This window comes from Streptomyces sp. NPDC001851 (assembly GCF_040297165.1).
Classification (GTDB): domain Bacteria; phylum Actinomycetota; class Actinomycetes; order Streptomycetales; family Streptomycetaceae; genus Streptomyces.
In genome coordinates, this window is sequence record NZ_JBEOYR010000018.1 from 56551 (window position 1) to 114221 (window position 57671).

The 57671-nt window shown below is 71.7% G+C and carries 49 protein-coding genes, 2 tRNA genes and 1 riboswitch (2 of these 52 only partly in view); of the genes, 29 read left to right on the plus strand and 22 right to left on the minus strand.

The genetic code is table 11. The features are described 5' to 3' along the window. The 8 genes from ABT171_RS25810 to ABT171_RS25845 all read right to left on the minus strand — a co-directional run. On the minus strand, nt 1–182 hold the start of the coding sequence (locus ABT171_RS25810; protein WP_351247686.1) for a hypothetical protein. Its footprint begins 517 nt before the window's first position; the window shows 182 of its 699 coding nt (coding positions 1–182); the start codon lies at nt 180–182; its stop codon lies beyond the left edge, outside the window. 136 nt (nt 183–318) lie between these two features. Next, nucleotides 319–822, minus strand: a complete 504-nt coding sequence (locus ABT171_RS25815) for a hypothetical protein (RefSeq protein ID WP_351247688.1) — start codon at nt 820–822, stop codon at nt 319–321. 52 nt (nt 823–874) lie between these two features. Continuing rightward, nucleotides 875–1480: an aminoacyl-tRNA hydrolase gene (gene pth, locus ABT171_RS25820; protein WP_351247690.1), complete on the minus strand. Its 606-nt coding sequence runs from the start codon at nt 1478–1480 to the stop codon at nt 875–877. Between the two features lie 75 nt (nt 1481–1555). Further along, nucleotides 1556–2149 carry a 50S ribosomal protein L25/general stress protein Ctc gene (locus ABT171_RS25825; protein WP_351247692.1) on the minus strand — a complete coding sequence of 198 codons (594 nt, stop codon included), beginning with the start codon at nt 2147–2149 and terminating at the stop codon, nt 1556–1558. A gap of 209 nt (nt 2150–2358) precedes the next feature. After that, nucleotides 2359–3339 carry a ribose-phosphate diphosphokinase gene (locus ABT171_RS25830; protein ID WP_351247694.1) on the minus strand — a complete coding sequence of 327 codons (981 nt, stop codon included), beginning with the start codon at nt 3337–3339 and terminating at the stop codon, nt 2359–2361. A gap of 154 nt (nt 3340–3493) precedes the next feature. Further along, nucleotides 3494–4942, minus strand: coding sequence for a bifunctional UDP-N-acetylglucosamine diphosphorylase/glucosamine-1-phosphate N-acetyltransferase GlmU (glmU, locus tag ABT171_RS25835; RefSeq protein WP_351247696.1), 1449 nt, complete (start codon nt 4940–4942; stop codon nt 3494–3496). 134 nt (nt 4943–5076) lie between these two features. Further along, nucleotides 5077–5147 (minus strand) — tRNA-Gln (locus ABT171_RS25840). Between the two features lie 11 nt (nt 5148–5158). Then, nucleotides 5159–6031, minus strand: a complete 873-nt coding sequence (locus ABT171_RS25845) for a helix-turn-helix domain-containing protein (RefSeq protein WP_351247698.1) — start codon at nt 6029–6031, stop codon at nt 5159–5161. Nucleotides 6032–6197: 166 nt separating this feature from the next. Here ABT171_RS25845 and ABT171_RS25850 point away from each other — a divergent pair, with 166 nt between their 5' ends. Then, on the plus strand, nt 6198–7499 hold the full coding sequence (locus ABT171_RS25850) for a sensor histidine kinase (RefSeq protein WP_351247700.1): 1302 nt from the start codon (nt 6198–6200) through the stop codon (nt 7497–7499). A gap of 10 nt (nt 7500–7509) precedes the next feature. Here the strand turns inward: ABT171_RS25850 and ABT171_RS25855 are convergent, their stop codons facing one another. Continuing rightward, nucleotides 7510–8043 (minus strand): SUKH-3 domain-containing protein, encoded by a 534-nt coding sequence (locus ABT171_RS25855; protein WP_351247702.1) that lies wholly within the window; start codon nt 8041–8043, stop codon nt 7510–7512. An 88-nt stretch (nt 8044–8131) separates the two neighbouring features. Continuing rightward, entirely contained in the window at nt 8132–8647 is a 516-nt protein-coding gene (locus ABT171_RS25860) for a YwqJ-related putative deaminase (protein ID WP_351247704.1), read from the minus strand. A 274-nt stretch (nt 8648–8921) separates the two neighbouring features. Here ABT171_RS25860 and ABT171_RS25865 point away from each other — a divergent pair, with 274 nt between their 5' ends. The 3 genes from ABT171_RS25865 to ABT171_RS25875 all read left to right on the plus strand — a co-directional run bounded on the left by ABT171_RS25865 (nt 8922) and on the right by ABT171_RS25875 (nt 14217). Further along, complete coding sequence (locus ABT171_RS25865) at nt 8922–9962, plus strand: SMI1/KNR4 family protein (RefSeq protein WP_351247706.1); 1041 nt, start codon at nt 8922–8924, stop codon at nt 9960–9962. Between the two features lie 10 nt (nt 9963–9972). Then, nucleotides 9973–13056 carry an SUKH-4 family immunity protein gene (locus ABT171_RS25870; RefSeq protein WP_351247708.1) on the plus strand — a complete coding sequence of 1028 codons (3084 nt, stop codon included), beginning with the start codon at nt 9973–9975 and terminating at the stop codon, nt 13054–13056. 273 nt (nt 13057–13329) lie between these two features. Further along, nucleotides 13330–14217, plus strand: a complete 888-nt coding sequence (locus ABT171_RS25875) for a coiled-coil domain-containing protein (protein WP_351247710.1) — start codon at nt 13330–13332, stop codon at nt 14215–14217. A gap of 38 nt (nt 14218–14255) precedes the next feature. Here the strand turns inward: ABT171_RS25875 and ABT171_RS25880 are convergent, their stop codons facing one another. The 8 genes from ABT171_RS25880 to ABT171_RS25915 all read right to left on the minus strand — a co-directional run bounded on the left by ABT171_RS25880 (nt 14256) and on the right by ABT171_RS25915 (nt 21076). Then, nucleotides 14256–15902: a sodium/solute symporter gene (locus ABT171_RS25880; RefSeq protein ID WP_351247712.1), complete on the minus strand. Its 1647-nt coding sequence runs from the start codon at nt 15900–15902 to the stop codon at nt 14256–14258. Further along, on the minus strand, nt 15899–16309 hold the full coding sequence (locus ABT171_RS25885) for a DUF485 domain-containing protein (RefSeq protein WP_351247714.1): 411 nt from the start codon (nt 16307–16309) through the stop codon (nt 15899–15901). The genes ABT171_RS25880 and ABT171_RS25885 overlap by 4 nt, the downstream gene beginning before the upstream one ends. Nucleotides 16310–16639: 330 nt before the next feature. After that, entirely contained in the window at nt 16640–18052 is a 1413-nt protein-coding gene (locus ABT171_RS25890) for an MFS transporter (RefSeq protein WP_351247716.1), read from the minus strand. Nucleotides 18053–18081: 29 nt separating this feature from the next. Next, nucleotides 18082–19284 carry an aminotransferase class III-fold pyridoxal phosphate-dependent enzyme gene (locus ABT171_RS25895; protein WP_351247718.1) on the minus strand — a complete coding sequence of 401 codons (1203 nt, stop codon included), beginning with the start codon at nt 19282–19284 and terminating at the stop codon, nt 18082–18084. A 40-nt stretch (nt 19285–19324) separates the two neighbouring features. Next, nucleotides 19325–20245, minus strand: coding sequence for a hypothetical protein (locus ABT171_RS25900; protein ID WP_351247720.1), 921 nt, complete (start codon nt 20243–20245; stop codon nt 19325–19327). Further along, nucleotides 20226–20573 carry a darcynin family protein gene (locus ABT171_RS25905; protein ID WP_351247722.1) on the minus strand — a complete coding sequence of 116 codons (348 nt, stop codon included), beginning with the start codon at nt 20571–20573 and terminating at the stop codon, nt 20226–20228. Before ABT171_RS25905 ends, ABT171_RS25900 begins: the two co-directional genes overlap by 20 nt. Nucleotides 20574–20616: 43 nt before the next feature. Further along, nucleotides 20617–20850 carry a response regulator transcription factor gene (locus ABT171_RS25910; protein ID WP_351247724.1) on the minus strand — a complete coding sequence of 78 codons (234 nt, stop codon included), beginning with the start codon at nt 20848–20850 and terminating at the stop codon, nt 20617–20619. Nucleotides 20851–20905: 55 nt separating this feature from the next. Continuing rightward, a complete protein-coding gene (locus ABT171_RS25915) occupies nt 20906–21076 on the minus strand; it encodes a hypothetical protein (RefSeq protein WP_351247726.1) in 171 nt (56 codons plus the stop codon). Nucleotides 21077–21271: 195 nt separating this feature from the next. On the opposite strand from ABT171_RS25915, the gene ABT171_RS25920 reads away from it, so the two are divergent. From ABT171_RS25920 to ABT171_RS25935, 4 genes are all read left to right on the plus strand, one after another. Continuing rightward, a complete protein-coding gene (locus ABT171_RS25920; protein ID WP_351247728.1) occupies nt 21272–22279 on the plus strand; it encodes a helix-turn-helix transcriptional regulator in 1008 nt (335 codons plus the stop codon). A gap of 227 nt (nt 22280–22506) precedes the next feature. Further along, nucleotides 22507–23181 carry a thermostable hemolysin gene (locus tag ABT171_RS25925; protein WP_351247730.1) on the plus strand — a complete coding sequence of 225 codons (675 nt, stop codon included), beginning with the start codon at nt 22507–22509 and terminating at the stop codon, nt 23179–23181. Further along, nucleotides 23168–24826: an AMP-binding protein gene (locus ABT171_RS25930; protein ID WP_351247732.1), complete on the plus strand. Its 1659-nt coding sequence runs from the start codon at nt 23168–23170 to the stop codon at nt 24824–24826. Before ABT171_RS25925 ends, ABT171_RS25930 begins: the two co-directional genes overlap by 14 nt. Before the next feature lie 70 nt (nt 24827–24896). After that, nucleotides 24897–25868: a TauD/TfdA family dioxygenase gene (locus ABT171_RS25935; protein ID WP_351247734.1), complete on the plus strand. Its 972-nt coding sequence runs from the start codon at nt 24897–24899 to the stop codon at nt 25866–25868. Between the two features lie 192 nt (nt 25869–26060). Here ABT171_RS25935 and ABT171_RS25940 read toward each other — a convergent pair whose 3' ends face one another. Continuing rightward, nucleotides 26061–27557 (minus strand): MFS transporter, encoded by a 1497-nt coding sequence (locus ABT171_RS25940; protein WP_351247736.1) that lies wholly within the window; start codon nt 27555–27557, stop codon nt 26061–26063. A gap of 379 nt (nt 27558–27936) precedes the next feature. On the opposite strand from ABT171_RS25940, the gene ABT171_RS25945 reads away from it, so the two are divergent. From ABT171_RS25945 to ABT171_RS25960, 4 genes are all read left to right on the plus strand, one after another. Then, nucleotides 27937–28725, plus strand: a complete 789-nt coding sequence (locus tag ABT171_RS25945; RefSeq protein WP_351247738.1) for an ABC transporter ATP-binding protein — start codon at nt 27937–27939, stop codon at nt 28723–28725. Next, nucleotides 28722–31304 (plus strand): ABC transporter permease, encoded by a 2583-nt coding sequence (locus ABT171_RS25950; RefSeq protein WP_351247740.1) that lies wholly within the window; start codon nt 28722–28724, stop codon nt 31302–31304. The genes ABT171_RS25945 and ABT171_RS25950 overlap by 4 nt, the downstream gene beginning before the upstream one ends. A 249-nt stretch (nt 31305–31553) precedes the next feature. Further along, entirely contained in the window at nt 31554–35099 is a 3546-nt protein-coding gene (gene mfd, locus ABT171_RS25955) for a transcription-repair coupling factor (RefSeq protein ID WP_351247742.1), read from the plus strand. 18 nt (nt 35100–35117) lie between these two features. Then, entirely contained in the window at nt 35118–35477 is a 360-nt protein-coding gene (locus tag ABT171_RS25960) for a MerR family transcriptional regulator (RefSeq protein WP_351247744.1), read from the plus strand. 10 nt (nt 35478–35487) lie between these two features. Here ABT171_RS25960 and ABT171_RS25965 read toward each other — a convergent pair whose 3' ends face one another. Next, nucleotides 35488–36249 carry an SDR family NAD(P)-dependent oxidoreductase gene (locus ABT171_RS25965; protein WP_351247746.1) on the minus strand — a complete coding sequence of 254 codons (762 nt, stop codon included), beginning with the start codon at nt 36247–36249 and terminating at the stop codon, nt 35488–35490. 246 nt (nt 36250–36495) lie between these two features. Here ABT171_RS25965 and ABT171_RS25970 point away from each other — a divergent pair, with 246 nt between their 5' ends. The 15 genes from ABT171_RS25970 (at nt 36496) to ABT171_RS26040 (ending at nt 53166) form a co-directional block, all read left to right on the plus strand. Further along, entirely contained in the window at nt 36496–37215 is a 720-nt protein-coding gene (locus ABT171_RS25970; protein WP_351247748.1) for an HNH endonuclease family protein, read from the plus strand. 75 nt (nt 37216–37290) lie between these two features. Beyond that, complete coding sequence (locus ABT171_RS25975; protein WP_351247749.1) at nt 37291–38034, plus strand: GNAT family N-acetyltransferase; 744 nt, start codon at nt 37291–37293, stop codon at nt 38032–38034. A gap of 267 nt (nt 38035–38301) precedes the next feature. After that, on the plus strand, nt 38302–38952 hold the full coding sequence (locus tag ABT171_RS25980) for a hypothetical protein (RefSeq protein WP_351247751.1): 651 nt from the start codon (nt 38302–38304) through the stop codon (nt 38950–38952). A 38-nt stretch (nt 38953–38990) separates the two neighbouring features. After that, entirely contained in the window at nt 38991–40484 is a 1494-nt protein-coding gene (locus ABT171_RS25985; protein ID WP_351247913.1) for a serine/threonine-protein kinase, read from the plus strand. Between the two features lie 238 nt (nt 40485–40722). Continuing rightward, entirely contained in the window at nt 40723–41376 is a 654-nt protein-coding gene (locus tag ABT171_RS25990) for a SurA N-terminal domain-containing protein (protein WP_351247753.1), read from the plus strand. Between the two features lie 94 nt (nt 41377–41470). After that, a complete protein-coding gene (locus ABT171_RS25995) occupies nt 41471–42532 on the plus strand; it encodes a nucleoside triphosphate pyrophosphohydrolase (protein WP_351247755.1) in 1062 nt (353 codons plus the stop codon). Then, a complete protein-coding gene (locus ABT171_RS26000; protein ID WP_351247757.1) occupies nt 42529–43839 on the plus strand; it encodes a cytochrome P450 family protein in 1311 nt (436 codons plus the stop codon). The genes ABT171_RS25995 and ABT171_RS26000 overlap by 4 nt, the downstream gene beginning before the upstream one ends. Before the next feature lie 149 nt (nt 43840–43988). Beyond that, nucleotides 43989–45134, plus strand: coding sequence for a transglycosylase family protein (locus ABT171_RS26005; RefSeq protein ID WP_351247759.1), 1146 nt, complete (start codon nt 43989–43991; stop codon nt 45132–45134). 182 nt (nt 45135–45316) lie between these two features. After that, a riboswitch (cyclic di-AMP (ydaO/yuaA leader) is annotated at nt 45317–45490 on the plus strand. Nucleotides 45491–45494: 4 nt separating this feature from the next. Continuing rightward, nucleotides 45495–46196: a transglycosylase family protein gene (locus ABT171_RS26010; RefSeq protein ID WP_351247761.1), complete on the plus strand. Its 702-nt coding sequence runs from the start codon at nt 45495–45497 to the stop codon at nt 46194–46196. A 272-nt stretch (nt 46197–46468) separates the two neighbouring features. Continuing rightward, nucleotides 46469–47755 (plus strand): phosphopyruvate hydratase, encoded by a 1287-nt coding sequence (eno, locus tag ABT171_RS26015; RefSeq protein ID WP_351247763.1) that lies wholly within the window; start codon nt 46469–46471, stop codon nt 47753–47755. Nucleotides 47756–47872: 117 nt separating this feature from the next. Next, nucleotides 47873–48349 (plus strand): FtsB family cell division protein, encoded by a 477-nt coding sequence (locus ABT171_RS26020; RefSeq protein ID WP_351247765.1) that lies wholly within the window; start codon nt 47873–47875, stop codon nt 48347–48349. Nucleotides 48350–48401: 52 nt separating this feature from the next. Further along, a complete protein-coding gene (locus ABT171_RS26025) occupies nt 48402–48938 on the plus strand; it encodes a DUF501 domain-containing protein (protein ID WP_351247767.1) in 537 nt (178 codons plus the stop codon). Next, nucleotides 48935–49876: a Ppx/GppA phosphatase family protein gene (locus tag ABT171_RS26030; RefSeq protein WP_351247769.1), complete on the plus strand. Its 942-nt coding sequence runs from the start codon at nt 48935–48937 to the stop codon at nt 49874–49876. The genes ABT171_RS26025 and ABT171_RS26030 overlap by 4 nt, the downstream gene beginning before the upstream one ends. 445 nt (nt 49877–50321) lie before the next feature. After that, nucleotides 50322–51713, plus strand: a complete 1392-nt coding sequence (locus ABT171_RS26035) for an NAD(P)/FAD-dependent oxidoreductase (protein ID WP_351247771.1) — start codon at nt 50322–50324, stop codon at nt 51711–51713. Between the two features lie 160 nt (nt 51714–51873). Then, nucleotides 51874–53166 (plus strand): class I SAM-dependent methyltransferase, encoded by a 1293-nt coding sequence (locus tag ABT171_RS26040; protein WP_351247773.1) that lies wholly within the window; start codon nt 51874–51876, stop codon nt 53164–53166. A 73-nt stretch (nt 53167–53239) separates the two neighbouring features. Here ABT171_RS26040 and ABT171_RS26045 read toward each other — a convergent pair whose 3' ends face one another. Then, on the minus strand, nt 53240–55768 hold the full coding sequence (locus tag ABT171_RS26045; protein ID WP_351247775.1) for an ABC transporter permease: 2529 nt from the start codon (nt 55766–55768) through the stop codon (nt 53240–53242). Next, entirely contained in the window at nt 55768–56538 is a 771-nt protein-coding gene (locus ABT171_RS26050; protein ID WP_351247777.1) for an ABC transporter ATP-binding protein, read from the minus strand. Before ABT171_RS26050 ends, ABT171_RS26045 begins: the two co-directional genes overlap by 1 nt. Nucleotides 56539–56964: 426 nt before the next feature. Between ABT171_RS26050 and ABT171_RS26055 the strand changes: the two genes are divergently transcribed. Together ABT171_RS26055 and ABT171_RS26060 are read left to right on the plus strand one after the other, a co-directional pair. Then, a tRNA-Leu gene (locus ABT171_RS26055) sits at nt 56965–57051 on the plus strand. 211 nt (nt 57052–57262) lie between these two features. Then, nucleotides 57263–57671 carry the beginning of a Bax inhibitor-1/YccA family protein gene (locus tag ABT171_RS26060; RefSeq protein WP_351247779.1) on the plus strand. 452 nt of this gene lie beyond the right edge of the window, so 409 of the gene's 861 nt are visible here — the first part of the coding sequence; it begins with the start codon at nt 57263–57265; the stop codon falls past the right edge of the window.

Here is a 57671-nt window from a genome sequence, read left to right on the forward strand (position 1 = left end):
AAGGCGTCCAGATAGAACGTGCACACGTGCGGCTCGTTGCGGCGCAGCTCCGCGCCGGTCCGGGCATCGTGGATCTTGACGGTGCCATGGTCACCGGGGGCACTTGCATGGGCGGCCGGGGCGCACACGAGCGCCGCCGTGACACCGGCGCTCAGCGCGCCGGCGCGAATGAGGGTACGCATGGGGCAGATCCATCTTCGAGTGGTGAACGGGGAAGATGTGGAGGGGGCGGTTCACCTTCCGGCCACGCCTGACCGCCGGTCAAGCACGAACCGGCAACGAACAGACCCCCCACAGACGTGAAGAACGCCCCAGCCCTCAGAGAGTCACGAAAGCAGCCGTCAGCAGCGCGATCCCCGCCCCCGCCAGCACCCACCCGGCCCGGGTCAGCCGCATCCCGCCCGCCACCACCACCGACGCCAGCAGCAACGCCCCGCCGAACGGCACCCACGCGTACAGGATCCCCGCCGGACCCGAACGCACCGCGTCCGCCGAACCCGGCTTCAGGACCACGTCGTACGTCCGCCCCTCGCGCACCGCCACCGACTGCCCGAGCTCCACACGCGCGCGTGCCCGCGCCCCCTGCGACGTCGGCGTGAAAGGCCCCGTACACACGCCCCCCGCACACCGGGTCACCCGCACCGTGCCGGACTCCCGCCCCTTCGTCAGCAGCACGTGCTGCGCGGTCCCCCAGGAACCCCACACCCCGCAGAAGAGGATCAGCGCGGCGAGCGCGCCCATCGCCGCGACCCGCCCGAACCGCAGCGCGGTCACGGAGGCCTGGCGAGCGGTGGTGGCAGTGGCGGGCATGGCCGGGATCATTGGCCATCCCCCTGCGGCCGGTCAACCCGCCGGGGAGGCAAAGCCGTACAAGTCAGGAGTTGTACGCGCTCTGCGCCCGCTCCAGACCCTCCGTCACCAGACACTCCACCGCGTCCGCCGCACGGTCCACGAAGTAGTCCAGCTCCTTGCGCTCCGCCGACGAGAAGTCCTTCAGCACGAAGTCCGCCACCTGCATACGACCCGGCGGACGCCCGATCCCGAACCGCAGCCGGTGATAGTCCGGCCCCATCGCCTTCGTCATCGACTTCAGACCGTTGTGCCCGTTGTCCCCGCCGCCCAGCTTCAGCCGCAGCACCCCGTAGTCGATGTCCAGCTCGTCGTGCACCGCCACCACGTTCGCCACGGGCACCTTGTAGAAGTCCTTCAACGCGTTCACCGGACCACCCGACAGGTTCATGTACGACGCCGGCTTCGCCAGGACCACCCGCCGGCTCGCCGGCCCCGCCGGACCGAGCCGCCCCTCCAGCACCTGCGCCTGCGCCTTGCCCGCCCGCTTGAACTTCCCCCCGATCCGCTCCGCGAGCAGGTCCACCACCATGAACCCGACGTTGTGCCGGTTCATGGCGTACTCCGGCCCGGGATTCCCGAGCCCGACGATCAGCCAGGGATCAGTACTGGCGGGGGTGGTCACGTCCATCTCTCCTTGATACGCGCCAGCCGCTGCTCCCGGCGAGGGAAGCAGCGGCTGAACAGTTGACGGCGACGGCGAGGATCAGGCCTCGGCCGCCTCCTCGCCCTCGGCGGCCTCACCCTCGGTCTCCTCGGCCTGCGCGGCCAGGACCTGAAGGACGACCGCGTCCTCCTCGACGGCCAGCGTGGTGCCGCTCGGCAGCGCGATGTCCTTCGCCAGGACGGAGGCACCGGCCTCCAGGCCCTCGACGGAGACCGTGACGGCCTCGGGGATGTGCGTCGCCTCGGCCTCGACCGGCAGCGCGTTCAGGACGTGCTCCAGCAGGTTGCCACCCGGGGCCAGCTCGCCCTCGGTGTGCACCGGGATCTCGACCGTGACCTTCTCGCCGCGCTTGACCAGCAGCAGGTCGACGTGCTCCAGGAAGCCCTTCAGCGGGTCACGCTGCACGGCCTTCGGGATCGCCAGCTCGTTGGCCTTGCCGTCGATGTCCAGGGAGATCAGGACGTTCGGCGTACGCAGCGCCAGCAGCAGGTCGTGACCCGGCAGGGTCAGGTGCACCGGCTCGGTGCCGTGGCCGTACAGAACGACCGGCACCTTGTTGTCACGGCGGATGCGACGGGCGGCACCCTTGCCGAACTCGGTACGGGTCTCGGCGGTGAGCTTCACCTCGGACATGTGGATCACTCCTCGTAGGAACTCGGAACGGACGTGGTCACCCGGCCACGAACGGCCTGCTACGAAGAGCGCGTCGATAACGGACCACCGGCCCCGTCCCGCAGAACGAGTACGGCCTCCCTCGCCGAGCAACTGCAGCAGTCTACTCGGAGGGGAGGCCGCACCCAAAAGGATCTTCGGTTACCTCACGGAGCGGGGTTGCAGAAACCTCACTGCTCGTCGAAGAGGCTGGTCACCGACCCGTCCTCGAACACCTCACGCACCGCGCTCGCAATCGTCGGAGCGATCGACAGCACCGTGATCTTGTCCAGATCCCGGCCCAGCTCCGCCGGCGTCGGCAGCGTGTTCGTGAACACGAACTCACTCACCCGCGAGTTCTTCAGCCGGTCCGCCGCCGGACCCGACAGCACACCGTGCGTCGCCGTCACGATGACGTCCTCCGCACCATGCGCGAACAGCGCGTCGGCAGCCGCACAGATGGTCCCACCCGTGTCGATCATGTCGTCGACGAGCACACACACCCGGCCCTTGACCTCACCCACGACCTCGTGGACGGTCACCTGGTTCGCCACGTCCTTGTCACGCCGCTTGTGCACGATCGCCAGCGGCGCACCGAGCCGGTCACACCACCGGTCCGCCACCCGCACACGACCCGCGTCCGGCGACACCACCGTCAGCTTGTTCCGGTCCACCTTGTCGCCCACGTAATCGGCGAGCAGCGGCAGCGCGAACAGGTGATCCACCGGCCCGTCGAAGAAGCCCTGGATCTGGTCCGTGTGCAGATCCACGGTCAGGATCCGGTCCGCACCCGCCGTCTTCATCAGGTCGGCGATCAGACGCGCCGAAATCGGTTCACGACCCCGGTGCTTCTTGTCCTGCCGCGCGTAACCGTAGAACGGCACGATCACCGTGATGGAACGGGCCGACGCACGCTTCAGCGCGTCGATCATGATCAGCTGCTCCATGATCCACTGATTGATCGGAGCCGTGTGGCTCTGGATCACGAAGCAGTCCGCACCACGCGCCGACTCCTGGTAGCGGACGTAGATCTCACCGTTCGCGAAGTCGAAGGCCTTCGTCGGGACGACCCCGACACCCAGCTGCTGGGCGACCTCCTCGGCAAGCTCGGGGTGGGCGCGGCCGGAGAAGAACATCAACTTCTTCTCGCCGGTCGTCTTGATCCCGGTCACAGCACAGTCTCCTCAGAGGTTGTCTCAGCCAGCCGGCTGCTCGTACGACCTCCCGTCTGGGCATGAGAGGCCGAACCAGCTGGTAGGGGTGCGGGTGCACGTGTGCGGATGTGCACTTATCACGGTACGCCGACTTTGGCGCACACGATTCCGGTCAGTCCTCGTTCTCGCCCCTCCGGGACGCCGCCTCGGCCGCCTTCGCCGCCGCGCTCCCCGGACGCTTCCGAGCCACCCAACCCTCGATATTCCGCTGCTGACCGCGGGCCACGGCCAGCGAACCGGGCGGCACATCCTTCGTGATCACGGACCCGGCGGCCGTGTAGGCACCGTCCCCGACCGTGACAGGAGCCACAAACATGTTGTCCGAACCCGTCTTGCAATGCGACCCGACAGTCGTGTGGTGCTTGCTCTCACCGTCGTAGTTCACAAACACACTCGCCGCGCCGATGTTCGTGTACTCACCGATCGTCGCATCACCGACATACGACAGATGCGGCACCTTCGTGCCCTCACCGATCCGGGCGTTCTTCGTCTCGACGTAGGTCCCGATCTTGCCCTTCGTCCCGAGCCGCGTACCGGGCCGCAGATACGCGTACGGCCCCACACTCGCCTCCGGACCCACGACGGCCCCGTCCGCCACCGTGTTGTCCACCCGCGCCCCCGCACCGACCCTCGTGTCCTTCAGCCGGCTGTTCGGACCCACCTCGGCACCCTCACCCAGATGCGTGGCCCCGATCAGCTGCGTGCCCGGATGGACAACGGCATCCCGCTCGAAGGACACGGTCACATCGACCCAGGTGGAAGCAGGATCGACGACGGTGACCCCGTCCAGCATCGCGGCGGTCAGCAGCCGGTCGTTCAGGATCCGGCGCGCCTCGGCCAGCTGCACCCGGTTGTTGATCCCGGCGATCTCCCGGTGATCGGCCGCCACCGAGGCACCCACGCGATGCCCGGCCGCGCGCAGGATGCCCAGCACATCGGTCAGGTACTCCTCACCCTGGCTGTTGTCCGTCCGCACCTTCCTCAGCGCGTCCGCCAGCAACTGCCCGTCGAACGCGAACACCCCGCTGTTGATCTCCCGGATCGACCGCTGGGCGTCGGTGGCGTCCTTGTGCTCCACGATCGCCGTCACGGCACCGGTCGCCTCGTCCCGCACGATCCGGCCGTACCCGGTCGCATCCGGCACCTCCGCCGTCAGCACGGTCACCGCGTTGCCGTCCCTGTGGTGGGTGCCGGCGAGCTGCTTGAGGGTGCCGGCGGTCAGGAGGGGCGTGTCCCCGCAGACGACCACGACGGTCCCGTCGACAGCCCCGCCCAGCTCCTCCAGACCCATGCGCACGGCATGCCCGGTCCCGTTCTGCTCCGCCTGTACGGCGGTCCGGGTGGCCGGGTCGATCTCGTTCAGGTGCGCGGTGACCTGCTCACGGGCGTGCCCCACGACGACCACGAGATGCCGCGGGTCCAACTCACGGGCGGCGGCCAGCACATGGCCCACGAGGGAACGGCCGCAGATCTCGTGCAGGACCTTCGGTGTGGCCGACTTCATACGGGTGCCCTCACCCGCTGCGAGAACGACGACGGCTGCCGGGCGAATGGCGCTCACGGGGTTGCCCTTCGGCTGTGGGTGAGTGGGGATACAGCCGCAGGATACCGGGGTGTTTCTTGGGGGAGATGAGAGCGGGCCCTGACGGGGCTTTCGCCGGTCAGGACCCGAACCTGGGTTTTGTGTGCTGTGGGCTCCCGGAGAAGGATTCGAACCCTCATTCAACGGACCAAAACCGTTTGTCCTACCCTTAGACGATCCGGGATGGATTGCGCGTTATGTCCGATTCGGTTGATCGGCTTCGCGCGCGGCATCCACTATGCCGTACCAGGCCCCTTCGATGCGACGGTACAAGTCCGCCCCTTTCAGGACTTTGATCACGAGACAGCCTCGGTAGTTGTCGCCGGTGTTCTTGCGGATCGTCTTCGGGTTGTGCTTCTTGACGGTGGTCTTGTTGAAGGAGTCGGGGGAGGCGCCGACGAAGTCCGACCAGTAGCGCTCGGCTGCTGCGATGTCCGCCGTCTCGTGGATCATCACCGTGAACCGCAGGCGATCGCGCTCCACCCCCAGGAGGTCCAGCCAGGCCAGGAACACCCTGATCATGCCGGGGTCACTGTTGACGAAGGTGACGTTTTCCCGCCGGGCATACGGTTTGTCCTTGCCGCCCTCGGCCCAGTACAGGCCCACGCCCACCAGGAACAGCTCGCGCGCCGACAGGTCGCCGATCGCCAGCTTGGCTTCTTCCTTCGTGCGCCGGCGCTCCTCGTCTCGGAGGCGCAACTTCTCCTCCCAGCCTTTGCGTGCGATCGCTGCCGCCTGCTCAGGGCTGCGCTTGCGCTCGGGTTTGGGCAGATCCCGCACCCACAACGACACCGAACTCCGCGAGCACCCCAGTTCCGCCTCGATCTGGTCGTAGGTCCAGCCCTGGAGCCGTAGCTCACGTGCCTTCGCCCGCAGGTCGTCCTTGGCCCTTGGACGCTTCGTCCACTCCGGCGGCGGCTCCCCCTTCACCAGCTGGTTGAGGATGTCGTTGTTGAAGATCTTCAGCTCGTCCCGGATCTGCCGGAGGCTGTGGCCCGCCCGGCGCAGGGCGACCGCCCGGTCGCGCAGGCCCTCGAAGTCGGCGTACTTGCCGGGTGCATGTGTCATACGCATACCGTCCGGCCGGAATGAGGTGTTCCGGGGTCGAACGGGAAGGGTTCACCAGTTCGAGGGATATCGGTGGGTTTCGAGGGTGTTCGGTTACGGAGTGTGGTGAGTGCCGGCAGGGGAAAGTCGCCGGAAAGGGTCTGGGTGTCGCCCGTAGGCTGGAGGTATGACCACGACGGGGGAAGAGCGGACCGGGGCCTTGACCGGGCCCTGGTGGTGGGCCAGATGGCGCAGTGCGGTGCTCGACGGGAGTCTCGCGCTGGTGTCGGCCGCGGAGTGCGCTGCGGAGGGGGTGCCGTTCGCCAGGGATGCCGGGATTCCGGTGTCGGTGGGGATCGTTTTCGGGGTGATCGCCGGTTCCGTGCTGCTCGTGCGGCGGAAGTGGCCGATCGCCGTCGTGCTCGTCGCCATCGCGGTCACGCCCGCGCAGATGGGGTTCCTGCTGGGTGTCGTCGGGCTGTACACCCTCGCCTCGTGTGAGCTGCCGCGGCGGATCATCGGGGCGCTGGCGGGGATGTCGCTGGTGGGGACGGCGGTGGTGACGTTCGTGCGGGTGCGGCAGGACATGGCGCGGGGGGACCTGACGCTGGGTGACTGGTTCGTGCCGTTCGCGGCGGTGACGACGGCGCTGGGGCTGACGGCTCCGCCGCTGCTGCTGGGGTTGTATGTGGGGGCTCGGCGGCGGTTGATGGAGAGTTTGCGGGAGCGGGCGGACAGTCTGGAGCGGGAGCTTCAGCTGCTCGCGGAGCGGGCGGAGGAGCGGGCCGAGTGGGCCAGGAACGAGGAGCGGACGCGGATCGCGCGGGAGATGCATGACGTGGTGGCGCACCGGGTGAGCCTCATGGTCGTGCACGCGGCGGCGCTTCAGGCGGTGGCGCGGAAGGATCCGGAGAAGGCGGTGAGGAACGCGGCGCTGGTGGGGGACATGGGGCGGCAGGCGTTGACGGAGTTGCGGGAGATGCTCGGGGTGTTGCGGGCGGGGGAGGATGTGGGCCGGCGGGTGCGGGAGGTGCCGTTGGCGGGGGTGGGGGAGGCGGCTGCGGCTGCGGCTTCTCGTGCGGTGGCGGAGGACGGGCCGTGTCTGTCGGAGCTGGAGGAGCTGGTCGGGCAGTCGGCGGCGGCGGGGATGGTCGTCGATCTGTCGGTGGAGGGGGAGGTGCGGTCGTATGCGGCGGAGGTCGAGCAGACGGCGTTCCGGGTGGTGCAGGAGGCGTTGACGAACGTCCACAAGCATGCGGCGGGTGCGAAGACGCATGTGCGGGTGGCGCATCGGGTGTCGGAGATCGCGATGCAGGTGGAGAACGAGCCGCCGCCGGAGCCGGGGTCGGCGTCGGCGGCGGGGTTGCCGTCGGGCGGGAACGGTCTGGTGGGGATGCGGGAGCGGGTCGTGGCGCTGGGCGGGGTGTTTGTGTCGGGGCCGACGGATGCGGGGGGTTTCCGGGTGTCGGCGGTGATTCCGGCGGTGTGAGTGCGGTGTCTCAGCCGGCGGTGAGGCGTACGGGTTCGATGCCGGTGATGAGGGTGGCGAGGGCGTGGTCGATGTCGGGTCCGACGTACCAGTCGCCGGTGTGGTCGAGGGTGTAGACGCGGCCTTCGGTGTCGATGGCGAGGGTGGCGGCGGTGTCGGTTTCTTCGCCGAGGGGGCAGAGTTCGGTGCCGAGGGCGCGGCCGAGGTCGCCGAGGGTGCGGGCGTGGTGGAGGCCGTGGAGGGGGTCGAGGTGGAGGGTGGCGGGGGCGATCTGGCGGCCGGGGCCGTTGGGGGTGATGTGGAGGCCGCCGAATTCGGCCCAGGCTTCGACGGCGGCGGGGAAGACGGTGTGCCGGTGTCCGGCGGGTGAGGTGTGGTCGCGGAGGGTGTCGGCCCAGATCTCGGCCTGTTTTATGTCCCAGCGGCCGGGTTGCCAGCCGGCGGCGCGCAGGGCGGTGTCGACGAGTACGGGGAAGCGGGCTGGGGTGGTCCCGTGCTCGTGGCGGGTGGCGGGCTTGGGGGTGGTGGCGGGTTCGGGGTGCATCTGCCCTTCGTTCGTCTCGTGCGTCGTGTCGTCGTGCGTGGTTCGTCGTGCCGGCGGTGTGGTGCGGTGGTGGGGTTGACGGTGGTGGTCAGCCGTCGGTTGCCGTGGGGTCGACGATGCGGACGCCGAAGTGGGCGCTGAGGGCGGTGCAGGCGCGGCAGGGGGTGGCGAAGCTGCCGTGGAGGGGGTCGCCGTCCTCGCGTATGCGGCGGGCGGTGAGTTTGGCGTGTTTGAGTGCTTTGCGCGCTTCGCTGTTGGACATGGGCTTGCGGGCGGCGCGTTTGCTGCGGGTGGCGTCGGCGGCGGTGAGGTGCCGGGAGATGAGGATGGTTTCGGCGCAGCGGCCGGTGAAGCGGTCGCGTTCGCTGCTGGTGAGGGCGTCGAGGAAGTCCTGGACGAGGGGGTGCAGGGCGGGTGGCTGGTCGCCGCGGGCGGCGGTGCCGGTGAGGGTGGTGCCGCGGACGGAGAGGGCGGCGGCGACGGTGGGCAGGATGCCGTCGCGGCGGTGGCGGAGGGTGGGGGTGGGGGGTGTGTCGGTGCCGCTCCAGTCGATGCGTGGGTCGCCGGCCCGCACGTCGGTACCTCCGGTCCGCAAGGTGTTCATGATCGCTTTCCCCTCCCCGGGTGTTCCCCGGCTTCCCCCGAAGGACACAGGGTGCCAAATGCCGTGGCGGGTGCGGAAGCTGGGGCGGTGCGACACGCCCGGGCGGGGGGTGGGTGGTCACGGTGGGGTGACGGCTGGTCACGGAGGCGGAGTGCTTGTTTCGTCGGGGATGCGGTGGGCCGGTGACCGGGGTTCGTGTACCGCATAGGCTGTCGCCGTTCGCGATCGACACCGCCGATTGAGGCCAGAGAGAACGCCGCAGGGGGCTACCGCCATGACGACAGGTCGGCTCGGGCTGGGGACACCGCCCAGCGGCCAGGCCGGGGGACAAGCCGTGCCGCCGAACGCGGCCTATGCCGGGCAGGTTGTGCATTTCCCGGATCCGGTGCGGGCGGCGCGTCACCCGAGAGGGGTACGGGTCGATGAGCGTGGTTACCCGGATTTCTCTCCGTACGCGCGCGTGGCGGTGGAGATCGCCGAGCCGCCGGAGGGTTTCGGTGTCGACGAGTTGCGGCTGACGGACTATGTGTCGGCGAACGCGGCGCTGGCCGCGGAGCAGCACGAGTTGTGGGACACGGTGCCGGATGTGGCGACGCCGCACGGCTGGACGTGGCATCACGTGGCGGGTACGCGGCGGCTGGAGTTGGTTCCGGTCGAGGTGAAGGCGTTGCTCAGGCATCACGGTGGGGTGGCGACGGCGTCGGTGGATCACGGCAAGCGGGGGACGCGGCCGTTGCAGGAGACGCGGCCGGCGCACTTCGGGCTGCCGAAGTCGGGTGTGGCGGTCTCGGAGGCGCAGGTGCAGGGCGTGGAGGAGGACCTGGGGTACCGGCTTCCGGGCGCGTACCGCTCGTTCCTGAAGGCGGCGGGCGGATGTGCGCCGGTGGGTACGGCGCTGGACGCCGAGTTGGGTCTGCTGGTGGACCAGCCGTTCTTCACGGTGCGGGACGAGGCGGCGGTCAACGACCTGGTGTACGTGAACAAGTGCCTGCGTGACCATCTGACGAAGGACTATCTCGGGGTGGCGTTCGTGCAGGGCGGGCTGCTCGCGGTGAAGGTGAAGGGCGAGCGGCCCGGTTCGGTGTGGTTCTGTGCGTACGACGACGTGCGTGATGTGGATCCGTCGTGGTCGCCGGCGGAGCGGGTGGAGCGTCTGCTGCTGCCGTGCGGTGACGATTTCGACGTCTTCCTGTCGCGGTTGGCGGGGAGTCCGCCGGAGTTGGAGACGGTGGCGAATCTGATGGTCGACGGTGGTTTCGCCCATGTCGTTCCGGTGTCTTCGGGTGCGGCGTCGGCCGGCCCGGTGGGGGAGTGAGTCTCAGGCGATGGTGACCTACGCGCAGGCGCAGGAGCGCGCCGAGGAGTGGATCAACGGTGACGTGCCCGCGTACCAGCATCGTGAGGTGCGGGTGCGGGAGTTCGAGCTGGGTTTCGTGGTGTGGGGTGAGGACCGGGCGGAGGGGCCGCGGTCGGACGCGGGTGCGCAGCGGTTGGTGATCGCCCGGGACAGCGGTGAGGCCACGCTGTGGCCGGCGCTGCCGGTGGGTGAGGTGATCCGCCGGTACGAGGAGGAGTACGGCCGTGCCGACGGGCCGCAGGACGCGGTTCCGGCGCCGGCGGCCGCGCGGGTGGACCTCAATCAGACGTCGTTCCTGCTGACTCCTCCGGAGTGGCTGCAGGAGGCGGCGGACAAGTTGGGTCTCGGGGATCGGGGCGCTGCGGCCGGTGCTGGTGCTGGTGCTGGTGCGGAGGCGTCGGGTGCCGGTGGTGGTGCTTCGTCCGGTGGGGCGGAGTCGGCTGGGGCGCGGGGCGAGGTGCCAGCCGCGCCTGCTGGGGTGTCCGGGGCGCCTGGTGGGGCGCAGCGCGGGTCGGGTGCGCCGGGCGCGTCCGGTGTGCCCGGGGCGCCTGCGCCTGCTCCGCACGCTGTGCCGTCTGCGGAGGTGCCGGTGGGGGCCACGCCGTGGGCCGGTACCGACACGAACGGGGGCTCCGGTGAGGACGACCGTTCCGTGCCGTTGCCCGCGACGGTGTTCGCGCCGCCGCTGAGCGACTCCGCCGACGAGGCTCCTCGGCCGTCGGTGAGCGCACCGGACGCGAAGACGGCGCTGATGTCGGGGGGCAGCCAGCTGCCGCCGACGGCGATCGCTCCGGCGCTCGGTCCTTCGAATGCGCCGGGTCTACAGGGCTTCCCGCCGGGCGCTCAGGGTGGCCCGTCCGCCCCGGGTGGTGCACCCGGGGCGCCTGCCGCTCCCGGTGCGCCGGGCGTTCCGCAGGGCAGTACGCCCCCGCCGCCGCCCGGTACACCGCCGTACGGCCACCCGCAGCCGCCGGCGGCTCCCGGCACGCCTGCGCCGGGCGTACCCGCCTACCCGCCGGCGCCCGGGGCGCCGTTCGCGCCCCCTGCCGCTCCTGGTGCGCCGGGCGTTCCGCAGGGCCACACGCCTCCGCCGCCCCCGGGTGCCCCGACGTACGGCTATCCGCAGGGTCCCGGCGCTCCACAGGCTGCTCCGGGGTACGGCTATCCGCAGGCGCCGGGTGGTGCGGCGGGCGCGCCGCAGCCTCCGGCCGATGCCGGTGCGTCCGCGCGGCATCTCGCGCCGGACGCCGGGGACATCGCGGATGCCGCGACGAGCAAGGCCGCGCCGCCGCCGAAGAAGGCGCGCGGTGGGGTGGGCGCGCCGCCTCCGCCGCCGGGCGCTCCCGGCACGCCGGGCGCGCGCCCGGGGAGTGCGGGGACGTCGCCTGCGCCGGGCGCGTCTGCCGGTGGGTATGTGCCGACGCAGCTGATGTCGGGGCTCGGGCCGGAGGGGCCCGAGGGCCCGGGTGGCGCGGAAGGGGCGCAGGCGCCGGGCGTGCCGCATGCTCCGGGCGCCCCCAATCCGCCTGCCGCCCCGCCGGGCGACGTGCACCACGCGGCCACGATGCTGGCCGACCCCAGCCAGTTGGGCGGGGGCGTGCCGCAGCCGCCGGGTGCCCCGGGTGTTCCGGGTACGCCGGGCGCGCAAGGCGGTCCTGGCGCCCCGGGCATGCCGAATCCGCCCGGCGCTCCTGTGGCTCCGGGCGCCCCGGGCATGCCGCCCGCGCCTGGCGCGCCCCAACCTCCGGGCGCTCCCACGGGTCCTCTCGCGCCCGGTGCGCCGCAGCCGCCGAGCGCCCCTGGTGGTCCGGGCGCGCCCGGCGCCCCGGGCGCTCCGGGGGGCGGGCGCGGGGCCGTGCACCACGCGGAGACGATGCTGGCGGCGCCGCCCGTGGCAGGTCCGGGCGCGCCCCCGCCGCCGCCCGCCCCCGGCGTGCCGAGTGCGCCGGGGGCTCCCGGCATGCCTCCGGGCGCTCCGGGTGTGCCGCAGCCGATGCCGCCGGGTGCGGTGCCGCCTCCGGGCGCGCCGGTTCCGGGGCAGCCGCCGGCGTACGGGTATCCGCAGCCGCCCGCGGGACAGCCGACGGTCGGGCCCGGCTATCAGGCGGTGCTGCGCTACCGCGCGCAGGACGGTTCGGAGCAGCAGCTGATCCGGCGTTCGGCGCCGGGCACCCCGCACCCGGAGTGGCAGATCTTCCACGAGTTGCGGGCGATGAACGTGCCGCCGGACCAGGTGCTGGAGCTGCACACGGAGTTGGAGTCGTGTGAGCTGCCGGGCGCCTACTGTGCGCGGATGATCCGGGAGCAGTGGCCGCAGGCGCGGATCACGAGCATCGCGCCGTACGGCACGGATCACGCGAGCAGGCAGCAGGGGATGCAGCAGTTGCTGGCGCACCAGGGCGAGCTGCACCAGGTGGCGGACGGTCCGGCGCGGCCGGCGCCGGTGCGGGCGCCGCTGCCGCCGGTGCAGGCCGCGCCGCCGGTCCCGCCGGAGGCTATCGGGCAGGAGTTGGCGGCGGTGTTCGGGCCGGGGGTCTTCCGGTTCGAGCAGCAGGCGGTGTCCCGGCAGGGGGTGCCGCCGGTCGTGGCGCACACGCTGGTGGTGGCCGGTCTGCCGGTGGACCTGGGTCCGTTCTTCTGGGCGCAGGCCCAGCCGGGCCGCCCGGTGCCCACGCTGGCGGAGCTGGCGGCCGAGCGCGGGGTGCAGCCGGCGGCGGACGCGGGCTCGTACCTCGTCATGGGCACGGACTTCGGCAAGGCGCTCTGTGTGCAGTACGGGACGGCGAACATCGTGGCCGTGCCGGTCGAGGCGGGGCCGGGCGGGGCTCCGGTGCCGCCGCAGTTCGTGAACACCGGGCTGCCGGAGTTCGCACGCTGCCTGGCTCTGCTGGGCCGGATGTGGCGGCTGAGGTACGGGCTGAACCAGGAGCAGGCGGGCCGCTGGACCGTCGATTTCCAGGCGCAGCTGGCCGCACTGGATCCGGCGGCGCTGGGTTCGCCGGAGAGCTGGTGGTCGGTGCTGCTGGAACAGATGTGGGACGGGCTGCTGTAGGGACGCCCGCCGGAGCCGGAGCAGTCGTGCCCTTCACGCGTGCGTGAAGGGCACGACTGCGTTTCCGGTGGTGTCCGTCGGCCGAACGGGTGGGCGCGGTCGTCCTGTGCCGCCGGTGCGGGGCGGTGGATGCACAGCACTCTGGGCGTGAAATGCGCGGGGGCGAGCGTGACGTGGCCGCGGAGTGTCGCGTTATGAACGCTTACGTCCGATCCATCAAGATATGCGCGAAATCATTCTGTCGTGTATGTCCGGTGGAGAGGGGTTCCCAGGGTGAGCAGTGCATCGAAGTCGCCGCACGGCTTTGTGACCGTCCGGGGGCGCGGCTACCGCACCGATCAGGTCGACGCCTACCTGGAGGCGTTGTCGTACGACCGCGATGCCGCGTGGGAACGTGCCGCGCGGCTGACCGTGCTCGCCAAGGACATGGAGGCGGAGGCCGCGCGGATGCGCGAGGTCGTCGCCCAGCTCCCGCCGCAGACGTACGAGGCGCTCGGGGGGCGCGCACGGCGCTTGTTCCAGCTCGTGCAGGAGGAAGCGGCAGACCTGCGTGAGCGCACGCGGCGTGAAGCGCACCGGCAGGTCGCGCAGGCCGAGGCGCGCGCCGACAGCGCACGCCGGAAGGCGCAGGAAGCGGCGGACGCGCTCCGCGTGCAAGCGGACGAACACGCCCGCCGGCGGCTCCTCGCCGCGCGCGCCGAGGCCGACGGCATCCGCGTCAGAACGCGCCGCGAGGTGAGGAAGGGGCGCGCGGAGATGCTTGCCGCGTTGCGCGAGGTGCGCCAGCGCGCGACCGGCTTGACCGCTCAGCTGTCCCGGGAGCAGGCCGAGCGGTGGGCCGAGGCCGAGCGCGAGGAGGCCGAGCGGATGGCCGCCGTGGACGCCCGGTATGCCGAGCGGATGAGCCGGGCCGAGGCCGCGCTGGCCGACGCCGAGCGGGTCCTCGCCGAGGCCGAGGAGTTCGCGCAGCGCAGTCAGGAGGAGGCAAGCGCGCGTGCCGCCGGCATCATCGCCGACGCGCGCGTGCACGAGGAGCGCATCGCCCGGGAGACGGAGCGGGTGCTGCGTGAGCACGGCGATGCCTGGGACGATGTGCGCGCCCACATGGACGAGGCCCGCAGCAACCTGATCTCCCTGACGGGAGGAAGGGCGCTGGAATAGCCCTCCCGCCCCGTCAGCCTGCGTCCCGTACCGCTCCGTCAGCCTGCGTCCCGTACCGCCCCGGCCAGGATGCGGCCTTCCACCGCCTCGTACTGGTGGCGTTGCCGTTCCGCCTCGGCGCGGCCGGAGAGTACCGTGCCCAGCCAGCCGAAGAGGAAGCCGGCCGGGATGGAGACGATGCCGGTCGTGGTGAACGGGAACCAGTTGAAGTCGGCGTGCGGGAAGGCCGAGACGGGTGAGCCGGAGACGAGATTGGTGCCCGGCATCAGCAGCAGCACGGTAAGCGAGCCCCCGATGAGTGTGCTCAGCAGCCCGCTGCGGGTGTAGCGGCGCCAGAAGAGCCCGTAGACCAGGGCGGGTGCGATGGCGGAGGCGCCCAGGCAGAAGGAGAGCGTCACGAGGGGCTGCAGGCTGTGGTGCTGGACCAGGGTGGCCAGCAGGATCGTCGGCGCGCCGATGGCGAGCGCGGAGAAGCGGGCCAGTGCCATCTCGCGCCGGGGCGGCATCTCCTGCACGCGGGCCGCGAACACGTCGTGGGCGAGGGAGTTGGCGCAGGCGAGGATCATCCCGGCGACCGACGCGAGCAGGGTCAGGAAGATCGCCGTCGTCACCATGGTGAACAGGAAGGTCTCCGCCGTCGGTACGTCGGCGCCGAACGCGGCCCGGGAGCCCAGCAGGTAGGCGGTGTTGCCCTGCGGGTCGGCCCCCGCGATCACGGAGCGGCCGACCAGTGCCGTGGCGCCGAACCCGACCACCGTGATGACCAGTACGAACAGGGCGACGATCGACACCGCCCAGGACATCGAGCGGCGTACCTGGCGGGCGCTGGAGGCGGTGTACATGCGCATGGTGATGTGCGGCAGGACGCCGCCGCCCAGCACCACGGTCAGCTCCGAGGCGATCATGTCGAGGCGGGACCTGCCGGAGGTGCCGAACTCCAGCCCGGAGTGGAGGAAGGCCGGTCCGGCGCCGCTCTGCCGTGCGGCCGCGGTGAACAGGGCGCCCGGGTCCCAGTCGTAGCGGTGCAGGATCAGTACGGCGACCGCGGCGCCCGAGCCGACCAGCATGACGATCTTCAGGATCTGGATGAGCGCGGTGCCCTTCATGCCGCCGATGGCCGCGTAGGCGATCATCAGGGTGCCGAGTCCCACGACGCATCCGGTCTTCAGCGACTCGCTCGTGAAGCCCAGGATGAACGCCATCAGCTGTCCGGTGCCGGCGAGTTGGACCAGCATCAGCGGCAGCAGGGCGGCGATGGTCACCGCGCAGGCCGTCATGCGCACGGCGCGGCCCGGCAGCCGGCGGGCGAGCGCGTCGCCCATGGTGAACCGGCCGGCGTTGCGCAGGGGTTCGGCCAGCAGGAACATCAGCAGCATCAGCGACAGTGCCGTACTGAGCGCGAGGACGACGCCGTCGTAGCCGCACAGGGCGATGACTCCGCCGGTGCCGAGGACGGTGGCCGCGGAGATGTAGTCGCCGGCGATGGCGAGGCCGTTGCGCAGCGGGGACAGGGAGCCGTAGCCGGTGTAGAACTCGTCGAGGTCGTCCCGGTCGGGGCCGGTCATCACGCACAGCAGCAGGGTCACCGTGGCGACGGTGGAGAAAGCGACCAGGGACATGGCCTGGCCGGAGCTGCTGAATCCGGTGAAGCCTCCGACGGCCGGGGTGGCTGTGGCGGCGGTCATCGGGTGGCTCCTCGGTGTGCGTCGCGTCCGGTCTGCCGGCGGATGCGGTCCGCGAGCGGGTCGACGTGCCGGCGTGCGGTGTGCTCGTACAGGGCGATCGCCAGCCAGGTGACGGGGAGCTGGATGAGGGCGAGCAGCAGTCCGGCGGGGATGCCGTCGGCGACCGTGCGGGTCATGAAGCCGGGTGCGCCGGCGGACAGGACCAGGAACAGGGTGAAGTAGCCGAGCGCGGTGAGCGTGGCGGTGCGCCGCTGCCAGCGGTAGGCGCTGCGCAGCACGCGCAGGTCGCTGTGGTGGGCGAGGGGTTCGTGGGGCGGGGTGCGGGGCGGGCGGGGTGGTTCGGGGGGTGGGGGCTGCCAGGGGTAGGTGAGGTGGGTCGGCTGGTGCGGAGGCGGGTCGTACGTCATCCCGGGGCTCCTTGCGCGGCTCGGGTCCGTGGCGGCGGACCGCAGGGAGGTGGGGGGCGGAGCCACGCACGCTACCCGCGCGGTTCGGGGCCGCGTGGGCTTTTCGTCAAACTGGCCGGTCGGTATGCGCTTACTGTGCGAAAACGTGTCCGCTCTCGGGTGCTGCGCGCGGCGGGCAGGCGGGCCGGGTGGGCGGGCGCGGCGCCGGTGAAGAGGGACAGCACCTGGGTCAGCGGGCTGTCGGTGGGCATGTCCGTCTCCTCGAAGCTGTCGTCTCCGGCCTGGCGGGAGGGTGGCCGCCCGCCGGGCCGGAGAGTGGCCGGCCGGTGGTCAGTGGCGGCGGGGCAGACGCAGGGCCCCGGCGAGGGTGAGCAGTCCGATCACGGCGAGGGCCGCGAAGGCGGTGGTGTACGAGCCCGCCGAGGTGCCGTGGGAGCCGTGGCCGGCGGCGCTGAGCTGGATGGCGGCGAGCAGGTTGACGCCGATGGCGGCACCGATGTTCCGGCACAGGGTGACGGCGGCGGTGTAGGCGCCGAGCCACTGGGCCGGGGCGGTGTTCTGGGTGTGGACCAGGCTGGTGGTGGCGACGAACCCGGTGCCGAGGCCGGCCAGGGACTCGCCGGCGACGGCCAGCGGCAGCGAGTGGGCGGCACCCGCGGCGAGCAGCGCCGGTCCGGCCGCCAGCAGCAGACCGCCGATGGCGGCGGTGGCGCGCGGGCCGAGGCGTTGCAGCAGGCCGCCGCAGACGGCCGAGCCGGCCACCCAGCCGAGCGCGCCGGTGATGACGAACAGCCCGCTCTCGGTCGCACCGGCCGCGCCGCCCGCGGTGAGGGCCAGCGGCAGCAGGGTCACCGAGGCGTACAGCACGGCGGCGGCGCCGACCGCGAGCAGCCCGGAGATGCGCTGGTCGCCCTGGGTGGCGAAGGCGGACGGGACCAGGGCCGCGGCGGGGCGGCGGCGGACCAGGACGATGTGCGCGGCCAGGCCGAGGAAGGTCACCAGGGCGAGTGCGACGACGTACGGGGTGCGCATGTGCAGGGCGGGCGTCTGGATGAGCAGGAGCAGGCCCCCGAGGCCGGCCGCGAACGACAGCAGCGCGCCGGGGCTGATCACGCGCGGGGCGGTCGCCGGGGCGGCGGGCACCTTGCGGACCAGTACGGCGGCGACGGCGGCCAGCGGCAGGTTGAGCAGGAAGATCCAGCGCCAGCCGACGGTGGCCTGGGCGGCCGTGCCCAGCGCGGGTCCGGCGACGGCGGCCAGGCCCCACACGGAGGACAGCATGCCCTGCATGCGGCCGCGCTCATGTGCGTCGAAGGCCTGGCCGATCAGTACGTACGTCAGCGCGGCGACGGCGCCGGCGCCGATGCCCTGGGCCGCGCGGGCGATGATCAGCAGGGGCATGGTGTGCGCGGCGGCGACGCCCGCGGAGGCGGCGGCGAACACGGTGAGGGCGGCCAGCATCGCCCGGCGCCCGCCCCAGCGGTCGGCAGCCGCCCCGGCGACCGGCGTGACGAGCACACTGGCCAGCAGGAACGCGGAGATCAGCCAGGAGTACAGGTCCTGGCGGCCGAGCTGGCCGGCGATGGTGGGCAGCAGCGAGCCGACGACGGTGGAGTCGGCCGCGGCGAGGAACAGGGAGAGGAGGACACCCGCGAGCAGGGCGGTGCGGCCGGCGGGGGCCGCGGGCGGCTCGGGGGCGGGCGGGGCCGTGGTGGCCGGCCGGGGGGCGGTCGTGTGTGACATGTCGGTCCTTCGAGGTCGTGGCGAGGGGTTCACCAGTCGGTGGGTGTCCGGAAGGGGCCGAGTCCGCGCAGGAGGTGGCCGAGTGCTCCGGTACGGGGGCGGGGCCGGCCGTCCAGCCAGGTGAGGGTGGCCTCCAGGGCGGCCAGCACGTGGTCGATGTGTGCTTCGGTGACGGTCGGTGGGGGGCAGAACGGCAGGACGGGGTGGTCGGTACGGCCGCCGGGGTGGTGCCGGGAGTGGCCGGTGCGCAGGCCGTGGCCGGCGAGCATCATCGAGATCTGGAACTCGGCGGAGGGGTCGCGGGTGCGCAGGCCGGTCATCAGGCCGGTGCCGACGGCACCCAGCAGATGGGCGGGGTGGCGCCGGCAGGCGTCCTGCAGTCCGCCGAGCAGCCGGGGGCCGAGCCGGGCGGCGCGGGCCGGCAGGTCGAGTTCGACGGTTTCCCGGACCGCGGCGCAGGCGGCGGCCAGTGACAGCGCGGAGGGGCCGCCGTGGGGGAGCGGGTGGTCCTCGACGCCCTCGGCGAGGGCCGTGCCGAGGGCGCAGACGCCGACGCGGGGAAAGCCCGCACCCGCTTTGGACAGGATCATGACATCGGGGACCACGGCGTCGTGGTCCACGGCGAACATCCTGCCCGTGCGGCCGAGACAGGTCTGGAACTCGTCCGCGACGAGCAGCGTGCCGGTGCGGGCGCAGGCCTCGGCGACCCGGCCGACGTAGCCGCGCGGCGGCACGGTCAGCCGGGGGCCGTCCAGCACCGGTTCCAGGAACACCGCCGCGACCGACCGGTCCGCCAGCGCCTCGGCCATCGCCTCCGCGTCCCCGTACGGCACGACGACCAGCCCGTCGGCGCGGCCGAGGGTCACCCCGTGGTGGCCGCCCGCGGCCACGGCCACCTGCCGCCGGGCGGGCCGCGCGCGCCGCACGGCACGCAGGGCGACGTCACAGACCTCGGCCGCGGAACTCCCGAGGACGTAGTGGTCGAGCCCGTCGGGGAGCACGGAGCGCAGTAGACCGAACAGGTCGGCGACGGCGCCGGAGGGGGCGCCCTCGTGCCCGCCGCCCCGCCGGTCGTGCACCGGCTGAACCCCGCGCGGCCGCCCCGTACCGGGGGCCGCCCCGCGTGCCCGCCCGGGCGTGCCGCCGTGGGGGCCCGGACGGCCCGGGCCGGTGAGGAAGGGCTCGGGGTCGTCGGTCAGGTCCAGGTAGCGGGGCGGGGCGGTGGTGGTCACGGGGGTCGGCCTTCGTCGGAGGGGCGGGCGGGATGCGGCGTCAGGCGTGGACGTGGTCGCTGCCCGAGAACTCCACCAGCAGGGCACGCGTCGCGGCGTCGATGTGCTCGTCCACCGGGACCGGCGGCCAGGACTCGGCCAGGGCCGCGCGGAAGGCGCCGGTGAGCTGCTGCTGGATCTGCCAGGCCCGGTTGCCGGGCTGGTGGTCGAGGCCGAACAGCTCGCGGACCAGGTCCTGGAAGCGGTTGGCCAGTTCGCGGTCGAGCTCCTCGGTGCCCCGGAACAGCTCGTAGGCGCGCTCCCGCTCGGCGTCGGTGAGGGAGGGGATCACATGCTCCAGGACGACGTGGTCGACCTGCACGTGCCGGGCCTCGTCCATGCCGTGCGCCCACAGCAGCCGGGTCAGGAAGTGCTTCTGCCCGGGGTCGAGGTGCGCGGTGCGCTTCTCGAACACGGTGATGACCGACTCGCCGATGTACGCCGACATGCACATCGCGGCGAGCTTCACGTACGGCGAGTCGTCGCCTTGGTAGAGCGCGAGCCGCTCCATGAAGAGGGAGTCGGCCAGCTTCACGTCCTTGCCCGCCAGTTCGCGTACGTAGCGGTAGAAGAAGTCGGAGTGCAGGTACTCCTCGGCCGCGAACAGGTTGAGGGCGTGGTGCAGGTCGTAGCCGGCGCTCAGCGGCGAGTCGTCGGCGCCGAGCTGGGCGGTGATGATGCCGAACACGGCGGACACGTGCCGCTCGATCTCGGCGAGCTGGGCCAGCTCCTTGACCAGGTAGGCGCTGGCCTCGACCCCCTTGCCGGGGCGGTCGTAGACGACCCGGGAGAGGAAGTCCAGCTCCGCCTCGTCGGGACGGCCCGGCCAGCCCAGCAGGTTGGGGTGCAGGGTCTGCTCGTGGGCGTCGGCGTAGATGTCCCGCAGCCTGCCCCGGGCGTCGTCAGCGGTCGTCGTCAGCATGGAGAACCTCCTGGGCGAAGTGCCGGTAGCCGTCGGCGAGACCGACGTGGATGACATCGATGCGGGCCAGCCCCTGGGCGAAGAGCGGGGTGTCGCGCAGTTCCTCGATGAAGAAGTAGTAGGCGGTCAGGTCCTCGGTCTCGATGAACGCGAAGTCCGTCGGCGACGCCGAGAACGCCTCGGCGTCGTACTGCTGGATGCTCAGCCGGCCGGCGTATTTGGCGTAGAGGGGCGCGAGGTGCTCCTGCTGGAACTGCTCGCGCTCGTCCCAGCTCTTGGCGAGCCAGGCGGGGCTGAACGTGTAGCCGATGAAGATGCCGTACTTCACAGCTTTTTCCTAGGTGTTCGTGGGCGGGCGCGGACCGTGCTCGTCACAGCCGCAGTTCGAAGGCGAGCCGTACCAGCTGGGCGCGATTGTCGAGGCCGTATTTGGCCCTGATCCGCCGCAGGTACGTGTGGACGGTGTACGGGCTGATGCCCATGCGCTTCGCGGTCTGGGAGTCGGTGTAACCGCGGGCTATGTAGCCCAGTGCCTCCTGCTCCCGGGGCGCCAGCTCCGGCGCCTGCAACTCCACGCGACGCGCCGGCGGGGCGGTGGTGGGCATGCGTGTCCTCCGTGCGGAATTGAATATTCCGTTACAGCGGCCGTTTTGCCGGCCGTTACGCGGTGGGCTTCACGACGCCCCATTCGGTGGTGCCGCCCGGCGAGACGGCCGCGGAATGCGTCGTCGCGGATCTGGAGTCACCGGCGTGGGCGGTGGCTTCGCCGAGCGCGCCGAAGCCGGAAGTCAGGGTTGCGATGACGACGAGAGCGGTGCTGGCGAACTTCATTTCATCCCCCATTGATTGAAGCGCGGCAAGAAGCCGACTATCGCGTTGCAGTGGTTTTCGGGGCCGCCCGCTGCGGGCGCTTTCCCTGGCCACGATCTTGCCTGGATTTGATTCGGCCGAGCCAGCCCGACAAGGGATCATGAGCATGCACGCATCAACAGGAAGCGTGAACAAAGTGGGGTGGATGTGGACATCATGGATGACTGGGTGGGGCTTCCCCGGCTGGACGGCGACGCCACCGCCGTCTACGAGTGCGCGTTGCGCCAGGACAGCCTGGACGTCGACCAGGTCGTCGCCGTGCTCGGGCTGACCCGGGAGCAGGTGGAGGCCGCCGCGGAGAAGCTGAAGGTGCTGCATCTGCTGCGCCCCAAGCCGGGCGACCCCGCGGCGCTGGTGGCGGTCAGCCCCGACGCGGCGGCCGGCGAGCTGCTCGCACCGGTCGAACTCGCGCAACGCCGCAGGCAGCAGGCGATCGACGGGATCCGTGTCGACCTCGCCGCGCTCACCTCGGTCTACCAGGCCGCCCGTCGCGAGCGCGGCCGCGACGCCGCGGTCAGCGTGGTGCCCGAGGTCGGCGAGGTGCTCTCGCTGCTGCGCAACGCCACCGCCCGGTGCACGGAGATCTCCGCCATCCAGCCGGCCCGGCGGCGCACCGGCACCCTGCTCAGCGACGTCCTGCCGCGCGACCTCGCCATGCTGGAACGCGGCGTCACCATGCGCTCACTCGTCCAGCACACCGCACGCTACGACCTGGAATACCAGAGCTATGTGGAACAGGTCGCGGGATATCGCGCCGAAATGCGGACGCTGGAGGAACTTCCCGACCGGATGATCATCTTCGACCGGGAGACGGTCTTCCTGCCCACCCCGGGAAACCGGGGCGGCGCGGCCGTCGTCCACGAACCCAGCGCGGTCCAGTACCTGTGCGGTGTTTTCGACCATCTCTGGGACGTGGCCATTCCCTTCGAAGGCGGAGCCGCCGTCACCACGACCATCAGCGACCTCGTGAAGAAACGCATCGTACGACTTCTCGCCGAAGGCGCGAAGGACGAGGTCATCGCCCGCCGGCTGGCGATGTCGGTGCGCACCGTGCGCAAGCACATCTCGGAGATCACCCAGACCCTCGGCGCCGAAAGCAGGTTCCAGGCCGGGGTTCTGGCCGCCCGGGCCGGACTGACCGAATACGAGTTGGCCACCGACTGAACCCGCGCCGAACGAAGTGCCCTTTCCTCCGCCCCGCCGCCGATCTCCCCAGTGGCGGGGCGCGCGCGGCACGCGCGAATAGCAGTCGTCCCGGCCGCGGTCAAGACACTGTTTCTGGCGACTTTTTCCAGGCTTTCCGGATCCCGAAGATGGATCACGTCGAGGTCCCTCGGCGGACACCGCAGCGAACGGTATCCCCAGGGAACCGGAAATGTGAGGAGACAATCGTGCGCATTACTGTCGCCAATCGTCTGACGCCCAGCTGGAGCAGCGCCAGCGACTTCGCCAGGGAACGGTATTCGAAGGCATTCGGTGCCGATGTCATTCCCGCTCCGGACTATTTCATCGTCGCCTCCGGCACACCGCAGGAGGAGCACGACGGCACGGACCCGGCCGACCGCATTCTCGCCTGCGTCGGCATGACGTTCGACTCGGAGCGGGGCTTCTTCTCCGAGCGCTATCTCGGCGGCGAACCCGTCGAGGAGGCCGTCGCCCGGGTCACCGGCGCCACCTGCACCCGCGACTCCATCGTGGAGATCGGCTCCCTCGCCGGCGGCGGCGACCGCTCCGGCCTGGAACTGATCCGGCTCACCCCGATCATCGCCTGGTGCCAGGGCCTGCGCTACATCCTGTGCACGGCCACCGGCCAGCTCGCCCGCACCCTGGACCGGCTCGGCATCCCCTTCAAGCCGATCGTCTCCGCCGACGCCTCCACCCTGGACGACTTCGAGCGGGAGCGCTGGGGGACGTACTACCAGCAGACCCCGCGCACCGGCGTCATCCCGCTGCACGCCATCGGCGCCCTGATGTCCTCCACCACCGGCCGCTACCGCTTCGGCGGCCTGGACATCGAACTCACCGCCGGCCGCCGGGAGAAGGTGCTCGCCGATGCCGCTGCATGACGCCCACGACACGTACGGCGCCCTGCTGGAGGAGCGCACCGCCGCCGCCCTGGCCGACCCCGCCGCACAGGACCTGCCCCTGGTGGAGGTGCTCGGTGAGGACGGGCGGACCGCCGCCCGCTACACCTACCGCCAGACGGGCTCCGCCGTGGCCGCGCTGCGCTCCCTGCTGGACCGCTGGCCGGCCCGCGGCGAACGCCTCAAGGTGGGTGTGGCCATGGGCAACACCCCCGAGTTCCTCGTCGCCGACCTGGCGCTGCTGCAGCACCGGGCCACCGAGGTGCCCGTACCGCTGGCCTTCTCGTCCGAGCAGGCCGCCGGGCTGCTGGAGGACATCGACGTCGTCCTGACCGACCAGGCCGGCTGGGAGCGGCTCGCCCAGTGGTCCGCCGAGACGCCCGTCATCCCCGACGACTGCGGTCATCTCCTGGTCGACATCGAGGAGTTGCTGGACGCGCCCGCACCGGCGCACTTCCTGCCCACGGCACCCGCCTCCGCCGTGCCCCCGGCCGCCCGGCCGGACTGGATCTGCAAGGTCATCCACACCTCCGGCACCACCTCGCGCCCCAAGGGCGTGCGGATCCGCTCGGCCGGTGTGAACGCCCTGGTGGACTCGCTGCACCAGGAGATGCCCGCCGGCTCCTACACCCGCTACCTCTCCCTGGTCCCCTTCAGTCTGCTGATCGAGCAGGTCACCGCCGTCTACCTGGTCCTCGCCGACCGCGGCACGGTGGTCCTGCTGCCCCCGTCGGCACCCCTGGTCGGCACCTCCGCGACCGCACCCCAGCGCGTCCTGCCCTACCTGGCGGCCGCCGCGCCCAGCGCCCTGGTGGTCACCCCCGCCCTGGCCGAGGTGCTCGCCGCGGAGGCCGAACGGCTCGCCGTGGACCAGGGAGCCGGCCAACGGGCCGCCGCCGAAGCCCTGTTCGGCCGCTCACCCGCCCCGCTGATCTGCTGCGGCGGCGCCCCGGTCACCCCGCAGGTGCTGCACCGCCTGGAGGCGCACGGCATGCCCGTGCACGAGGGCTACGGACTCAGCGAGAACAGCTCCGTGGTCTGCTGGAACACCCCCACCGCCCGCCGTGTCGGCACCGTCGGCCGCCCGCTGCCGCACGTGACCGTACGTCTGGCCCACGACGGAGAGCTGCTGGTGCGCAGCGCCTCCCTGTTCGCCGGCTACAGCCGCACCGACCCCTCCAGCTGCGCGCTGGACGAGGACGGCTGGCTGCACACCGGGGACCTCGCGACCATCGACGACGACGGGTTCGTCCGCATCGTCGGCCGCAAGAAGAACGTCATCATCACCGCCTCCGGCCGCAATGTCGCGCCGGAGTGGGTGGAGGCGTCGTACACCACGCTGCCCTTCGTCCGGGCCGTCGCCGTCAGCGGCGACGGGCTGACCGCCCTGCAGGGCCTGTTCCTGGTGGAACCGGGCACCGACCCGGCCGAGGCCGAACGGGAGATCGCCGCGCACGGCGAACGCCACCTCTCGATCGTCGAACGGGTCCAGGAGCCCACGGTGTTCGTCGCCGACGAAGACCTGTACCTGCGGTTCTTCACCGTCACGGGCCGCCCGCGCCGCCCGGTCGTCGCCGCCTTCCTCGCGGAGCGGGCCGTGCCCGACCGGGTGCCGGTGGCCGTGTGAACCGCACCGACCGATTCACCACCTTCGCGAAGCGCCGACTTCGCCTGTGCACAAAGGAGACACCCACACCATGATCGCCGGCGTCGACCTCATACGCTACGGAAACGGCCTCGGCAGGATCGCCATGGCCCGCCCCGGCGGGAAACTCGCCGATCTGCAGCCCAAGCAGGTGATGAACGTCCTCGCGGAGACCGGCTTCCTGCTCTTCCGCGGCTTCGACCCGAGCCTGGAGGAGTTCTCCGACTTCGTCCGCGCCCACTCCGACAAGGTCACCCTCGACCCGGCCCGCACCTTCTTCGGCGGCAACGTCGCCCAGAAGGTCGACGCCGGAACCGAGGCGCTCGGTCTGCACATCGAGAACGGCAACAGCCCGTTCGTGCCGACGCTCACCTGGTTCCTGTGCGAGAAGGCCGCCAAGTCCGGCTCGCAGACCACCGTGTGCGACGGGTACGCGGCCTGGGAGCGGTTCAGCCCGCAGGCCAAGCGCGCCTTCAAGGAACAGGACATCGTCTACACCCGCAGGGTCAGCGAGGCGATGTGGAAGGCGTTCACCCAGTTCCAGCTGGAGGGGGTCAAGGACGTCGAGGACATCACCGTCCACGACGTGCAGAGCCTGGCCACCGGCCCCGGCCACACCACCTTCCACGTCGACGAGGACGGCTACCTCACCTACGCCTACCGCACCCCGGCCGTGCACTCCACGCTGTTCGGCCGCCGCCAGTCCTTCGCCAACAGCATGCTCGGCCCGTCGTACAACTACGAGCCGCCGAAGATCACCTTCGCGGACGGCAGTGAACTGCCCGAGTGGCTGTGGGACGAGGTGCGCGACGTCACCGAGTCGGTGACCGAGGAGATCAACTGGGTCGACGGCGACGTCGTCCTGGTCGACAACACCCGGGCCATGCACGGCCGCAGGGCGGTGCTGGACACCGACCGCAGCATCTACAACTCCCAGAGCTACGCGGCCGCGCACCTGCTGAACGCCCTCGGCAACCAGTTCGGCGCGTGCACCACGGAGGTCCTGTCCGCCGTGCCCGCCTAGCGGGGCCGCCCGGCACGCGCCACCCGCCCGTGCCGGGCCCGCACCACCCGCCCGAGCCGGGCCCGCACCAGGGCCGGGCGCGGGCCGCGAGAAGGGAGGGCCGGCTGGACTGACTCCGGTATCCCTCGACACCGCCCCGGGAACGGGACCGACATCCCCCGCGGTCCCGCCCCGGGGCGCGTCGCCGTACGGCTACTCCTGCCGTACCGGAAACCGCCGCGGCGCCACCACCAGCAGCACCACGAAGGCCAGTGCCGCCGCGCCCGCCGCACCCAGGTACACCGCGTGCACCGCGTCGGCGATCGCCCGCCGGGTCGCCTCCGGGGCCGTACCGGCGGCCAACGCGCGCGTGACGGACTCCAGGTCGCCCGCTCCGCCCAGCCGCGCGGCCAGCACCCCGTTGGCGACGGCACCGAAGACGGAAGCGCCCACGGTCTGCCCGGTCTGCCGGCAGAACAGCACCGACGCGGTCGTCGTGCCGCGCTCCGACCAGCCCACCGTCGACTGCACCCCGATGACCAGCGGCAGCTGGAAAAGCCCCAGCGCGCCGCCGAGCAGCAGCATCAGCAGCATCGGCTGCCACCAGGAACCGGGATACGGCAGGAACGGGAACGCGAGCAGGATCAGCGCGCCCAGCCCGATACCGAGCAGCGCGGTGTCGCGGAAGCCGATGCGCCGGTACACGTGCTGGCTGAGCGCCGCCGACCCCGACCAGGTCAGCGTCCACACGCACAGCACCAGACCGGCGGCCGCCGGACCGAGCCCCAGCACCGACTGGGCGTACGTCGGCAGGAAAACGCTCGGCGCCACCATCAGCAGTCCCAGCGCGCCGAGCGCCAGATTGACGGCCGCGATCGTACGGCGGCGCCACACCCACCCGGGGATGATCGGTTCGGCCGCCCGCCGCTCCACCCCCACCACGACCCCGGCCAGGGCGAGCCCGGTGCCGAACAGCGCCAGCGAGGGCGCCGACAGCCACGCCCAGGCCACCCCGCCCTGCACCAGCGCGGTCAGCAGCACCCCGCCGCACGCGAACACCGCCAGCGCGCCCGCCCAGTCCACGCGCGCGTGGGCGGGTTTCCCGCGTTCCGGTTCCTTCAGGTGACGGACGACCAGCCACAGCGCGGCGGCGCCGATCGGCAGGTTGACCAGGAAGATCCAGCGCCAGCCGGCGTACGCGGCCAGCATGCCGCCGAGGCCCGGGCCGGCCACCGCCGACACCGCCCACACGGTGGACAGCCTGGCCTGGATCTTCGGGCGCTCCGCCAGCGGGTACAGATCGGCGGCCAGTGTCTGCACGGTGCCCTGCAGGGCCCCGCCGCCCAGGCCCTGCACGATCCGGAACGCGATCAGCGCCGCCATGTCCCAGGCGCCCGCGCACAGCAGCGAGCCCAGCAGGAACACGGCCGCGCCCGCCACCAGCACCGGCTTGCGGCCGAAGGTGTCGGAGAGCTTGCCGTAGACGGGGAGCGTGACGGTCACGGCGAGCAGATAGCCGGAGAAGAGCCAGGAGAAGACGGAGAACCCGCCGAGGTCGCCGACGATCTGCGGTACGGCCGTGGAGACGATGGTGGCGTCCAGGGCGGCCAGCGCCATCGCCAGCATCAGCGCGGCGACCACCGCGCCCCGCCGATCGGTGTCCCGCCGCCGGACCGCTCCGCCGCGTGTCGCGGGTGTCGTACTCCCCACCGGAAACCCCCCCGTGCCCCTTGCACCCATCTCCGGTACGACAGCTTCCCATTGACTCTCACGCGACGGGAGGGTGGAGGCTGTGCGCGCCGAAGGGTGGAGGCGACCCCGAGAAGGTCTCCGCCCGGGGGTGGAGCTCCCCTAGGGGTACCTCCGTACTACGGCTCGGGGAGGGTTCGTACCCCCGGAGGAGGAGAGGGGCGGGGCCCGCTCCTTAGCCTGGCTTTACGCCGCCGGGGGGTGGCTGACCGCACCGGCGGGGTGGGGTTTTCCCCCACGAAACAGGGGGCTTCGCACCAGAGCGCCACGGACCCGCCGGCCATGAGACTCGACGGCGTATCCACCGCACCGACTTGTTAACCGACATAGGAGACATACCGTGACATCGGCTGTGACCATTCCCAGGCACGGGGGCACTGGAGGGCCTACGGCCGTTGCCGCGCGGGCGCGGCAGGTCGTGAAGGCGTACGGGTCCGGGGAGACCCGTGTCGTCGCCCTCGATCACGTCGACGTGGACATCGTGCGCGGCCAGTTCACCGCGATCATGGGCCCCTCGGGGTCCGGCAAGTCCACGCTGATGCACTGCCTCGCCGGGCTCGACACCGTGACCGGCGGTCAGATCTTCCTGGACGAGACCGAGATCACCGGCCTGAAGGACAAGAAGCTCACCCAGCTGCGCCGGGACCGGATCGGGTTCATCTTCCAGGCGTTCAATCTGCTGCCCACGCTGAACGCGCTGGAGAACATCACGCTGCCCATGGACATCGCCGGGCGCAAGCCGGATCGGGCGTGGCTGGACCGCGTGGTGGAGACCGTCGGGCTCGCCGGACGTCTCAGGCACCGGCCGGCCCAGCTCTCCGGCGGCCAGCAGCAGCGTGTCGCCGTGGCCCGCGCGCTGGCCGCCCGGCCGGAGATCATCTTCGGGGACGAGCCGACCGGGAACCTCGACTCGCGCGCCGGCGCGGAGGTCCTCGGCTTCCTGCGCCGCTCGGTGGACGAGCTCGGCCAGACCATCGTCATGGTCACCCACGACCCGGTGGCCGCCTCCTACGCGGACCGTGTGCTCTACCTCGCCGACGGCCGGATCGTCGACGAGATGCACCAGCCGACGGCCGATCAGGTCCTGGACCGGATGAAGGACTTCGACGCCCGGGGACGTACGTCATGACCGTCCTGAAGACCTCGATGCGCAACTTCTTCGCGCACAAGGGCCGTATGGCGCTCTCGGCGGTCGCGGTCCTGCTGTCGGTGGCGTTCGTGTGCGGCACGCTGGTGTTCACCGACACGATGAACACCACCTTCGACAAGCTGTTCCAGGCCACGGCCTCGGACGTGACGGTCAGCGCGAAGGGCTCCTCCGACGCCGGTGACACGGTCTCCCGCACCGGCAAGCCGCCGGTCATGCCGGCCTCCGTGCTCGGCCGGGTCCGCGGGGCGCGGGGCGTGAGGTCGGCCGAGGGCACGGTGTTCTCCACCTCGGTGACCGTCGTCGACGCCGGGAAGGACAAGCTGTCGCCCAGCAGCGGCGCGCCCACCATCGTCGGCAGCTGGAACGGCAAGGACGCCCGCACCATGAAGATCACCACCGGTGCGGCGCCCAAGGGGCCGGACCAGGTCATGGTCGACGAGGACACCGCCGACAAGCACCACCTGAAGCTCGGTGACGAGATCGGCGTGATCTCGGTCGTGGGCACCCACCACGCGCGCGTGTCCGGCATCGCCGCCTTCCAGGTCACCAACCCGGGCGCGGCGATCTTCTACCTGGACACGAGGACCGCCCAGCAGACCCTGGTCGGGAAGACCGGCGTCTACACCGACGTCAACGTCACCGCCGCCCAGGGGGTGACCGACGAGCAGCTGAAGAAGAACGTGACCGCGGTCCTCGGGCACGCCTACAAGGTGCAGACCGCCAAGGAGGTCGCCGACGCCAACCAGAAGAGCGTCAAGAGCTTCCTGAACGTCATGAAGTACGCGATGCTCGGCTTCGCCGGGATCGCCCTCCTGGTCGGCATCTTCCTGATCATCAACACCTTCTCCATGCTGGTCGCCCAGCGCACCCGCGAGATCGGCCTGATGCGCGCCATCGGCTCCTCCCGCAAGCAGGTCAACCGGTCGGTGCTGACCGAGGCGCTGCTGCTCGGCGTGATCGGCTCCCTGCTCGGCGTCGGCGCGGGCGTCGGCATCGCCGTCGGCCTGATGAAGCTCATGGGCAGGATGGGCATGCACCTGTCCACCGACGACCTGACCGTCGCCTGGACGACCCCCGCCGTCGGCCTGCTCCTGGGTGTCGTGGTCACCGTCCTGGCCGCCTACCTGCCCGCCCGGCGGGCCGGCAAGGTCTCCCCGATGGCCGCGCTGCGCGACGCGGGCGTCCCGGGCGACGCCAGGGCCGGCACCGTCCGCGCCGTGATCGGGCTGCTCCTCACCGCCGCCGGCGCCTGGGGCCTGTACGCCGCCGCCACCGCCGACAAGGCCAAGGCAGGCTCGGGCTGGCTGGGCCTGGGCGTGGTGGCCACGCTGATCGGCTTCGTCGTGACCGGCCCGCTGCTGGCCGGCGGACTGGTCCGGGTCCTCGGCGCGATCATGCTGCGGATCTTCGGCCCGGTCGGCCGGATGGCCGAGCGCAACGCGCTGCGCAACCCGCGCCGCACCGGCGCCACCGGCGCGGCCCTGATGATCGGCCTGGCCCTGGTGGCCTCCCTGTCGGTGGTCGGCTCCTCCATGGTCGCCTCGGCCACCGACCAGCTCGACAAGACCGTCGGCACGGACTTCATCATCCGCAGCGGCACCCCGGGCGCGCTCATCACCCCGCAGGCGGTCAAGGCCGTCAAGGAGACGCCGGGCCTCAAGCGGATCACCGAGTACAAGTGGACCGACGCGGACCTCACCATGCCGGACGGCACGACCGTCAAGAAGACCACGATCATGGCCGCCGACCCGACCCTCGCGACCGACGTGCGGACCAGGACGGTCGCCGGCGACCTGAAGGACGCCTACCGGCCCGACTCGATGTCGGTACCCGACAAGTTCGCCAGGGAGCACGGCATCCGGCTCGGCTCCAGGATCGCCGTCGCCTTCGCGGACGGCTCCACCGGCCACCTGACCGTACGGGCGATCACCAGCAGCGACGGTCTCATCGACGCGGGCGCGAAGTACACGTCCCTCAGGACGATGGCCACGTACGTCCCCGCCGACAGGATGCCGCAGGACGAACTCCTCTTCGCCATGGCCGAGGACGGGCGGCAGGCAGCCGCCTACAAGGCGCTGAAGACGGCCCTGCACGACTACCCCGACCTGACCGTGCGCGACCAGACCGACTACAAGAAGGACCTCAAGGACCAGATCGGCCAGCTGCTGAACATGATCTACGGCCTGCTGGCGCTCGCCATCATCGTCGCGGTCCTGGGCGTGGTGAACACCCTGGCGCTGTCGGTGGTCGAGCGGACCCGGGAGATCGGCCTCATGCGGGCCATCGGGCTCTCCCGTCGCCAGCTGCGCCGCATGATCCGCCTGGAGTCCGTGGTGATCGCGGTCTTCGGCGCCCTGCTCGGCCTCGGCCTCGGCATGGGCTGGGGCGCGACCGCCCAGAAGCTCCTCGCCCTGCAGGGCCTGAACATCCTGGACATCCCCTGGCCGACGATCGTCACGGTCTTCGTCGCCTCGGCCTTCGTGGGCCTGTTCGCCGCGCTGATCCCGGCGTTCCGCGCGGGCCGGATGAACGTCCTCGACGCCATCGCGACGGACTAGCCGCGCGGTCCGGAGCGAAGACCACCGCATACGGGGGTTGCGGGGGAAGACCCGGTGCCGGGGAGTCCTGGAGACTCCCCGGCACCGGGCTGTACTGCCGGGGTGTTCTCCGGGCTGTGCCGGCGGCCTACTTCCGGAGGGTTGTCCACAGCCCCCGACGGCAACGCCGCCGGCGTCGTAGGCTGGACAGCCCCGGCTGCCACCCGCGCCGGGCTACTTGCGTTGCCCACCCCCGGACGGAAAGCCCCCATGAGCCTGCACGGTCTGCTCGACGCCGTCGTCAAGGACCCCGCCCTCGCGGAAGCGATCACGGCGGCCGCGGACGGCAACCGCATGCACGTCGACCTCGTCGGCCCCCCGGCGGCCCGCCCCTTCGCCCTGGCCGCCCTCGCCCGCGAGGCCGGCCGCCCCGTGCTCGCGGTCACGGCCACGGGCCGCGAGGCCGAGGACCTGGCGGCAGCCCTGCGCTCCCTCCTCCCCCCGGAGGGCGTCGTGGAGTACCCCTCCTGGGAGACCCTCCCGCACGAGCGGCTCAGCCCGCGCAGCGACACCGTCGGCCGCCGCCTCGCCGTGCTGCGCCGCCTCGCCCACCCCAGCCAGGACGACCCCGGGACCGGCCCGGTCTCCGTCGTCGTGGCACCCGTGCGCTCCGTGCTGCAGCCACAGGTCAAGGGCCTCGGCGACCTGGAGCCGGTATCCCTGAGAACCGGGCAGACCGCCGACCTGAACGCCGTCGTGGACGCCCTCGCGGCCGCCGCCTACGCGCGCGTGGAGCTGGTCGAGAAGCGCGGCGAGTTCGCCGTGCGCGGCGGCATCCTGGACGTCTTCCCGCCCACCGAGGAACACCCCCTGCGCGTCGAGTTCTGGGGCGACGACGTCGAGGAGATCCGCTACTTCAAGATCGCCGACCAGCGCTCCCTCGAAGTCGCCGAACACGGCCTGTGGGCACCGCCGTGCCGCGAGCTGCTGCTCACCGACGACGTACGGGCACGCGCGCGTGCCCTCGCCGAGGAACACCCGGAGCTGGGCGAACTCCTGAACAAGATCGCCGAGGGCATCGCGGTCGAGGGCATGGAGTCCCTCGCCCCCGTCCTCGTGGACGACATGGAACTGCTGCTCGACGTCCTGCCCAAGGGCGCCATGGCCGTGGTCTGCGACCCGGAGCGGGTCCGCACGCGGGCAGCCGATCTCGTCGCGACGAGCCAGGAGTTCCTGCAGGCCTCCTGGGCGGCCACCGCCGGCGGCGGCGAGGCGCCCATCGACGTCGGCGCCGCCTCCCTGTGGTCCATCGCCGACGTCCGCGACCGCGCGCGCGAGCTGGACATGATGTGGTGGTCGGTCTCGCCCTTCGCGGCGGACGAGGAACTCGACGCGGACACCCTCAAGCTCGGCATGCACGCGCCCGAGACCTACCGCGGCGACACCGCGCGGGCCCTCGCCGACACCAAGGGCTGGCTCGCCGACGGCTGGCGCACGGTGTTCGTCACCGAGGGCCACGGCCCGGCCGCCCGCACGGTCGAGGTACTCGGCGGCGAGGGCATCGCCGCACGGCTCGACGCCGACCTCGGCGAGCTGAGCCCGTCCGTCGTGCACGTCTCCTGCGGCTCGATCGAGTACGGCCTCGTCGACCCGGCGCTGAAGCTCGCCGTGCTCACCGAGACCGACCTGTCCGGCCAGCGCACCGCCACCCGGGACGGCGCCCGGATGCCGGCCCGCCGCCGCAAGACCATCGACCCGCTCACCCTGGAGCCGGGCGACTACATCGTCCACGAACAGCACGGCGTCGGCCGGTACATCGAGATGGTGCAGCGCACCGTGCAGGGCGCCACCCGCGAGTACCTGGTCGTGGAGTACGCGCCCGCCAAGCGCGGCCAGCCCGGCGACCGGCTGTACATCCCGACCGACCAGCTGGAGCAGATCACCAAGTACGTCGGCGGCGAGGCACCCACCCTGCACCGGCTCGGCGGCGCCGACTGGACGAAGACCAAGGCGCGCGCGAAGAAGGCCGTCAAGGAGATCGCCGCCGACCTGATCAAGCTCTACAGCGCGCGCATGGCCGCCCCCGGACACTCCTTCGGCGCCGACACCCCCTGGCAGCGCGAGCTGGAGGACGCCTTCCCCTACGCCGAGACGCCCGACCAGCTCACCACCATCGCCGAGGTCAAGGAGGACATGGAGAAGTCGGTCCCCATGGACCGCCTGATCTGCGGCGACGTCGGCTACGGCAAGACCGAGATCGCGGTGCGGGCCGCCTTCAAGGCCGTACAGGACGGCAAGCAGGTCGCCGTCCTGGTCCCGACGACCCTGCTGGTGCAGCAGCACTTCGGGACGTTCTCGGAGCGGTACGCGCAGTTCCCGGTGAGCGTGAAGGCGCTGTCCCGCTTCCAGACCGACACCGAGGCCAAGGCGGTCCTGGAGGGCCTGAAGGACGGCGCGGTGGACGTCGTCATCGGCACCCACCGCCTGTTCTCCTCCGAGACGAAGTTCAAGGACCTGGGCCTGGTCATCGTCGACGAGGAGCAGCGCTTCGGCGTCGAGCACAAGGAGCAGCTCAAGAAGCTCCGCGCCAACGTGGACGTGCTGACCATGTCCGCCACACCCATCCCGCGCACCCTGGAGATGGCGGTCACCGGCATCCGCGAGATGTCCACGATCACCACACCCCCGGAGGAGCGCCACCCGGTGCTCACCTTCGTCGGGCCGTACGAGGAGAAGCAGATCGGCGCGGCCATCCGCCGCGAACTGCTGCGCGAGGGCCAGGTCTTCTACATCCACAACCGGGTCGAGTCCATCGACCGCGCGGCCGCCCGGCTGCGTGAGATCGTCCCCGAGGCCCGCATCGCCACCGCCCACGGCCAGATGTCGGAATCGACGCTGGAGCAGGTCGTCGTCGACTTCTGGGAGAAGAAGTTCGACGTCCTCGTCTCGACCACGATCGTCGAGTCCGGCATCGACATCTCCAACGCCAACACGCTGATCGTGGAGCGCGGCGACACCTTCGGCCTCTCCCAGCTGCACCAGCTGCGCGGCCGGGTCGGCCGGGGCCGCGAGCGCGGCTACGCCTACTTCCTGTACCCGCCGGAGAAGCCGCTCACGGAGACCGCGCACGAGCGCCTGGCCACCATCGCCCAGCACACCGAGATGGGCGCGGGCATGTACGTGGCGATGAAGGACCTGGAGATCCGCGGCGCCGGAAACCTCCTCGGCGGCGAGCAGTCCGGGCACATCGCGGGCGTCGGCTTCGACCTGTACGTCCGCATGGTCGGCGAGGCCGTCGCGGACTACCGGCGCCAGCTGGAGGCGGGGGAGCCGTCGGCGGGAGGCGTGGAGGAGGCGCCGCTCGAAGTCAAGATCGAGCTGCCCGTCGACGCCCACGTCCCGCACGACTACGCGCCCGGCGAGCGGCTGCGCCTGCAGGCCTACCGCGCCATCGCCTCCGCCAACTCGGAGGAGGACATCAAGGCCGTCCGCGAGGAACTCACCGACCGCTACGGCAAGCTGCCCGAACCGGTGGAGAACCTGCTGCTGGTGGCCGGGCTCAGGATGCTCGCGCGCGCGTGCGGCGTCGGCGAGATCGTGCTCCAGGGCACCAACATCCGCTTCGCACCGGTGGAGTTGCGCGAGTCGCAGGAACTGCGGGTCAAGCGCCTCTACCCCGGTACGGTCATCAAGCCCGCCGCCCACCAGGTGCTGGTCCCCCGCCCGAAGACCGCGAAGGTCGGCGGCAAGCCGCTGGTCGGCCGCGAACTGCTGGGCTGGGTGGGCGAGTTCCTCGCCTCGGTCCTGGGCTCGTAGGAGCCGTGGGGGAGGGACATGAGGATCGGTGAACTGGCGGCGGCGACCGGGGCGACACCGCGCGCCCTGCGCCACTACGAGCAGCAGGGCCTGATCACCTCCGCACGCGCCGTCAACGGCTACCGGGAGTACGACGCCCGGGCCGCCGTACGCGTCCGCAACATCCGGCACCTGCTGGAGGCGGGCCTCACCCTGGACGACATACGGGTGTTCCTGCCCTGCCTGGACGGCGACGTCACCGCCGGCCCCGCCTCCGCCAAGGGCCTCGGGGTCGCCCGGGACCGGCTGGCGGTGCTGGACGCGCGGATCGCGGCGCAGACGGCGGTACGGGACCGGCTGGCGGCGGCGCTGCGGGAGGCGGGGGACCCGGCCCGCTGAGGGCGGCCGGTCAGGCGACGACCGCGCCGCCGTCCACGGGCAGCACCACTCCCGTCACGAACGACGCCTGCGGGGAGGCCAGCCCGGTGATCGCCCAGGCGACCTCCTCCGGGCGGCCGATCCTGCCGAGCGGGGTGTGTTCCCGCTGCCACGCGCGCAGCCCCGCCACCTGCTCGGGGCTGAAGCCGGAGTGCTCCCCGATGGGCGTGTCGATCGCGCCGGGCGCCACGGCGACCACCCGGATCCCGTGCGGTGCGAGTTCCACGGCCCAGCTGCGGGTCAGCGTCTCCAGGGCGGCCTTGCCCGCCGCGTAGAGGGAGTTGCCGGGCCAGGCGCGCTGACCGACGGAGGTCGTCACGTTCACCACCACACCCCCGACGGCCTCCAGCGCCGGCAGCGCGGCCTGGGTGAGCAGCACGGGAGCGAGGAGGTTGGTCTCCAGCAGCGGGCGTACCGAGGTGCGGGTGTACGTGCGCAGGGAGCCGGGGGTGACGACCCCCGCGTTGTTCACGAGCACGTCGATCCGGCCGTACCGCTCCAGCGCCGTACGCACGACCGTCCCGGGGCCGTCCCCGGACGTGAGGTCGGCGGCTACCGGCGTGATACCGGGGTGCCCGTCGGCCGTCCGGGCCAGCGGCGCCGCCCGGCGGCCGACCGCGACGACCCGCGCGCCCCCGGCGGCGAACGCGCGCGCGGTGGCCCGGCCGATACCGGTACCGGCACCGGTGACGACGACGGTACGGGGGCTGTGGGTGCGGGTGTCCTCGCTCATGCCGGGATCCTCGGACCCTGACGCCGGTGACAAGGTCAAGCAGGCCTCCCGGAAGGTGTGAGCGGGCGCGCGGCCGTGCCCCCCGGACTCCCCCGCCAAGCCCCTTCCCTGCTCCAAGTCGGGTGCACATTGCCCCTGAAAGAACCTTTTGGTCCCATCTGGCGGAAGACGGGGGTCCGTTACCGTGGGCAGGAACGATCCGCCCGTTCCGGCAGGGCGGACGAGGGCGAGCGAGGGGGACGTACCGTGACGCGTCTGAGGGGCGGAGCGGTCGCCGCGGTGGTCGTCATGACCGTCGCCGTGGCCGGCTGCAAGAGCGAGCAGGGCAAGGGGTCCGCCGGACCCGGAAGGGCGCAGGGCGGGGGAGCGGCGCTGGCCGCCGCCGACTCACTGACCGTCAAGGGACGGGCGCCGAAGACCGGGTACTCCCGGGCCCGGTTCGGCGCCGCGTGGGCGGACACCGACTCCAACTCCTGCGACACCCGCGACGACATACTCAAACGCGACCTGAAGGACGTGAAGTTCACCGGCGGCACCTGCAAGGTCACCTACGGCCTGCTCGCGCCCGACCCCTACTCCGGCAAGGACATCACCTACCGGCGCGGCCGCAGCCAGGTCGACATCGACCATGTCGTCGCCCTCTCCGACGCCTGGCAGAAGGGCGCCGAGTACTGGGACCCGGGCAAGCGCATAGCGCTGGCCAACGACCCCCTCAACCTCATCGCCGTCGACGCGAGCGCCAACCGCGGCAAGGGGGACGGCGACACGGCCACCTGGCTGCCGCCCAACCCGAAGTACCGCTGCACCTATGTGGCCGCCCAGGTCGCGGTGAAGAAGAAGTACGGCCTGTGGGTCACCGCCGCCGAGAAGGCCGCGATGAAGAAGGTCCTCACCGGCTGCCCCGGCCAGAAACTCCCGGCGGGCGGCAACCCCACCAAGGCGCCGGACCGTTTCCGGGCGCGGTGAGCCGGGCGCCGGCGTCACCCCGCTGACCGGCAAACCCGTTTCCGGTGCCGGGAGCCGGCGCCTACCGTGGGCGTCATGGACGTCAAGGTGAGCAGCATCGCCGAGCGGCCCGACCGGCTGCCGGCGTTGTTCGAGATGGCCGACACCTGGCCCGAGTTCGTGACCAACGACCCCGTGGGCACCGCGCATTACGGCCGCATCCCCGCCGAACTGCCCGAGTACGCGCTGTTCGCCGAGGACGGGCACGGCGAGATCGTCGCCCACGCCTTCAGCGTGCCCTTCGCCCTCGGCACCGACGGCCGGCACACCCTGCCCGCGCGCGGCTGGGACCAGGTCCTGCTCTGGGCCTTCGCCGACCTGCGCCGCGGCACCCGCCCCGACACGGTGAGCGCCATCTCCGTCACCATCGCCCCGCACGCCCAGGGCCACGGCCTGTCCGCCGTCATGCTCTCGGCGATGCGGGAGCGCGCCCGCGCCCGCGGCTTCCGCGAGGTCGTCGCCCCCGTCCGCCCCAGCGCCAAGCACCGCGAACCGCACACCCCGATCACCGAGTACGCCCACCGGGTCCGCCCCGACGGCCTGCCCGAGGACCCCTGGCTGCGCGTCCACGCGCGCGCCGGCGCACGCATCGACTCCATCGCACCGGCCTCCATGACCGTGGGCGCCTCGCTGGAGGAGTGGCGCCGCTGGACCGGGCTGCCGTTCGACACCGCGGAGGACGTCGAGGTGCCCGGCGCGCTCGTCCCGGTCCGCTGCGAACCGGAGCGCGGGTACGCCGTCTACGTCGAGCCCAACGTGTGGATGCGGCACGCCCTGTAGCCGCCGAGTCCGAGCGGGCGCTGCGCCGTGCGAGCCGGCTCGGGGAGCAGCTCGTGCGCGGGATGTACGACCTCACCGCCGGCTCGGTGGCACCTGACTGATCGCGGGTGCGGGCCGGGCAACGGTTCGGTACAACCGGGACGCTCGGCCGTGTCCTTGTCCGTGTCGGGTCATATGCTCGAAGCGACCATCGCACGACCGGCGTTGCCCGCCCCGCGGAGCGCGCCGGGCGGACACGCACGCCCACATCAGGCATCAGGAGCAGTCATGCAAGGCCACGGCTACGGACAGCCGGTGAAGCAGCCGCCCCACACCGCAGGGCTGGTTCTGCTGCGTCTGCTGTTCGTGGCGATCGGAATGCTCAGCATCGGCTTCCTGGCCTGGGTGATGCTGCTGCGGCTGGCGATCGTCACGCGGCGGGCGCTGGACTGGTGCCTGTTCGGCGCCGCGCTGATCATCAACTTCCTCAGCCTGGCGCTGGTGGGCAGCGAGCCGGGCGACGACGTGCACACCCCGATCGGCTACTTCGGCATGTTCATGCTGCTCGGCGGGCTCGCGGCCACGATGGCGTACTACCTCACCGCGGAGATCCGCCACTACGGGATGTGGCGGCGCAGGTATGCGGCGCAGACGGGGTACGCCTATCCGGGCCCCGCGACCCCGTACCCACCGGTGACCGTCCCCATCGTGCCGCTCGGTCGCACGGGCCGCGAGTCGCCCTTCCCGCCGGCCCCGGCCGTCCCGCACACGCCGCCCCCGATGCCGCACACGCCCCCGCCCCGGCCGCCGCTGGCCACCCCGCCGCCGCAGCGCCCGGCGCCCACCCACATCGAGCAGGTGCGCGCCGAACTGGACGAGCTGAGCGACTACCTGCGCAAGCATGACGGCCGGCACGACAGCCACGAGGGCGGCAGGTGAGCGCGGCGGCAGGACGAGTCGTCGCCGACCGGTACGAACTGTCCACGCTCATCGGGCAGGGCGGCATGGGCCAGGTGTGGACGGCGTACGACCGGCGGCTCGACCGGCGCGTGGCGGTGAAGCTGCTGCGCCCCGACAAGGTGGCGGGCCAGGAGGCGGACGAGCTGCGCCGCCGGTTCCTGCGCGAGTGCCGGGTGACCGCGCAGGTGGACCACCCCGGCCTGGTGACCGTGCACGACGCGGGCAGCGAGGGCGAGGAGCTGTTCCTCGTCATGCAGTACGTCGACGGCGCCGACCTGTCCGGCCACCTCGCCGAGCACGATCCGTACCCGTGGCCGTGGGCGGTCGCGGTGGCCGCGCAACTGTGCGCCGCGCTGAGCGCCGTGCACGCCGTGCCGATCGTGCACCGCGACCTCAAGCCGCGCAACGTCATGGTGAAGCAGGACGGCACGGTCACCGTGCTCGACCTGGGCGTGGCCTCCGTCATGGACACCGACACCACCCGCCTCACCCACACCGGCTCCCCGATCGGCTCACCCGCCTACATGGCGCCGGAGCAGGCGATGGGCGGCGCGGTCGGCCCGTACACCGACCTGTACGCGCTCGGTGTGCTGATGCACGAACTGCTCAGCGGTGACGTGCCGTTCGCGGGCTCCACGGCGCTCGGCGTGCTGCACCGGCACCTGTACGAGCCCCCGCAGCCGGTGCGCCGGATCCGCCCCGAGGTCCCCGAGGCGCTGGAGTCGCTCGTGCTGCGGCTGCTCGCCAAGGACCCGCAGCACCGGCCGGGTTCCGCGCAGGAGGTGTACGAGGACCTGGCGCTGCTCCTGCCCGCGCGCGGGACGCCCACGGGGGCGCCGTTGGACCCCACGCGCCCCTTCCTGCGCCCGCACGCCCCCTGGCCGGACCGCGCGCGGACCCCCGCGCCCCAGCCCGCCCCGGTCGCGCCGGCGCCACCGGCGGCCGGGAAGCCCGACGTCGCCGCCGCCGTGGACGAGGTCAAGCGGCTGCTGGGGGAGGGGCGCATCACCCAGGCCGTGGACATCCTCGGCGCGATCCTGCCCGCCGCCGCCGAGCAGCACGGCGAGCACTCCCCGGTGGTGCGCACGCTGCGCAAGCAGTACGCGGCGACGCTCATGGACGACGGCCAGTACCGGCGCGCACTGCCGGAGCTGCGCCGCCTCGCCGACGAACGCGCCGCCGAGGCCGGCCAGGCCGACCCGCAGTCCCTGCGCTACCGCTACGAGGCCGCACAGTGCCTGGAGCAGCTGGGCGAACCGGCGGCGGCGCTCGCCGCGTACCGCGCGCTGCTGCCGTACTACGAGAACCAGTACGTCTCCGGCGACCCGCAGCTCGCCCATGACGTCCGCCGGCGCATCGGCCATCTGCTGCTCGCCCTGGGCGACCGCCCGTCCGCCCACGACACGCTGGCCCGGCTGCTGATGGACGTGGAGCGGCTGCACGGCCCCGGCCACCCGACGGCCCTGGAGATCCGGCGCACCCTGCAGTGGCTCGGACAGGTGCGCGGTTAGCGGGTACGACGTCGCGGACAGGGCGTGCGGCACCGGCTGAGCCGAAGCGGTGGGTGCGGCGGGCGCAGCGGTGCCCCAAACGCAGGCGAATCGTTGGTCGAATGGGTTGGCCCCGGCCCGCCCACTGCCTACCATCGATCACCGCAAGACTTTGTGCGCCCGCCCGTCGCCCGACCACCACCCCTGGCGGAGGCGCTGCGCGCCGCACCTGTTATTGCAATCTCCCTTGGAGGTTCCCTTGCACCGCCGCCGTCGCACCGCGCTCGTCCTCACCGCCGCGATCGCCGCCGCGGCACCCCTGCTGACCGCCTGCGGCAACGACGCGCACCCGGGCGCCGCGGCCGTCGTCGGCGGGCAGCGGATCACCGTCGCCCAGCTGGAGAGCCGGGTCGACGAGGTCCGCGCGGCACAGCGGGCCGCGGTGCCGGACGAGACCCAGTACCGGCAGGTCCTCGCCTCCACCAGCAGCCTCACCCGGGACACCCTGCACAACATGGTCCTCGACCGGGTGCTGGACCGTGCCGCGCAGGACGCGGACATCACGGTCACCCGCAAGGAGGTCCAGCAGATGCGCGCCGGCCTGGAGCAGCAGGCCGGCGGGGCCAAGGGGCTGCAGGCCGCCTGGCTGCAGAAGTACGGCATCGCCCCCGCGCACCTCGACGACAACCTCCGGCTCCAGCTGGAGGCGCAGAAGCTGGCCCAGAAGCTCGGCACCGACACCGGCCGGCCCGCTTTCTGGAAGGCCCTGTCCACCGCCTCCCGGGAACTCCGCATCTCCCTCAACCCCCGCTACGGCACCTGGGACGCGCAGAAGAGCAGCCGCGTGGACGCCAGGACGCCGTGGGTGCGGGAGGTCACGACGGCATCGGGCGGGGAGCCGCTGACGGCGTAGCCGGTCGACGGTCGGCGGTCATACGATCACACGAGCACCCTCACCCTGTGGATATCCAGATCCGCTGCCTCCCGCCGTGGGTTACGTTCGGGTCGTGAACGCATCCAGCTCCGACCTCGCTCCCGCCGCCGGCCCCGGTCGCGTCGTCCTGCTCACCACCAGCCACCGCGTCGCGCCCGGCCTGCTGTCCTGGCCCGCCTGGCAGGCCCTGCGCGCCGCCGACGCCGTGCTGTGCGCGGACGGGGCGCATCCGCAGCTGCCGTATCTGCGCGAGGCGGGCATAGCGGTGCGGGAGGCGTCGCCCACCGCGCAGGAGCTGGTCGACGCCTGCGCCGGCGGGCGGACCGTGGTGGTCGTGGCCACCGGTGAGGGAGAGCCCGCCCTCACCGACGGCCTGGCCCGGCTGGCCGGCTCCGGCCGCGTCGCCATGCCGGAGCTGGAGCTGCTGCCCGCCTCCTACGACCTGCCCGGCGCCCGCCTGCTGGACCTCGTGCAGGTCATGGACCGCATCCGCGCCGAGTGCCCCTGGTCGTCCCGGCAGACCCACGAGGGCCTCGCCAAGTACGGCCTGGAGGAGGCGTACGAGCTGGTCGAGGCGATCGAGGCCGGCGACCGGGAGGAACTGCGCGAGGAGCTGGGCGACGTCCTGCTCCAGGTCGTCTTCCACGCCCGGATCGCCGAGGAGCACCCGGACGCGCCGTTCTCCGTCGACGACGTGGCCGGCGGCATCGTCGCCAAGCTCGTCCACCGGCACCCGCATGTCTTCGGCGACGAGAAGGCCGAGACGCCGGAGGACGTCAAGGAGCACTGGCTGCGCACCAAGGCCGAGGAGAAGCAGCGCACCTCGGTCACGGACGGCGTCCCGCTCGGCCAGCCCGGACTGGCCCTCGCCGCCAAGCTCGCCTCCCGCGCCCGCACGGCGGGCCTGGACGTACACCTGCCGCACGGCGAGGGCCTCGGCTACGAACTGCTCGCCCTGGCGGTGCGTGCCGAGGCGGACGGCGTGGACCCGGAGGCGGCCCTGCGGGCGGCGGCGCGGGCCTACCGGGACGCGATCCGGGAGGCGGAGGGTGCCGGGCCCGAGGCGATACACGCGGCCCGCGGCGGGCACCGGGACGCGGAGGCCCACCCGCGTCCGGATACGGTCGGGGAGTGACCGACCAGCACCACCCCCGGACCGCCCCCGGCTCCGCCCCGGGCCCCGTTCCCGCCCTGTTCACCTGGGAGTTCGCCACCGATCCCTATCCCGCCTACGCCTGGCTGCGCGAGCACGCGCCGGTGCACCGGACGCGGTTGCCCAGCGGGGTCGAGGCCTGGCTGGTCACCCGGTACGCCGACGCCAGGCAGGCCCTGGCCGACCAGCGGCTGAGCAAGAACCCGGCGCATCACGACGAGCCCGCGCACGCCAAGGGCAAGACCGGCATCCCCGGCGAGCGCAAGGCCGAGCTGATGACCCATCTGCTGAACATCGACCCGCCGGACCACACCCGGCTGCGCCGGCTGGTCAGCAAGGCGTTCACCCCGCGCCGGGTCGCGGAGTTCGCGCCCCGGGTGCAGGAGCTGACCGACCACCTCATCGACCGGTTCGCCGAGAAGGGCTCGGCCGACCTCATCCACGAGTTCGCCTTCCCGCTGCCCATCTACGCCATCTGCGACCTGCTCGGTGTCCCGCGCGAGGACCAGGACGACTTCCGGGACTGGGCGGGCATGATGATCCGGCACGGCGGCGGGCCCCGGGGCGGAGTCGCCCGGTCGGTGAAGAAGATGCGCGGCTACCTCGCCGAGCTGATCCACAAGAAGCGCGAGGCGCTGCCCGCCGAGTCCGCACCCGGTGAGGACCTCATCTCCGGCCTCATCCGGGCCTCCGACCACGGCGAGCACCTCACCGAGAACGAGGCCGCGGCGATGGCGTTCATCCTGCTGTTCGCCGGCTTCGAGACGACCGTCAACCTCATCGGCAACGGCACCTACGCCCTGCTCACCCACCCCGAGCAGCGCACGCGGCTCCAGCGCTCCCTGGCCGGGCGGGAGACGGACCTGCTGGAGACCGGAGTGGAGGAACTCCTGCGCTACGACGGCCCGGTGGAGCTGGCCACCTGGCGGTTCGCCACCGAGCCGCTCACCATCGGCGGCCAGGACATCGCCCCCGGGGACCCGGTGCTCGTGGTGCTCGCGGCGGCCGACCGGGACCCGGAGCGGTTCGCCGACCCGGACGTGCTGGACCTCGCCCGCCGCGACAACCAGCACCTCGGCTACGGCCACGGCATCCACTACTGCCTCGGCGCGCCGCTCGCCCGGCTGGAGGGCCAGACCGCGCTCGCCACCCTGCTCACCCGGCTGCCCGACCTGCGGCTCGCCGTGGACCCGGACGAGTTGCGCTGGCGCGGCGGGCTCATCATGCGCGGCCTGCGCACCCTGCCCGTGGAGTTCACCCCGGCCGCCGGCGCAGCCGGGCGAAGCTGAGCAAGAACGGCGTTCAACTTTGTGATCTTCACGTGATCTGCGCGGCATGAACTTGTGACAAGTGATCGTCTGCCGATACGTTCACCCATCAGCGTGGCGAGGCTTCCAGCGCGCCGCGCCGGTCCTGCTGTCGCACGAAAGGCTTCCGCATGCTCTCCGGGAACGGTCGTCACCGTCGCCCCCGCCAGGCTCCGGCCCTCCTCGTCGCGGCCGGAGTGACCGGCTCCGCCATCGCCATCCCGCTGCTCGGCGCGGCCAGCGCCAACGCGGCCGACGGGACCACCTGGGACAAGGTCGCCGAGTGCGAGAGCGGCGGTTCCTGGAGCGCGGACACCGGTAACGGCTACTACGGCGGCCTGCAGATCTCGCAGGACGACTGGGGGAGGTACGGCGGCACGCAGTACGCCGCCAGCGCCGACCAGGCCAGCCGCTCGCAGCAGATAGCCGTCGCCGAGAAGATCCTGGCCGACCAGGGCACCAAGCCGTGGGCCACCTGCGCCCTGCTCTCCGGCCTGACCTCCAACTCCGGTTCGGTCGACGTCGACACCGGTGTCGGCTCCGGTGGCACCGGCGGGTCGGGCGACACGCATGGCTCGGGTCACGCCTCCGGCTCGACCGGCAACTCCGACCCGTCCGGTCTGCCGGATTCATCCGCATCCGACTCCGGTTCTGGCTCCGGCTCAGGCTCCCCTTCCGGCTCCGACTCGGGCTCCGGTTCGGCCTCCTCCGGTTCCGCCTCCTCCGGTTCGGCCTCCTCGGGTCCGGATGCCTCCGGCTCCCCGTCGGACCCGCGTGCCACGCCGTCTCCGCACCGGAGCGACCGCGCCGCGAAGACCCCGGACGCGCCCGGCGGCTCCCGCGGAGCCAGCACCCCCAAGTCCGACAAGACCGACAAGCCCGGCTCGTCCGGCGGCGGCGGTTCGCAGGGTGATGACAGCGCGCCGACGGTCACCCCTGGTACCGACGAATCGGACAATTACCAGCAGTCCGCCGGGTCTTGGAGCCTGGTCGACACCGGCGCGCTCAGCAGTGGCGGACGTCACCGCGGCGAGAGTGCGGACGAAAGCGTGACAAACGGTCAGAATGCCCCCTCTTCCGGCCGCCACGCCGGCCGCGTGGCGGACACCTACACCGTGCGCGAGGGGGACACCCTGGCCTCCATCGCCGACTCCCTGGGCGTCCACGGCGGGTGGCACGCGCTCTACGACGGGAACAAGAGCGTCATCGGCGCCGACCCCAACCACATCACCGCCGGTCAGACCCTGGAAGTCGATACCGAAAACGGCGCAAAGTAGCGGCAGTTGACGCCCCGTTTCGCCGTGGATGTCCGATTCGGTGAAAGTGTGGGATGAGTCTCAGAAGCCCTGATCGTCTTTGAAATTCCGTCGATCACGTGTCTACGGTCAGGACCGCTCGTCACCACGAGCCCCGGCGGCCGCAACGCCGAATCCTGCCAGCGGTCGCCCGGGAACAGTCGTCGCGTCAAGCGCCGTAGGCAGGAGCGGGGGACCCAAGGTAAGTGCCGGGCCCGGCGGTTCACGCCGGTACCGGCTGGGGGTGAAGCCGCGCCTCGCGAAAGCGAGTGCGCGGCCGGGCAACTCAACCGGCCCGAACCCGACAGCTCACCTCGCAGGCGTCGGTGAGGGGATTGATCCATGCTGTTCTCCGGCAAGGGCAAGCACCGTCGTCCGTCCAAGGCCGTCCGCGCCATCACGCTCGCCGGTGTCACCGGCGCCGCCGTCGCCGCCCCGCTGATGGCGGCCGGCAACGCCTCCGCCGCCACCGCCTCCGAGTGGGACGCCGTCGCCCAGTGCGAGTCGGGCGGCAACTGGTCCATCAACACCGGCAACGGCTACTACGGCGGTCTGCAGTTCTCCGCCTCCACCTGGGCCGCGTACGGCGGCACCGCCTACGCCCCGCAGGCCAACCAGGCCAGCAAGGCGCAGCAGATAGCCGTCGCCGAGAAGGTCCTCGCCGCGCAGGGCAAGGGTGCCTGGCCGGTCTGCGGCACGGGCCTGTCGGGCGCCGCCTACAACGGCACCGCGCCCAGCACCTCCTCGGGCACCACCTCCTCGAAGAGCACCGCGCCCAGCACCACCACGCGCTCCGACCAGCAGGCCGCCTCCCGCTCCGCCGAGCGCACGGCCCCGTCCGCGAGCAAGACCGTCACCACCCCGACCGGCAAGAAGGTCAAGAAGGGCGACGGCGAGTACAAGGTCGTCAAGGGCGACACCCTCAGCTCCATCGCCGTCCAGCACCACGTCCAGGGCGGCTGGCAGAAGCTCTTCGAGCTGAACAAGGACATCGTCGAGGACGCGAACCTCATCTACCCGGGTCAGCAGCTGCACCTGAAGTAAGCGGCGGCAGTCCTCCGGCCCGCCCCCCGTCCCCACGGGCTCCCCGCCCCGGCGCGTGTTCCCCCGTACGCGCCGGGGCGGGGTCTTTTCTGCGTGCCCTCTGCACCCACCCTTTGTTCCGTTGGTGAACAATGGGTACCGTCTGCGTGTCCCTCCCCGTCCACGGGGCGGTCGGTCGGTGGCCGATCCGCCGGAGACGGTTAGGCTCTAGTCGCAAGGCACAGCCGTAAGGCAGCAAGCCCCGCACTTCCAGCGTCACATCCAAGAAGGAGATGCTCGTGCCGTCCATCGACGTCGTCGTAGCCCGGGAAATCCTGGACTCCCGAGGCAATCCCACGGTCGAGGTCGAGGTCGGCCTCGACGACGGCAGCACGGGTCGTGCCGCCGTCCCGTCCGGCGCCTCGACCGGCGCCTTCGAGGCCATCGAGCTGCGCGACGGTGACCCCAACCGCTACCAGGGCAAGGGCGTCGAGAAGGCCGTCCTCGCCGTCATCGAGCAGATCGGCCCGGAGCTGGTCGGCTACGACGCCACCGAGCAGCGCCTGATCGACCAGGCCATGTTCGACCTGGACGCCACGGACAACAAGGGCTCCCTCGGCGCCAACGCCATCCTCGGCGTCTCCCTCGCCGTCGCCCACGCCGCCTCCGAGGCCAGCGACCTCCCCCTCTTCCGCTACCTGGGCGGCCCCAACGCGCACCTGCTGCCGGTGCCGATGATGAACATCCTCAACGGCGGCTCGCACGCGGACTCCAACGTGGACATCCAGGAGTTCATGATCGCCCCGATCGGCGCGGAGTCCTTCTCCGAGGCCCTGCGCTGGGGCACCGAGGTCTACCACACGCTGAAGAAGGTCCTGAAGAGCAAGGGCCTGGCCACCGGCCTCGGCGACGAGGGCGGCTTCGCCCCGAACCTGGGCTCCAACCGCGAGGCCCTCGACCTCATCCTGGAAGCCATCAAGGAGGCCGGCTACGCCCCCGGCCAGCAGATCGCCCTCGCGCTCGACGTGGCCGCCTCCGAGTTCTACAAGGACGGCACGTACCTCTTCGAGGGCAAGGAGCGCTCCGCCGCCGAGATGACGGAGTACTACGAGGAGCTCGTCGCGGCCTACCCGCTCGTCTCCATCGAGGACCCGCTGTTCGAGGACGACTGGGCCGGCTGGAAGGTCATCACCGACCGTCTGGGCGACAAGGTCCAGCTCGTCGGTGACGACCTGTTCGTCACCAACCCCGAGCGCCTGGCCCGCGGCATCGAGGAGGGCACCGCCAACGCCCTGCTGGTCAAGGTGAACCAGATCGGCTCGCTGACCGAGACCCTGGACGCCGTCGAGCTGGCCCAGCGCAGCGGCTTCAAGTGCATGATGTCCCACCGCTCCGGCGAGACCGAGGACGTCACCATCGCCGACCTGGCCGTCGCCACCAACTGCGGCCAGATCAAGACCGGCGCCCCGGCCCGCTCCGAGCGCGTCGCCAAGTACAACCAGCTGCTGCGCATCGAGGAGATCCTCGACGACGCCGCGGTGTACGCGGGCCGCAGCGCGTTCCCGCGCTTCAAGGGCTGACGCAACCTGGGCTAAGTCTTAGCCAGTCATACGTACGTCCCCGTACCCGGTCCCGTACCGTGTCCGGGGACGTACGCACGTGTGAAGCGCAGGGCAAAGGGGAGGCGGGAGAGCCGCATGGCCGTGAAGGACCGGGACCGTTTCTCCACCGCGACCAGGCTGCGGCTGCTCGGCGAGCAGACGGCGGCCCGGGTCTACCGCTCCCAGACCAAGCGGCAGGCCCGCCGCTCCCGGCTCACCGGCCGGGCGGCGCTGCTCGCGCTGGTGCTGTGCTCGATGATCGTCGCGCTCGCCTACCCGATGCGGCAGTACGTCTCCCAGCGCGCGGAGATCGCCGACCTCCAGCGGCAGCAGGAGCAGGCCCGCAAGCGGGTCGAGCAGCTGCGCGACCTCAAGGCGCGCTGGCAGGACGACTCCTACGCCGAGCAGCAGATCCGGCGCCGGCTGCACTATGTGAAGCCCGGCGAGACCGGGTACGTGGTCGTCGACCCGGGCGCGGCCCGGCAGTCCCGCGCCGACCTCGGGGCCGCCCGCCGGCCCTGGTACGCGAACGTCTGGGACGGGGTCGACAAGTCCGACGCCTCCGACCAGTGAGCAGTAACGCCGGCCTTCGGCCGTAACCGACAGAAAGCTTCGAAGAGCAGTCATGGAAACGCCCCCGCCCCGCACTTCGCGCACCGAGCCCACAGACGCGGACGTCGAGGCCTTCAAGCAGCAGCTCGGCCGACCGCCGCGCGGCCTGCGGGCCATCGCGCACCGCTGCCCGTGCGGCCAGCCGGATGTCGTGGAGACCGCGCCGCGGCTGCCCGACGGCACGCCCTTCCCGACGCTGTACTACCTCACGTGCCCGAAGGCGTCCTCCGCCATCGGCACGCTGGAGGCGAACGGCGTGATGAAGGAGATGACCGAGCGGCTGCAGACGGACCCCGAGCTGGCCGCCGCCTACCGGGCCGCGCACGAGGACTACATCCGGCGCCGGGACGAGATCGAGGAGCTGAAGGGCTTCCCGAGCGCGGGCGGCATGCCGGACCGGGTCAAGTGCCTGCACGTCCTGGTGGCCCACTCGCTGGCCGCGGGACCCGGCGTGAACCCGCTCGGCGACGAGGCGCTCGCCATGCTGCCGGAGTGGTGGAGCAAGGGCGCGTGCGTGACGCTGGAGAACACCGAGGGGGACGAGAAGTGACGCGCGTCGCCGCCGTCGACTGCGGTACGAACTCCATCCGCCTGCTGGTCGCCGATGTGCACCCCGGCACCGGCGAACTCGTCGAGCTGGACCGCCGCATGACGATCGTGCGGCTCGGCCAGGGCGTCGACCGCACCGGCCGGCTCGCCCCCGAGGCGCTGGAGCGCACGTTCGCGGCCTGCCGTGAGTACGCGGCCGTGATCAAGGAGCTCGGTGCCGAGCGGCTGCGCTTCGTGGCCACCTCCGCCTCCCGCGACGCCGAGAACCGGGACGACTTCGTGCGCGGCGTGCTGGACATCCTCGGCGTGGAGCCGGAGGTCATCAGCGGGGACCAGGAGGCCGAGTTCTCCTTCACCGGCGCGACCAGGGAGCTGACGGGGCGAAAGGACCTCACCCGGCCCTATCTCGTCGTGGACATCGGCGGCGGCTCCACCGAGTTCGTCGTCGGTGACGACCACGTCCGGGCGGCGCGGTCGGTGGATGTCGGCTGCGTGCGGATGACGGAGCGTCACCTGGTGCGGGGCGGCGAGGTGTCCGACCCGCCCGCCGAGGAGCAGATCGCGGCCATGAGGGCCGACATCGAGGCCGCCCTGGACCTCGCGGAGCAGACGGTGCCGCTGCGCGAGGCGCACACGCTGGTGGGCCTGGCCGGCTCGGTCACCACCGTCTCCGCGATCGCCCAGGAACTGCCCGCGTACGACTCCGCCCGCATCCACCACTCCCGGATTTCCCGCGAACGCGTCCGGGAGATCACCGAGTGGCTGCTGCGCTCCACGCACGCCGAGCGCGCCGCGATCCCGTCGATGCACCCCGGCCGGGTCGACGTCATCGGCGCGGGCGCCCTGGTCCTGCTGGCGATCATGGAGCGGATCGGCGCCGAGGAGGTCGTCGTCAGCGAGCACGACATCCTCGACGGCATCGCCTGGTCCGTGGCGTGACTCTCTTTTGTTACTCATGGGTAGCCGTCTGCTGAGCAGGTCGGATAACGTTTGAGCGGTGGCGAGGGGCCCTTCGGGGCCCCTCCGCCGCAACCGCCCCGGAAAAGTTCGTGAAGTTCTTCACAAGGAATTCGGCCCGGCCGGGGCGCGGAAGGGTTCCCACCGGCCCTTCCGGGGGGCGAAGAGCCCTTTGAACATGTTCAGATGGAGGTCGCACGGCACCTTCGGATCGCGTGCCGACGGGGGTGTCGCGAACGGCTCACACACCCGCTCACCGCCGAGAGAGGCAGCTCACGCGGCATTGACAACGACTCCGGGGATGCTGCGGTTCCCCTCGGCCGTCATGATCTGCGTCACGCGGGCCGCGGAGTGTAGCACAGGGCCTGTCAGACCTTGTGAAGGGGCGCACGAGCGACCCCTCCGAGGCGGGTGGATACTCGATGGCATGAGCACCACGGAGCGTCCCAGGATCCTCGTAGTAGGCGGTGGGTACGTAGGCCTGTACGCAGCTCGGCGCATTCTCAAGAAGATGCGCTACGGAGAGGCGACCGTCACGGTCGTCGACCCCCGGTCGTACATGACCTACCAGCCCTTCCTCCCCGAAGCCGCCGCCGGCAACATCTCCCCTCGCCATGTCGTCGTGCCGCTGCGGCGCGTGCTGCCGAAGGCGGAGGTCCTCACCGGCCGGGTCACCACCATCGACCAGGACCGCAAGGTCGCCACGATCGCCCCGCTGGTGGGCGAGGCGTACGAGCTGCCCTTCGACTACCTCGTCATCGCGATGGGCGCGGTCTCCCGCACCTTCCCGATCCCCGGCCTCGCCGAGCAGGGCATCGGCATGAAGGGCATCGAGGAGTCCATCGGGCTGCGCAACCACGTCCTGGAGCAGCTCGACAAGGCCGACTCCACCAATGACGAGGAGATCCGCCGCAAGGCGCTCACCTTCGTCTTCATCGGCGGTGGCTTCGCGGGCGCGGAGACCATCGGCGAGGTCGAGGACATGGCCCGGGACGCGGCCAAGTACTACAAGAACGTGTCCCGCGAGGACATGCGCTTCATCCTCGTCGACGCCGCCGACAAGATCCTCCCCGAGGTCGGCCCCAAGCTCGGCCAGTACGGCAAGGAGCACCTGGAGGGCCGCGGCGTGGAGATCTACCTCTCCACCTCCATGGACTCCTGCGTCGACGGCCACGTCGTGCTGAAGAACGGCCTGGAGGTCGACTCCAACACGATCGTGTGGACCGCCGGCGTCAAGCCGAACCCGGCCCTCGCCCGCTTCGGCCTGCCGCTCGGCCCGCGCGGCCACGTCGACTGCGAGCCCACGCTCCAGGTCAAGGGCACGGACTACATCTGGGCCGCCGGTGACAACGCGCAGGTGCCGGACCTCGTCGGCCGCAAGGCGGGCAACGAGAACGCCTGGTGCCCGCCGAACGCCCAGCACGCGCTGCGCCAGGCCCGCGTCCTCGGCGACAACGTGGTCTCCGGTATGCGGGGCTTCCCGCAGAAGGAGTACGAGCACGCCAACAAGGGTGCGGTCGCCGGTCTCGGCCTGCACAAGGGCGTGGCGATGATCGTCATGGGCAAGATGAAGATCAAGCTCAAGGGCCGCCTCGCCTGGTACATGCACCGTGGCTACCACGGCATGGCGATGCCGACCTGGAACCGCAAGATCCGCGTCTTCGCCGACTGGACGCTCGGCATGTTCCTCAAGCGCGAGGTCGTCTCCCTGGGCGCCATGGAGAACCCGCGCGAGGAGTTCTACGAGGCCGCCAAGCCCGCGCCGGTCGCCGCCGCGAGCACGGCCGACAAGACCGGGGAGAAGGCCAAGGCCTCCTGACCCCACCGGTCGCCGACCGATCCGAAGGACCTCCTGCCATCCGTGGTGCGGGAGGTCCTTCGGCTTTTCCGGAAAAGACGCCCCGCGGGACTACTTTCCGTGGTCAACGGTGTTTACCTGGTAACCGGCATCCGGGATCGTCGTCTTGGAGGTGTGCGTCATGGCCGACGCCGCGTCGCGGCTGAGGAGTCTCGCCGAGCAGGTACTGGGAGTCCCGCTCCCGGTCCGACTGCGGGCCTGGGACGGCTCGCAGGCCGGGCCGCCGGACGCGCCGGCGCTCGTCGTGCGCAACCGCCGCGCCCTGCGCCGCATGCTGTTCAGGCCGGGCGAGCTGGGTCTCGCCCGCGCCTGGGTCTCCGGCGACCTGGGGATCGAGGGGGACCTGTACACCGCGCTGGACGCGATGGCGGGCCTGGTGTGGGAGCGCGGGGAGGACGCCCGCGGTCTGGTCGAGTCCCTGCGCGATCCCGCCGTACGGGCCGCCGTCCGCGAGCTGCTGAAGCTGGCGGGGCCGCCGGTCCCGCCCGCCCCGCCGCGCGAGGAGGTCCGCAGGCCGCGCCGGAACCTGCACACCCGGCACACCGACAAGCGGGCCATCAGCCACCACTACGACGTCGGCAACGACTTCTACGAGCTCGTCCTCGGCCCGTCCATGGTCTATTCCTGCGCTTACTGGGAGGACGGCGGGACGCTGGAGAGCGCCCAGCGCGACAAGCTCCAACTCGTCTGCCGCAAACTCGGCCTGACGCCGGGCCGGCGGCTGCTGGACGTCGGCTGCGGCTGGGGCTCGATGGCCATCCACGCGGCCCGCGAGCACGGTGTGAGCGTCGTCGGGGTCACCCTGTCGCAGGAGCAGGCGGCGTACGCCCGTAAGCGCGTCGCCGACGAGGGGCTGACCGACCGGGTGGAGATCCGGGTCCAGGACTACCGGGACGTCAAGGACGGCCCCTTCGACGCGATCTCCTCCATCGGCATGGCCGAGCACGTCGGCGCCGAACGCTATCTGGAGTACGCCCGCCGGCTGTACGGCCTGCTGAAGCCCGGCGGGCGGCTGCTGAACCACCAGATCGCCCGCCGCCCGCAGCACGACGAATCGTCGTACCGCGTGGACGAGTTCATCGACGCCTACGTCTTCCCGGACGGCGAACTGGCCCCGATCGGCGGCACCGTCACCCAGTTGGAGCGCGCCGGGTTCGAGGTGCGGGACGTGGAGTCCATCCGCGAGCACTACGCCCGCACCCTGCGCCGCTGGGTGGCCAACCTGGAGGCCGACTGGGACCACGCGGTCAGCCTCACCAGCCCCGGCCGCGCCCGCGTCTGGCTGCTGTACATGGCCGCCTCGGCGCTCGCCTTCGAACGCAACCGGATCGGCGTCAACCAGGTCCTGGCGGTCCGCACCCGGGAGTCCGGCGCCTCCGGCCTGCCGCTGCGCCCGCGCACCTGGCACGGCTGACCCGGGCTGCCCGGCCGGCACGGCGAGGGCCCCCGCTCCGCGACCGGAACGGGGGCCCTGACGCGCCGTACGGCTACTCGGCCTTGATGGCCGCCAGCATGTTCAGCCGGGCCGCGCGCCGGGCCGGCCACAGGGCGGCCAGCACCCCGACCAGGCCCGCCAGCAGCAGGAAGACCGCCATCCGCCCCCAGGGCAGGACCAGCTCGTACGTCGGTATCTTCGTGCCCAGCAGCTCACCGGCCGCCCAGCCGAAGAACACCCCCAGACCGATGCCGAGCACCCCGCCGAACAGGGAGATCACCAGGGACTCCAGGCGGACCATCCGCTTGACCGCCCTGCGGTCCAGGCCGATCGCGCGGAGCATGCCGATCTCCTGGGAGCGCTCGAAGACCGACATGGCAAGGGTGTTGATGACCCCGAGGACCGCGACGATCACCGCCATGCCGAGCAGGCCGTAGAGCATGTTCAGCATCAGCGTGAACATCTTCGCGATGGCGTTGGAGATGTCCTGCTTGTCCTGGATCTTGATGGCCGGGTTGGAGTCGAGGGCCTTGACCAGCTTGTCCTTGGTGGCGCTGGAGGCGCCGCCCGCGGTCCTGACCATGACGTCGCTGTCGGCCGGGTGGGTCAGGTGCGGGGTGAGGGCCTTGTTGTCGACCAGGATCTCCTTGAACATCTCGTTGCCCCGGTACACACCGGCGACCGTCAGCTTCTGCCGCTTGCCGTCCTCGTAGCGCACGGTGAAGACCGACCCGGCCTTCCAGCCGTGCGACGTGGCCGTGTCCTCGTCCACGGCGACCCGGGAGCCGCTCACCTCGAAGGTGCCCTGCTCGGTCTCCAGATGGGTCAGCGCGCCGATCGCGGAGCCGTTGACGCCGGTCAGCACCTCGTTGGAGCCGTCGATGCGGGAGACGGCACGGCGCACGGGGCTGCTGGCGGTCACGCCGTCGGTCGCGGCGAGCTTCTTCGCCACGTCAGGGGAGAGCGAGTCGCCGTTGGCCATGGAGACGACGTAGTCCGCGCGCAGCGACGAGCTGGCCATCTTGTCGATCGCCGTCTGCAGGCTGCCCGCCATCACCGTCATGCCGGTGATCAGGGTCAGGCCGATCATCAGCGCGGAGGCGGTGGCCGCCGTACGGCGCGGGTTGCGCACCGAGTTCTGGCGGGCCAGCTTGCCCGAGACGCCGAAGGCCCGCATGACCGGGGCGGCGGCCGCGATCAGCGGCCGGGACAGCAGCGGGGTCAGGATGAACACGCCGATGATCAGCAGGACGGCACCGATGCCCATCGGACCCTGCGCGGAGTCGGCGTCCATCGAGGTGGCCGCGAGGACCACCGCGACACCGGCCGCCGCGAACAGCGCGCCGAGGGTGTTGCGCAGCACCAGCGACTTGGCCGTCGCCTTGGCGTGCACGCTGCTCATCGCCGCCACCGGCGGGATCTTCGCGGCGCGGCGGCCGGGCAGCCAGGCGGCCAGCATGGTGATGAGGATGCCGACCGCGAGGGCGGCCACCACGGTGCCGGGGCTGATCACCAGCGGCCCGTCGGGCACGCTCGCGCCGAAGGAGCCCAGCAGGGAGCGCAGGCCCGCGCCGATGCCGATACCGGCGGCGAGCCCCGCCACGCCGGCGACCGCGCCGACCGCGAACGCCTCGATGAGCACCGAGCGGGTCACCTGGCGGCGGGAGGCGCCGACCGCGCGCAGCAGGGCCAGTTCCCGGGTGCGCTGGGCCACCAGCATGGTGAAGGTGTTGGCGATGATGAACGTGCCGACGAACAGCGCGATACCGGCGAACACCAGCAGGCTCTGCTTCAGGCTGCTCATCGAGTCCGCGATCTGCTTCGCCTGGTCGTCGGCGAGCTGCTTGCCGGTGGTGGTCTCCACCAGGTGGGACGGCAGGGCCTTGTCCAGTTCGGCCTTGAGCGCGGACTGGCTGGTGCCGGGGGCGGCCCTGACGTCGATCTCGTCGTACGTGCCCTTCTTGCCGAAGAGCTTCTGTGCCGTCGGCGTGTCGAACAGGGCGAGGCTGCCGCCCGCGGCGACGTTGCCGTCGTCGGTGGTGAAGATGCCGGCCAGGGTCGGGGTGAGGACCGGGCCGTCCACCGACAGGCGCACGGTGTCGCCGACCTGGTAGCCGGCGCGCTTCGCGGTCCCGGAGTCGAGCAGCACCTCGCCCTTGCCGTGCGGGGCGTGGCCGCTGACCAGCGGGTAGCGGGCGTCCTCGGTGCCCCAGTAGTTGCCGCCGGCGGACTGCCAGTCGCCGCCGGCCAGCTTGCCGTCCTGGTCGGCGACGGCGGTGAAGCCGCTGACGACACCGGTCGCGGAGGCGGCGCCCGGGACCTTGCCGGCCTTGTCCAGCATGGCCCGGGTCAGGTCGGCCGTCCGGCCGACCTGGTCGCCCCGGGACTCCTGGTACGCGGGCTTTACGGCGACGTCGACCTGGTCGAAGCCCTTCGCGGAGCTCTTCTGGTAGGCGTCGGAGATGGTGTTGGTGAAGACGAGCGTCCCGGAGACGAAGGCCACGCCGAGCATGACGGCGAGCACGGTCATCAGCAGCCGGGCCTTGTGCGCGAGGACGTTGCGCAGGGCGGTGCGGAACATCAGGAGGTACGGCCCTTCGCGTCGAACTGCTTCATCAGGTCGAGGACGGAGTCGGCCGTGGGCGCGTACATCTCGTCGACGATCCGGCCGTCCGCGAGGAAGACGACGCGGTCGGCGTAGGCGGCGGCGACCGGGTCGTGGGTCACCATGACGACGGTCTGGCCCAGTTCGCGCACGGAGTTGCGCAGGAAGCCGAGCACCTCGGCGCCGGAGCGCGAGTCGAGGTTCCCGGTCGGCTCGTCACCGAAGATGATGTCGGGCCGGGAGGCGAGGGCACGGGCGACGGCCACGCGCTGCTGCTGGCCGCCGGAGAGCTGCGCGGGCCGGTGGCTGAGCCGCCCGGACAGGCCGACCATGGAGATCACCTGGTCCAGCCAGGCCTTGTCCGGCTTCCGTCCGGCGATGTCCATCGGCAGGGTGATGTTCTCCAGCGCCGTCAGCGTCGGCAGCAGGTTGAACGCCTGGAAGATGAAGCCGATCTTGTCCCGGCGGAGCTTGGTGAGCTGCTTGTCCTTCAGGGAGCCCAGCTCGGTGTCGCCGATGCGCACGGAGCCGGAGGAGAAGGTGTCGAGGCCGGCCACGCAGTGCATCAGCGTGGACTTGCCGGAGCCGGACGGGCCCATGATCGCGGTGAACTCGGCCTGCCGGAAGTCGACGGAGACCCGGTCCAGGGCGACCACCCGGGTCTCACCCTGCCCGTAGATCTTCGACAGCTCCGTGGCGCGTGCGGCCACGGCGGTGGTCCGGCCGGCGGTGGGTGTGGTGGTCACTGGGACGGTGCTCCTGTCGGGACGACGTGTGTTCCATGGGGACCGTTCCATCGTCCCGGTGCCGGGGGCCCGTGTAGTCAGTCGCTGTTCCGGTTCCGGAGGGCGACTCGGGGCGGACGGGCGGACGCCGTGTCATACCTGGGGAGGACGGCCGACCCTGAGAAGGGGCGCCGTCGAACCGGCGTCGAACCGGTGTCGAACGATGTCGAGAACGGGTGGAACACCCTCGTCGGGACGGTGAAATTCCGTCATTCCACGTACGGCCGCAGCGCCGTCACTGCACGCTGTTGGCAAGTGCGGATGGCCCGTTCCGCGGGCTGATGCCCCCTCAGACGTCAATAAAATAAGACAACATCGGTCCGCCCGTCCGCTGTTCGGGGGACGCGTCCCGATAGGGTCGAACCTCGAAGCGGCCCCCAATGGCCTGCCCGGATGGTGGAATGCAGACACGGCGAGCTTAAACCTCGCTGCCCCTTCGCGGGCGTGCCGGTTCGAGTCCGGCTCCGGGCACCACCCGCGCCCCCGCGCCAGGGGCCCCGGCACCGCATCGGTTAGGTCGCAGGTTCGTCAGGGAATGCGATCAGCCGTGGCCGGGAATCACCGGCCGACGTAGCGTGTTGCGCAGCACGGCAGGGGAAAGATCCTCCTCAGGTATCATGGTCGGTCCTTTGCCAATCCATTACTCTTGAGCCAAGGCTGCGCACGGCAGTCATGGAGGAGTGCAATGAGGAGCAGTAACCCGGTCTTCTCGCGACGGGGGTTCAGCCGCGACAACGGCTACGCCGGCTTCAACACCGCACCGCAGGCCGGGTACGCACAGGGCAACCCGTACGCGCAGAACCCCTACGCCCAGAACCCGTACGCCCAGCCGGGTGTCCCGTACGGCACCCCGCCGCAGGCGCCCGCCACCACCGGCCGGATGACCATGGACGACGTCGTCGTCCGCTCGGCCCTCACGCTCGGCGTCGTCGCCGTCGGCGCCGTCCTCGCCTGGACGCTGCTGCCGGTCACGGCGGCCGGCCTCGGCCTCGCCTTCGGCTCCGCGCTGGTCGCGGCGGTCCTGGCGCTGGTGCAGAGCTTCAAGCGCACCCCCTCACCCGCGCTGATCCTCGGGTACGCCGCCTTCGAGGGCG

Coding starts and splice junctions, on each gene's coding strand:
- mfd (WP_351247742.1), top strand. CDS start 31,554: ATGAGCCTGCACGGTCTGCTCGACGCCGTCGTCAAGGACCCCGCCCTC.
- ABT171_RS26010 (WP_351247761.1), top strand. CDS start 45,495: ATGCTGTTCTCCGGCAAGGGCAAGCACCGTCGTCCGTCCAAGGCCGTC.
- eno (WP_351247763.1), top strand. CDS start 46,469: ATGCTCGTGCCGTCCATCGACGTCGTCGTAGCCCGGGAAATCCTGGAC.
- ABT171_RS25860 (WP_351247704.1), bottom strand. CDS start 8,647: ATGAACACCTTGCGGACCGGAGGTACCGACGTGCGGGCCGGCGACCCA.
- ABT171_RS26025 (WP_351247767.1), top strand. CDS start 48,402: ATGGAAACGCCCCCGCCCCGCACTTCGCGCACCGAGCCCACAGACGCG.
- ABT171_RS25920 (WP_351247728.1), top strand. CDS start 21,272: ATGGATGACTGGGTGGGGCTTCCCCGGCTGGACGGCGACGCCACCGCC.
- ABT171_RS25915 (WP_351247726.1), bottom strand. CDS start 21,076: ATGAAGTTCGCCAGCACCGCTCTCGTCGTCATCGCAACCCTGACTTCC.
- ABT171_RS25815 (WP_351247688.1), bottom strand. CDS start 822: ATGATCCCGGCCATGCCCGCCACTGCCACCACCGCTCGCCAGGCCTCC.
- ABT171_RS25890 (WP_351247716.1), bottom strand. CDS start 18,052: ATGTCACACACGACCGCCCCCCGGCCGGCCACCACGGCCCCGCCCGCC.
- ABT171_RS25975 (WP_351247749.1), top strand. CDS start 37,291: ATGGACGTCAAGGTGAGCAGCATCGCCGAGCGGCCCGACCGGCTGCCG.
- ABT171_RS25865 (WP_351247706.1), top strand. CDS start 8,922: ATGACGACAGGTCGGCTCGGGCTGGGGACACCGCCCAGCGGCCAGGCC.
- ABT171_RS25965 (WP_351247746.1), bottom strand. CDS start 36,249: ATGAGCGAGGACACCCGCACCCACAGCCCCCGTACCGTCGTCGTCACC.
- ABT171_RS25960 (WP_351247744.1), top strand. CDS start 35,118: ATGAGGATCGGTGAACTGGCGGCGGCGACCGGGGCGACACCGCGCGCC.
- ABT171_RS25980 (WP_351247751.1), top strand. CDS start 38,302: ATGCAAGGCCACGGCTACGGACAGCCGGTGAAGCAGCCGCCCCACACC.
- ABT171_RS26035 (WP_351247771.1), top strand. CDS start 50,322: ATGAGCACCACGGAGCGTCCCAGGATCCTCGTAGTAGGCGGTGGGTAC.
- ABT171_RS25885 (WP_351247714.1), bottom strand. CDS start 16,309: ATGACGTACGACCCGCCTCCGCACCAGCCGACCCACCTCACCTACCCC.
- ABT171_RS25935 (WP_351247734.1), top strand. CDS start 24,897: ATGATCGCCGGCGTCGACCTCATACGCTACGGAAACGGCCTCGGCAGG.
- ABT171_RS26020 (WP_351247765.1), top strand. CDS start 47,873: ATGGCCGTGAAGGACCGGGACCGTTTCTCCACCGCGACCAGGCTGCGG.
- ABT171_RS25870 (WP_351247708.1), top strand. CDS start 9,973: ATGGTGACCTACGCGCAGGCGCAGGAGCGCGCCGAGGAGTGGATCAAC.
- ABT171_RS25910 (WP_351247724.1), bottom strand. CDS start 20,850: ATGCCCACCACCGCCCCGCCGGCGCGTCGCGTGGAGTTGCAGGCGCCG.
- ABT171_RS25850 (WP_351247700.1), top strand. CDS start 6,198: ATGACCACGACGGGGGAAGAGCGGACCGGGGCCTTGACCGGGCCCTGG.
- ABT171_RS25900 (WP_351247720.1), bottom strand. CDS start 20,245: ATGCTGACGACGACCGCTGACGACGCCCGGGGCAGGCTGCGGGACATC.
- ABT171_RS25950 (WP_351247740.1), top strand. CDS start 28,722: ATGACCGTCCTGAAGACCTCGATGCGCAACTTCTTCGCGCACAAGGGC.
- ABT171_RS25825 (WP_351247692.1), bottom strand. CDS start 2,149: ATGTCCGAGGTGAAGCTCACCGCCGAGACCCGTACCGAGTTCGGCAAG.
- ABT171_RS25845 (WP_351247698.1), bottom strand. CDS start 6,031: ATGACACATGCACCCGGCAAGTACGCCGACTTCGAGGGCCTGCGCGAC.
- ABT171_RS25880 (WP_351247712.1), bottom strand. CDS start 15,902: ATGACCGCCGCCACAGCCACCCCGGCCGTCGGAGGCTTCACCGGATTC.
- pth (WP_351247690.1), bottom strand. CDS start 1,480: ATGGACGTGACCACCCCCGCCAGTACTGATCCCTGGCTGATCGTCGGG.
- ABT171_RS25855 (WP_351247702.1), bottom strand. CDS start 8,043: ATGCACCCCGAACCCGCCACCACCCCCAAGCCCGCCACCCGCCACGAG.
- ABT171_RS25930 (WP_351247732.1), top strand. CDS start 23,168: ATGCCGCTGCATGACGCCCACGACACGTACGGCGCCCTGCTGGAGGAG.
- ABT171_RS26040 (WP_351247773.1), top strand. CDS start 51,874: ATGGCCGACGCCGCGTCGCGGCTGAGGAGTCTCGCCGAGCAGGTACTG.
- ABT171_RS26045 (WP_351247775.1), bottom strand. CDS start 55,768: ATGTTCCGCACCGCCCTGCGCAACGTCCTCGCGCACAAGGCCCGGCTG.
- ABT171_RS26005 (WP_351247759.1), top strand. CDS start 43,989: ATGCTCTCCGGGAACGGTCGTCACCGTCGCCCCCGCCAGGCTCCGGCC.